The sequence below is a fragment of the Microbispora sp. NPDC004025 genome (assembly GCF_053604425.1).
In genome coordinates, this window is the sequence record NZ_JBSGHN010000017.1 from 57,672 (window position 1) to 114,885 (window position 57,214).

Sequence of the window (57,214 nt, forward strand, 5' to 3'; positions counted from 1 at the left end):
GGCGACCTGATCCCACCCGGCCGTCCGCCGAGGCGGCGGGGTGCGGAGGGCCTTCACCGTGAGGCACAGATCGATGACGTCCTCGACATGCCCGACGAGCGCCGTGCTGCCGGCCACCCCGACGAGGGCGTTGTCGTCGTAGAGGTCGTCGACGGCCCGCTCCGCCTCGTCGTCGGCTGTTTCGTCATCGGGGTCGTGGACGAAGTAGCCGTGGTCGCCGTCGGCGAACAGGAAGTATTTGGCCGTGGCCTGGACGACACCCTTCGTCCGGGGCCACGGGTCGCGGCACTTCGCGTTCTCCTCGGCGATGTAGGCGGCGTTCGCCGCCTCCGTCTCCGCGGTCGACCGCAGCAGCTCGGGATGGGTCGCGCCGACGATCTCCGGGCAGACGTAGACGAGGTCCCACGGGTCCGCGCCCCAGGCGGGCCGCGCGCTCCCGGCCCGCGTCAGGATCGCCTTCTGCTCCTCGCGGTCCTTCGCCCGGCACAGCGCCCGCCCGTACGCGAGGACCTGCTGGTCCGACAGGCTGTCGGGGAAGATGGGCGAGACGCCGTCGTCCGTGCTCCGCGCCCGGCACAGGAACACGGCCTCGCGTTCCGCGGGTTTCAGGTCGCCGAAGCTGGGCCGGTCGTAGCAGTCCGCCGACCAGCCGGTGTAGGTGAGGTGCGGGGTCTGCTCCGGGTGGATCATCGTGATGACCGGCAGCAGGGCCACGGCCGCCACCGCGACGCGGATCGCGCGCCGCCGCGCGGGCGGAAGGTCCGCCGGGCGGCCCTCGGCGGCCAGTTCGCGGGCGGTCGCCGCGATCCACACGGTGCCGACGAGTCCCAGCGCGTCCATCATCACCGGTATCACCAGATCGTCGCCGCCGGGGATCCTCCCGAAGAAGACGTTGAGCGGGATCACCAGCGCGTAGGCGCCCAGCGACACCCACCCGGCGGCCTGCGTGCCGCGGCTCCACCGGCCGTCGCGCCGCTGCCCGGCGAGCGTGACGATGATCGCGGCCACTCCGCCCAGCATGAAGCCCAGCTCGACGATGCCGCCCCTGCCGAGCTCCGGGAGGTCGAGCTCGTCGAGCAGTTCGTCGGCCATCGCGGCCAGCTCGACCGCGAAGATCGCTCCGGCCGCCGTGCGCAGCATGCGGGACCGCCAGCGGATGACCAGCAGGTAGAGGACGTCGATCGCGGTCCACAGCGCGAGCTGGAACGCCGCGTCGACCGCGTCGGGGAGCACCGCGATCGGGAGCCACAGCACGAGGGCGTACGCCACCGCCAGATACAGCAGGCGGCGCAGCGCCTTCTCCCGGCGGTCCAGCGGACCCCGCGCGGGGGCGCGCAGGATCAGCCACAGGAGCGCGGCCTTCGCCGGGGCGGCCGCGAGCAGCGCCACCGTCGTCGAGGTGTCGAACCCGCCGCGACCGTAGAACCCCGCATAGGGTGGCGGCGACCATTCGACGGCCACCCAGAGCCAGGCGTCGCCGAGCACCAGGCCCGCGACCGCCGCCGCAAAAACCAGGCCTACTGATCCGATTCTGACAATCCGCCAGATCCTGTCCGGAAGCACGAACCGCGATCTTAGTGCGGCGCCGCCGTACGGGCGGACATTTCATGATCTTCACCGCGACGCGATGCCGACGATCGCGATCGCGGCGAGCAGGGCCTCGCCCGAGGCGGCGGGACCGTCCGCGGCCCAGCAGACGTAGCCGTCGGGACGGACGAGCATGACGGCGGCGCCCAGATCGTCGGCGCAGGTGGCGCGGACGAGGTCGACTCGTGGGGGAAGCCGGAGGCCGGCTGGGACGGCGCCGGCCAGATCGAGCAGGACGGCGTGCCCCGCGCCGAACAGCGCCGACACCCGGGTGGGGCCGGCGTCGGTGACCAGATCGGCGTCCGGCACGCGCTGTCCGATGAGCGGGTGATCGCCGGGCAGTTCGTAGCGCAGCGAGAGGCCGGACATCAGCCCCGCGAGGTGACGGTTGGCGTCGGGCAGGCGCAGCAGGTCGACGAAGATGTCGCGCAGGGCGGCCACGTCCTCGCTGGGGTCGGGATCGGCCAGGACGCGCTGTGCCGACGTGTGGTGCAGGACCTGGGCTCCGACCGGATGCCGTTCGGCGTGGTAGCTGTCCAGCAGGCCGCCCGGCGCCCGGTCCTGTACGGTCGCGGCCAGTTTCCACCCGAGGTTGAACGCGTCCTGTATGCCGAGGTTGAGACCTTGGCCGCCCAGCGGCGGGTGGATGTGCGCCGCGTCGCCCGCGAACAGGACACGGCCCACGCGGTAGTGCTCCAGCTGCCGGGTGGCGTCGGTGAACCGGGACGCGTTGTCCACGGCGGCGAGGATGGTCTCATGGCCGTACACGGCGTGCAGCCCGGCGATGATCTCCTCGTCGGTCACCGGGGTGTCGCGGTCGGCGCCGGCGCCGTCCGTCCGCCCGAAGGTGATCCGGTACCGGTCGCCGCCCAGAGGGACCAGCATCGCCCAGTAGCCGTCCGCGTGACGGGTCAGGCTGCTCATGTGCCCGATCCGCCGCGGCACCAGCGGCGAGACGGCGGACAGGCGGATGTCGGCCAGCACCGCCTGACGGGTGCCGGGCCTGCCGGGAAACGGCAGCCCGAGCAGTTTGCGCACCGTGCTGTGGCCGCCGTCGCAGGCCACCAGGTAGTGCGCCCGCACCCGCAGGTCTCCCGCTGTCACGACCACACGGTCGTCGCCGGGCTCGACCCCTGAGACGGCGGCGCCGTGCAGAACCCGCGCGCCGGCGGCGATCGCCCGCTCTTCGAGCACCTCCTCCAGTTCCCACTGCGGGATCGCGATGGGGAAGGGATGCCTGGTCCGCCAGGGGGCGCAGTCCAGGGGGACGGGCAGCGCCGCGAAATGCCCGCCGACCGGCTCGCGCGGCGTGGCGCGCCGCAGCAGCGGTTCGAGCAGCCCGCGCGACTCCAGCAGCTCGGCGGTACGGGGCTGGATGCCCGCGCCTTTCACCTGTTCGACCCGCCGCGACAGTTTCTCCAGCACCAGGGTCTCGACCCCCGCCAGAGCGAGTTCGTACGCCAGCATCAGCCCGGTCGGGCCGGCGCCCGCGACGACGACCTCGGTCTCGATCTCGTCCACCGTCACCACTCCATCTCGCCTCGGGGCAAATGTATACCGGGTGCAGGAATATCCTCAGGGCAACACCCTGCTACGGTGACGTCGTGGACGGCAAGCCCGGGCTGCGGGAACGGAAGAAGCGGAGGACCCACGCGGCGATCTCCGAGGCCGCCATCACGTTGTTCCTCGAACACGGCTTCAACCAGGTCTCGGTGGCCCAGGTGGCCGAGGCGGCCGAGGTGTCCAAACGCACGCTGTTCGCCTACTTCCCGGCGAAGGAAGACCTCGTGGTGCATCGCCTCGCCGACCACGAGACCGAGATGGCACGCGTCGTGCGGGCCCGCCCGCCGCGCACCGCCCCGCTGACCGCGCTGCGTGAGCACTTCCTCGACGGCCTGCGCGAGCGGGACCCGATCACCGGGCTCAACGACGCGCCCCAGGTGCGCAAGCTCCACCGGATGATCCTCGACACGCCCTCGCTGGTGGCCCGGATGGAGCGGTTCAAGGGCGGCGCCGAACGCGCACTCGCCCAGGCGTTGCGGGAGACGGCGGACGTCCCGGAGCTCACGGCGCGGCTGGCCGCCGTCCAGATCGTCGCGGTGCACTGGGCGCTGGCCCAGGACAACGCCGAACGCCTGGCGTACGGGGAGCCCGCCGACGAGCGCTACGCGGGCGCGGTGGCCGACGCGGAACACGCGTTCGCGCTGCTGCGGAACGGGCTGCGGCGACTGGCCCGGGAGCGGTGACCCCCGGCAGGGCGCACGAACCGGGGGGCACACCGCCCTTGAAGGCGCGCCGCCGCGGTGTCAGCTCTTCGGAGCGACGCGCCACACGGTGTCGCCCGCGTCGTCGGCGACCAGCAACCCCCCGGCCCGGTCGAGGACGACTCCGGCGGGGCGCCCGTAGGTCGTGCTGTCACCGGGGTCGGGTTTGAAGCCGGTGAGGAAGTCGCGGGGCGGGCCGCTGGGCATGCCGTGGGCGAACGGCACGTAGACGACCTTGTACCCCACCGGGTCGCCGCGGTTCCACGATCCGTGCTCGCCGACGAACGCGCCGCCGCGATACTCGGCGGGGAACGCCGGCGCCGTGGAGAAGGCCAGCCCCAGCGGGGCGGTGTGGGCGCCCAACGAGTAGTCCGGGCGCAAGGCCCGGGCCACCAGATCCGGCCGGGGCGGAGTGACGCGGTCGTCGACGTTGCGGCCCCAGTAGCTCCACGGCCAGCCGTAGAAGTCGCCGTCGCGGACCCTGGTCAGGTAGTCGGGGGACACGTCGTCGCCGAGGACGTCGCGTTCGTTGACGACGGCCCAGAGTGTGCCGGTGACCGGCTCGACGCCGAGACCGTTGGGGTTCCTGAGGCCGGAGGCGTAGACGCGCGCGCCGCCTCCGCCGGGATCGAGTTCGAGCACGGCGGCGCGCCCGCGCTCGACGTCGAGGCCGTATTCGCCCGCGTTGCTCGCGGAGCCGACGGTGACGTAGAGCGCGGAGCCGTCGGCGGCGGCGAGCAGGTTGCGTGTCCAGTGGTTGTTGTAGCCGCCGGCGGGCAGGTCGAGGACCTTCTCGCCCGGGGCGGTGATCCGCGTGTCGCCGAGCCTGTGCGGGAAGCGCCACACGCCGTCCGTGCCGGCGACGTAGAACATCACCTCGGTGCCCGGCTCGGCGTCCGGTTCGACCGCGTACGGCGGTGCCGCCCTCAGCAGGGCCATGCCGAACGGCTGGTTGAGGCCGGTCAGGAACGTGCCGCGGAAGTCCGCGACGCCGTCGCCGTCGGAGTCGCGCAGCAGGGTGATCCGGTTGGCGCTCCGCTCTCTGGTCGACCCGTCGGCCCGGCGCAGCCAGGAGAGGAGCCGCATCACGACCGAGCCGGGAGGCTTCGGCAGCGTGGCGGACTCGGCCACGAGCACGTCGCCGTTGGGGAGCGAAAAGAGCCAGCGCGGGTGGTCGAGCCCGCCCGCGAACCGCGTGACGGAGAAGCCCGCCGGGGCCGTCGGCCTCCTCCCGGAGGGCCAGCCGACCACGTCGGGCGCGTTGACCTTGGGAATCGGGAACGTGTCCGGCCGCTCGAGCCGGGGATCGGCCCCAAGGCGCGCCTCCGTCTGGGGGGCGCCACCGCGGCCGACGGCGGCGAAGGCTCCCGCCAGGGCGAGGGCGGCGAGCAGGCCCAGCGCCACGAGGGCGCGGACCGCGATCCGAAGCACGCGGCGGCCGTTCAACGGGACCACCCCCGATCGGCGGGGGTGGAGCCGGGGGCGGGCGATCCGGCGGCGACGTGACGCGCACGCACGCCGGGCGGTGTCGCGAGGGCGGCGCGGCGGCCGGCGGAACGGAGGATGGGCAGGGCTTCCACGTCGTCACCTTCCACGGACTCTCGGGGTGGCACCCCGACTCTGTCCGACGGTCCGGAGGCGCCGCCTCCGCCTCCGGGCTCACGGTGACGGCCACTCGGCCGGCAGGTCCGGCCTACCGGCCGATCTCGGCCGGCCGATCGGCGGAGTCGTACGGGCCGGCCGCCTCGGCGGTGCGCACGTCGGATCGGGACCGGCGCAGCAGCCGTACGCCGATCAGCATGAGCGGGGCGTACGCCGCCAGCGCCAGCACCGGACCGGCGACCGGGACGGCCGGGCCGGCGACGTAGGGGAGCGCGACGACCGGAACCGTCCACCAGCCGACCACGCCCGCCCGGGCCAGCCCGGCCAGGACGAGCGGCAGCAACAGGACGCCCCCGGCCATGCCGCTGAGCCGCCAGGCGTTCAGCGAGGGGTCGGCGGTCACCTGGTCGAAGACCCGCACCGCGTCGCCGAGGGGGACGACGTCCGGCATCGTCCCGGTGAACCAGTCCGACAGCAGCAGACCGGACATCTGCACCGCCCCGAACATCGTGAGCACCACCCCGGCGGTGGTGAGGCCCCGGCCGCGCCGGCCGCGCAGCAGCAGCAACGCGCCCGGAACGCCCAGCGCGATGAGCACCCAGGCGTAGTGGAACAGGTTCGCCGACAGCACGGTCAGGCCGAAGTCCTCGGCGAGTGAGGAGAGGTAGGCGGAGGAGGAGTCGCCGGCCTGCGGCGGCGAGGTGAGCATGCCGCCGGTCATGAGGACCGGAGCGGCGATCAGGGCGGCGCCGGCGAGGCGGCGCAGCGGCGCGCCGGAGGCGTCGAAACCGGTGTTCGTCGTTGTCATGGCCGGAACGCTATGGCCGGGGCCCGGGCCGGCGGATCGTCGTGCGGGTCCGTCGTCACTGCGACCGTGAGGCGGCCACGGCGGCGCCGGGTCGTCTCCGGGGAGGACGGACGGCCGCGCGGCGTCCTCCCGGGAGCCGATCCCGGGGTGGCCCGCGCGCCGTTACCCTCCATGTTGCGGCCACTGAGGTCGCGATTGTCCATATTTGGAGGGCGATGTGCGCGCACCGCAGGGGCGCGGGCAGTGGCTGGTGCTCGGCGTGGGCGCCGCGCTGCTGTTCGCGGTCGTGGCGGCGGTCGAGATGGCCGCGGACCCCGGGCGCGGCGGCACGAACGTCCGCGACATCGCGCTCGCGGCGGCGGTCGCGGTGTGCTTCCCGGTCGCCGCGCTGTACCCGGTCACCGGCATGACCATCGCGATGCTGAGTTTCCCCCTCGCGCTCGCGGCCGGGGCCGAGGGTCTCGGCGGCGCCCAGCTGATCGCGGAGCTGGTCCTCGTGGCGCACGCCGGATACCGCAGCACGGTCCGCCGTGGGCTGACCGCCGCCGCGGCGGCCGCGCTGGTGCCGGCGGCGGCGCTGACCGTGTTCGGCGAGAGCCCGTGGGAGTTCCTGTTCTTCGGCGCCCTGGTCAGCTGCGCCTGGGGCCTCGGCGCGCTGCTGCGCCGGGAACAGACGCGCTCCGCGCAGCTCGCGGCGCTCGCCGACGCGCTGGCCGCCGAACGCGAGGCCCGGGCGCGCGCGGCCGTCGACGAGGAGCGGGCCCGGATCTCCCGGGAGCTCCACGACGCCGTGGCGCACACGCTGAGCGTCATGACGATGCAGGCCGGCGTGCTGCGCCGCAGGCTCGCCGACCGTCCCGTCGAACGCGACGCGCTCGCGCAGGTGGAGGAGCTCGGCCGCCGCTCGGTGGAGGAGATCAGGCGGGTGGTCGGGCTGCTGCGGCCCGACGCCGCCGACGGTCTCGGGCCGCCGCCGTCGCTGCGCCGGATCGAGGACCTGGTGGCTCAGGTGCGGTCCGCGGGGCTCGACATCTCCCTGGCCGTCACGGGGGAGCCCGTGTCACTGCCCGCGGGTCTCGACATGTCGGCGTACCGGGTCGCCCAGGAGGCCCTCACGAACGTGCTGCGGCACGCGGGCGCGGACCGGGCGGCGATCGAGGTGGCCTACCGCCCGGGCGAGGTCGCGCTCCGGGTGACCGACGACGGCCGCGGCGCCCCGGCCGCGTCCGCCGCGTCCGCCGCGTCACCGGGGGCCCCGGCGACGCGCGCCGGCGGGCACGGGCTGGTGGGGATGCGCGAGCGGGTCGGCATGTTCGGCGGGACGTTGCGCACGGGCCCCCGCGAGGCCGGTGGTTACGAGGTCTACGCGACGTTCCCCGTCCCGTCCGGAGGGATCGCATGATCAGGGTGGTGCTCGCCGACGACGAGGCGATCATGCGGGCCGGGCTGCGCATGCTGATCTCCGACGAGCCGGACATGGAGGTCGTCGGGGAGGCCGCCGACGGCGACGAGGCGGTCCGGGTGGCCGCCGCGACGCGACCGGACGTCGTGCTGATGGACGCCCGGATGCCGGGCCTGGACGGGATCGGCGCGGCCGCGGCGATCGCCGCGGAGCACCCGGGCGTGCGGGTGCTGATCCTGACCACGTTCGACGAGGACGTGCTGGTCGACGGGGCGCTGCGGGCCGGGGTGGCGGGGTTCCTGCTCAAGGTCTCCCCGCCCGAGCAGCTCCTGGAGGCGCTGCGCGAGGTGGCCGCCGGGCGCGGCCTGCTCGATCCGGCCGTGGTGCCGCGGGTGATCGGCCGGTACGCCGGCGCCCCGCGCCCGCGCCCGCGCGACCCGGCCCTGGACAGGCTCACCGCCCGGGAGGCGGAGGTGCTGGCGCTGGTCGGCCGCGGCCTGTCGAACGCGGAGATCGCCGCCCGGCTGTTCCTCGGCGAGACGACGGTCAAGACCCACCTCGGCCGGGTGCTGGACAAGCTCGGCCTGCGCGACCGGGCCCGCGCCATCGCGTACGCCTACTCGAGCGGCCTGATCACCCCGGACGACTGATCCGCGGACTCCGTCACCGCTTTCCGGGGTGGCGGTTGTCGGCTGTCTCCCGGCGAAACGGCAGCTCACGGCGGTGCGGTGTCCCGCCGAGGTGGCGTAATATCGCCGTTATCCGCATATCCCTACCTGAACAGTAGGCTTATGCCTCATGGAGTTGGCGGACGCGAGACGGCGCCGGGCGGACAGGGCCCGCCAGGTCGCCGACCTGCTGCGGCTGGAGGTCGTGCACGGCGGGTTCGGCGGTGGTCATCTGCCGCTGGAGTCCGCCCTCGCACGGGAGTTCGGGACCTCCCGCAACACGATCAGGGACGCCCTGGACCTGCTGCGCGACGAGGGCCTCATCGAGCGGTGCCCGGGCGTCGGCACCACCGTCGCCGCGGAGAAGTACCCGCACGGCCTGCACCGGCTGCTCGGCCTCGCCGAGACCCTCCGGGAGCACGGCGAGGTGACCAACGAGGTCCGCGCGATGGGGCTGATCCCGCCTCCGGCCGCCGTGCGGGGGCGGCTCGGCCTGCCGCCCGGGGAGGACGTCGTCTACGTGGAGCGGCTGCGCCGGCTCAACGGCCTGCCGCTCTCGCTCGACCTGACCTATCTCGTCCGCGAGGTGGGGGAGCCGCTCTTCGACGCCGATCTCGTGCACAACGACGTGTTCGTGCTGCTGGAACGGATCGCCGGTCAGCCGCTCGGCGTGGCAGAGCTGACGATCGAGGCCGTGAACGCCGACCCCCACACCGCGGCCGTCCTCGACGCGCCGCGCGGCGCGGCGCTGCTCATGGTCGAGCGCCTCACCCATCTGTCCGACGGCCGCCCGGTCGACCTGGAGTTCGTCAGGTTCCGCGGCGACCGCCTCACCATGCGTGGTCACCTCTGGAGGAACACCGATGACCCTGGTCAATAGCCGCGCCGACGTGCCCGTGACGATCGACGAGTCACTGTGCATCGAGGGCTGCACGCTGTGCGTGGACGTGTGCCCGCTCGACTCGCTGGCCATCCACGAGGTCAGCGGCAAGGCGTACATGCACGTGGACGAGTGCTGGTACTGCGGCCCCTGCGCCGACCGGTGCCCCGCCGACGCCGTCACGGTGAACATCCCCTACCTGCTCCGATAGAAGGACACCCCATGCGTAAGCTCATCGCCGCCGTGGCGCTGCTGGCCGCGGCGGGGTGCTCCGTCTCCGCCGGCGCCGACGACGGCAGGCAGACGGTCGTCGTCGGATACCAGTCGAAGACCATCAACACCGTGACCGCGGGGACGCTGCTGCGCGGCCTCGGCTACCTCGAAAAGCGCCTCGGCGACGGGTACCGGGTCGAGTGGCAGGACTACGACACCGGCGCCCCGATCACCGCGAAGATGGTGGCCGGGAAGATCGACATCGGGTCGATGGGCGACTACCCGCTCCTCATCAACGCCTCCCGCACCCAGGCGGTGGCCGCCGCGCGGACCGAGCTCGTCTCGGTGACCGGCTACAACCTGCGCGGCGGGCTGAACTCCGTGGTCGTCGCCCCGTCGTCGGACGTGCGGACGCTGGCCGACCTGAAGGGGAAGAAGGTCTCCGCCAGCTCCGGGTCGGCCGGTCACGGCACTCTCGTCCAGGCTCTGGAACGGGCCGGGCTGGATCCCGCGACCGACGTGGAGGTCGTCAACCAGCAGCCGCCGGTCGGCGCGTCCGCGCTGCAGTCGGGCAACGTGCAGGGATACGCCCAGTTCGTGGCCTGGCCGGGGCTGCTCGTCTTCCGCGACCAGGCCCGGCTCGTCTACGACGGCTCGGCGCTCGACGTGCCGACCTTCCACGGCGTCGTCGTACGGCAGGCGTACGCGAAGGAGCACCCGGACGTGGTCCAGGCGTTCCTGCAGGCGCAGATCGACGCGACGAGGTACCTGCACGAGCATCCCGTCGAGGCCGCCGAGTCGGTCGCCGAGGCCACCGGCCTGCCGGCCGAGGTCGTCTACCTCTACAACGGCCGCGACGGCATCGCCTCGTTCGACGTCACGATGAAGCCGCGGCTGCTGGCCGCCCTCGACCACGACCAGAAGTACCTGAAGTCGATCGGCACCGACTTCGCCGGCGTCGACGTGGCGAGGTTCGCCAACGACTCCTACCTCAGGAAGGCGTACGGCGCCTCCTACGACGCCGACACCGCGAGCACCGCCAACGCCGCGAAGATCGGCGGGACCGACGAGGCCTGCGGGACCGCCGTGGGGGACCCGGCGAAGGCGGGCGAGGTCTGGCTGGCCGGGGAGGACCGGCTGCGCCCCGCGGCGACCCCCGCCTGCCTGCTGCGTCAGGTCGCCGCCGCCACGTCCGGCGGCAAGACCGTACGGGCCGCCTACGTGCCCGACGCCGCCACCGGGACGCACTGGTTCGCGGACAGGTCCGTCTGGGTGCGCGACCCGTCGGCGGGCGAGGACGAGCGGTTCAAGCCCTTCACCACCCAGGACGGCGCGCAGGCGTACGTGCGGGAGCACCCCAGGGCCGAGATCGTCGGCTACGACGAGGCGCTGAAGGCGGCGGCGAGGGAGCCGAAGGCGGCGGGAGGCGGGTCGCGATGAGCACTCCGGCGTTGGACGCGACGCTCGCTCCCGCCGCCGCCGGGACCCCGGACGCCCCGGCGGCGCGGACGGCCCGGACGAGAACGGCGGCCGGCCTGCGCGGATGGGCGGTCAGGCTCGGCTCCCTGGCGGTCGTCGTCGCGCTGTGGCAGTGGCTGACGACCGCGGACGCCCGCGTCGGACTGCGGTTCGACCGGTTGCCCTCGCCCGCCGAGGTCGCGGCGGAGTTCGGCCGGCAGCTGGGCACCCGGATCTACTACCTCGACCTGGCCCAGAGCATGATCCGCATCCTCACCGGGTTCGCGCTGGCGGCCGTCGCCGGCATCGCCCTGGGCGTCCTGGTCGCGCGGTCCCGGTGGATCGGCGACGTGCTGCTGCCGCCGATCGAGGTCGTCCGGCCGATCCCGGCGATCGCCCTCGTGCCGATCGCGATCCTGGTGTTCCCCAGTGACGAGCAGGGCATCGTGTTCATCACGTTCGCCGCGGCGTTCTTCCCGATCATGGTGAGCACGCGGCACGCCGTACGCGCGCTGCCGACGCTGTGGGAGGACGCGGTCCGCACCATGGGCGGCGGGCGCGCGCACGTGCTGTGGAACGTCGTCCTCCCGGGCACGCTGCCGGGCGTCTTCGGCGGGCTGTCGGTCGGCATGGGAGTCGCCTGGATCTGCGTGATCTCCGCCGAGATGATCTCCGGGGAGTTCGGCGTCGGCTACCGGACCTGGCACGCCTACACCGTGGTCGACTATCCGGCGGTGCTCGTCGGCATGGCGTCGATCGGCGTGCTCGGCTGGCTCACCTCGGCCTCCGTCGAGCTGCTCGGCCGGCGCCTCACCCGGTGGCTGCCGCGCGGGGAAGGGGGCGCCCGATGAGCGCTCCCGCCACGGAGACCGCACGCGCGGACGCCGGGCTCGCCATCCGGCTGGAGGGCGTGTCGCTCGGCTACGGACGGCATGCCGTGCTGGACGGCCTGCATCTCGACGTCGCCCCCGGCGAGGTCCTGGTGATCGTCGGCCCGTCCGGATCGGGCAAGTCCACCGTCCTGCGCGCGATCGCGGGGCTGCTGGCGCCGCGCGCCGGCCGGGTCCTCGCCGAGGGGGTGCCGGTCACCGGTCCGTCGCCCGGCCGGGCCATGGTCTTCCAGGACGACGCGCTGCTGCCCTGGCGCACGGTCCGGCGCAACGTCGAGCTGCCGCTGCGCATCCGCGGCGTGCCGAGGAGGGAGCGCAGGGCGGCCGCCGAGAGCTGGATCGGCCGCGTCGGCCTCGCCGGCTGCGAGGACCGGCTGCCCCGGGAGCTGTCCGGAGGCATGCGGCAGCGCGTGCAGCTCGCGAGGTCCCTGGCGGGCGCGCCGCGCGCCGTGCTCATGGACGAGCCCTTCGGCGCGCTGGACGCGCAGACCCGGGGCGAGATGCAGCGCCTGCTGCTGGACGTGCTCCGCGACACCCTCGCCACGGTCGTATTCGTCACCCACGATGTGGACGAGGCGCTGCTGCTCGCCGACCGGGTCGTCGTGCTCGGGCATCGCGAGGGGCAACGCGCCGGACACGGCGGCGGACACGGCGGCGGACACGGCGGCATCGCGACCGTCCTGCGCGTGCCGGACCCGCGCACCCCCGACATCGACCGCGCCGAACTGCGCGCCCGCATCATCGAGGAGCTGTGACAGTGGACATCCCTTCCCCGGCGGACCGTACGCATCTGGAATGCGAGGTACTGGTGGTCGGCGGCGGCACCGCCGGGACCATGGCCGCGATCACCGCCGCCGAGCGCGGCGCCGACGTGATCCTGCTGGAAAAGGCGCACGTACGGCACAGCGGCGCGCTGGCGATGGGCATGGACGGCGTGAACAACGCGGTCATCCCCGGCAAGGCCACGCCTGAGGACTACGTCGCCGAGATCACCAGGGCCAACGACGGCGTGGTCAACCAGCGCACGGTCCACCAGACGGCCACGCGCGGCTACGACATGGTCCGGCGGCTGGAACGCTACGGCGTGAAGTTCGAGAAGAACGAGCACGGCGAGTACGCGGTGCGCCGGGTCCACCGCTCGGGCAGCTACGTCCTGCCCATGCCGGAGGGCAAGGACGTCAAGAAGGTCCTCTACCGCGTGCTGCGCCGCCGCGACATCCGCGAGAAGGTGCGCATCGAGAACCGGGTGATGCCGGTCCGCGTGCTGACGAGCGGCGGCCGGGCCGTCGGCGTCGCCGGGTTCGACACCCGCTCGGGCCGCTTCGTCACGGTCGCCGCCGGCGCCGTGATCCTCGCCACCGGCGCGTGCGGCCGGCTCGGCCTGCCCGCCAGCGGCTACCTGTACGGCACGTACGAGAACCCGACCAACGCCGGGGACGGGTACGCGATGGCCTACCACGCGGGCGCGGAGCTCAGCGGCATCGAGTGCTTCCAGATCAACCCGCTGATCAAGGACTACAACGGCCCGGCCTGCGCGTACGTCGCCAACCCGTTCGGGGGTTACCAGGTCAACGCCGAGGGGGAGCGGTTCGTCGACTGCGACTACTGGTCGGGCCAGATGATGGCCGAGGTGGCGAGGGAGATCGGGTCGGCCCGCGGTCCTATCTACCTCAAGACCAGCCATCTGCCCGACGAGACGCTCACCGCGCTCGAGAACATCCTGCACACCACCGAGCGCCCCACCCGGGGCACCTTCCACGCGGGGCGCGGGCACGACTACCGCACCCACGACGTCGAGATGCACATCTCCGAGATCGGCCTGTGCGGCGGCCACTCGGCCTCGGGCGTCTGGGTGGACGAGAACGGCGCCACCACCGTCCCCGGCCTGTACGCCGCGGGCGACCTGGCCTGCGTGCCGCACAACTACATGATCGGGGCGTTCGTGTTCGGCGACCTCGCCGGGGCCCACGCCGCCGAGCATCACCGGAGGCCGGAGGGCCTGCCGGAGGACCAGATCGCCGCCGCGCACGAGCTCGTCTACCGTCCGCTGCGCAACCCGGACGGCCCGCCGCAGCAGCAGGTCGAGTACAAGCTGCGCCGGTTCGTCAACGACTACGTCGCCCCGCCGAAGACCGCCAGGAAACTGGACATCGCCCTGGAGACGTTCGAGCGGATGCGCGAGGAGATCGCCGCCATGGGCGCCAGGACCCCGCACGAGCTGATGCGCTGCGCCGAGGTGACGTTCATCAGGGACTGCGCGGAGATGGCCGCCAGGTCCTCGCTGGTCCGCACCGAGAGCAGGTGGGGCCTCTACCACGAACGCGCCGACCTGCCCGAACGGGACGACGACGAGTGGCTCTACCACCTCAACCTGCGCAAGAACGCCGACGGGGCGATGGAGTTCGTCAAGCGCCCGGTCGAGCCGTACCTCGTGCCCGTCGAGGGCTTCACCCCCCGCCCGGCCGAGCCCGTCCTGGTCGGGGCGTACGGCCCGGCGGGCCCGGCCCGGCGCAGGGCGGGCGGGCGGCTCGCGGTGGAGGCGATCGGGCGCTCGCCGCGCATCCTCGAACTCCTGCGGCTCGCCGACGGCGAGCCGGCGCTGGACCAGATCACCCCCTACCTGGACGACGCCGACCCCAAGGTACGCAGGGCGGCCGTCGCGACGCTGACCGAGACCGCGCCCCGCGGCGTGGAGACCGCGCTGGCCCGGGCCCTCGCCGACCCGCACGGCACGGTGCGGCGCGCCGCCGCGACCGGCCTGCGGGAGCTCGTCGAGGTGCTGCCCGCGACCGCCGCGTTCGGTGCCTCGCTCCGCGCCGTGGCCGGCTACGGGGAGACGGCGCCCGGCGGGGTGGCCGGCGGGGTGGCCGGTGAGGTGGCAGGTGGGGCGGCCGGCGCGGTGACGGGGGAGCCGGTCGTGCGCGCGGCCGTCCTGGACGTGCTGCGGGCCCTGCGCCTCGGTGACGCCGGTCTGTTCGAGGCGGCGCTGACGGACGCCGACACGCGGGTGCGGATCGAGGCGGTCAGGGGACTGGTCGCGCTCGACGACGCGGCGCGGGTGGCCCTCGCCGCCGGCGACGAGGACCGCGAGGTGCGTGTGCAGGCGGCCAGAGGGCTCGGCGTCATCGGCCTGGCCGACGGCGCCCCCGCCCTCACGCGGCTCGCCGCCGACGCCGACCCGCTCGTCCGGGCGGCGGCCCTGGAGGCGTCCGCCGGGCTCGGCGCTCTCGAATCGGGCTTCGCGGAGACGGCTGTGCGGGCCCTGGCCGATCCTGCGTGGCAGGTGCGGGTGGGCGCGGCCCGCGGACTCGCCGCCGCCGATCCCGCCCTGGCGGTGGAACCGCTGGTGGCGGCGCTGGCCGACCCCCATCTCGACGTGCGCAAGGCCGTGGTGCTCGTGCTGTCCGCGTGGGCGGCGCGGCCCGAGGTGGCCGCGGCCCTGCACGGCGCTCTCGGCGATTCCGACGCCGACGTCCGCGCCTACGCCCGCAGGGCGCTGGACGCCCCGCAGGCCGTCACGGCCGTGGTCCCCGCCGTGGTGTGAAGCGTGAGAGCCCGCGCCGTCCTCGCGGCGGCCGGGCCGTACGGGATGGGGAGCGGCACGGGTGATCTCAGGCCACGGACTCCACGACCCGGAAGGTCTGGCGATAGGCCGTGGGGGAGACACCCAGCGCGGCGGTGAGGTGCTGGCGGAGGGAGGCACCGGTGCCGAACCCGGCCTCGGCGGCGACGCGGTCCACGGGCAGGTCGGTGCTCTCCAGCAGCCGGCGGGCGAGTTCGACGCGCTGCCGGGTGAGCCACTGGCCCGGAGTCACGCCGACCTCCTCGCGGAAGCGGCGGGTGAACGTGCGCACGCTCATCCGGGCATGCCCGGCCAGCTCCCGCAGTGAGATCGGCCGGTGCAGGTTCTCGAGGGCCCATGCCCGGGCCGCCGACGTGGACATGTCGGTCGTCGCCGGGACGGGCCGTTCGACGTACTGTGCCTGGCCGCCCTCACGCCACGGGGGGACGACGCAGCGCCGGGCGACCCGCTGGGCGACCGCGGCGCCATGGTCGCGGCGCACGACGTGCAGGCACAGGTCGATGCCGGAGGCCACGCCCGCCGAGGTCAGCACGTCGCCGTCGTCCGTGAACAGCACGCCGGCGTCCAGCCGCACGTTCGGGAACATCCGCCGGAAGCGGTCGGCCTCGTTCCAGTGCGTGGTCGCGGGCCGGCCGTCGAGCAGGCCGGCCGCGGCCAGCACGAAGGCCGCGGTGCAGATGGACACCAGTCGCACGCCGGGGCGAAGACGGGTCAGGACCTCGGCGACCGGCGCGGGCAGCCAGTCGGACGCGTCCTGCCCCACGGGGGTGAACGGGGGAATGACCACGGTGTCGGCTGTCGCGATGACGTCGACGTCATGGTCCACGGTGATCGAGAAGTCCGCGTCGGTTCGGACCGTACGGCTGACACCGCAGGTCAGGACCTCGTAGAGCGGCGCGCCGTCCGCTCCTGCGGCGATGCTGAAGATTCGCTGCGGGATGCTCAGCTCGAACGGATACACGCCCTCCAGGGCCAGGATCACGACTCGGTGCATGGCCAGATTCTTTCACAGGGTGGCCATCCGGCCACTCGTGAGGGGGCCGGCGTGAGCGGCACCATGGCGGTCCGGCGGGCCTGAAGACCCGCCGACGCAACTGCCAACGGAGGGTTAGTCATGCCTATCGGGCTCCTCGCCCTGGCCCTGGGAGGTTTCGGCATCGGGCTCACCGAGTTCGGGATCGTGGGGTTGCTGCCCCAGATAGCGGCGGACCTCGGAGTGAGCGAACCAGCCGCCGGTCATCTCGTCTCCGGGTACGCGCTGAGCGTCGCGGTCGGTGCCGTCGCGCTGACCGCGGCGGTCGGCCGGTTCGAGCGCAAAAAGGTGCTGCTGGCGCTGATGCTCCTGTTCATCGCCGGCAACCTGATCTCCGCGCTCGCGCCGGGTTATGCCGTGCTGATGGCGGGCCGGATCGTCGCGGCCCTGTGCCATGGCGCGTTCTTCGGCGTCGGCTCGGTGGTCGCCGCCGACCTCGTCGCGCCCCACCGGCGGGCCGGCGCGATCGCGCTGATGTTCGCCGGTCTGACCGTGGCGAACGTGGTCGGGGTTCCGCTCGGCACCCTGCTCGGCGAGCGGCTCGGCTGGCGCTCGACGTTCTGGGCGCTCACGATCATCGGCGTCGTCACCCTGGCCGGCATCCGGCTGCTCGTGCCGACGACTCCGGTTCCCGCCGGGAACGGCCTGCGCGGCGAGCTCGGCGCCTTCCGCCGGCCGCAGGTCTGGGTCTCCCTCGCCGTCAGCGTCCTCGCCTTCGGCGGCGTGATCGGCGCGTTCACCTACATCGCGTTCACGCTCACCGAGGTCAGCGGATTCGCCGTCACCGTTGTGCCCTGGCTGCTGGTGCTCTTCGGGGTGGGCACGTTCGCGGGCAACCACCTCGGCGGCAGGTTCGCCGACCGGGCCCTGAACGCCTCCCTGATCACGATCATGGCGGTGACCACCGTGGTTCTCGCGGTGTTCGCGCTGACGGCGCACAGCAAGGTCATGGCGACCGTCTCGCTGCTGCTGATGGGGACGGCGGGGCTGGCCACCGCGCCCGGGCTCCAGCTCCGGACCATGAAGTACGCCCAGGACGCCCCGGCGCTGGCTTCGGGTGCCAACATCGCGGCCTTCAACGTCGGCAACGCCCTCGGCGCGTGGCTGGGCGGGCTGGCGATCGCCGCAGGTCACGGCTTCGTCTCCCCCCTGTGGGTGGGTGCCGGCGTCACGGCCGCCGGGCTCGCCGTCCTCGCGGCCGGTTCGGCGCGGCCGCGAGGACGGGCGTCGGCCGCGCCGCCCGAGTCCGCCTCGGCGGCACCCTCCTCGCCGCGCCGCTTCCGCCGCCCGGCCGCTGAGACCGACTGACTCGCGCAGCGGGACGAATCCCTGTATTGCCAACCAGATGTGTAGAGAATCTGCCATGATGGGATCGTGTTCGATTTCGACCGTACAGCGTCATCCGTTGGCCTGCCTGCGGACGCCGTGGGCAGCCGCGCCGAGTTCCCCGGTGCCCCCCGGGACCCCTTCCCGGGCGACACGCACTGGTACGACCTGCCGGACGACGACGCCGCGCCGGAGGCGGACGAGGAGGAGGACGAGGCCGGGGCCCGGTGGCGTCCCCGGCGTCTCCCGTGGCGACGCTGACGGGATTCCACCGGGCCCGGCCGGGGCTCGAGGGATTTTCGGGCACTGCCTTCAGGTGACGGTGAAGCCGCTGAACAGGAGCGTGGCGAGCCCAAGGGCCAGCAGGACGTTGGCCACGGTGGCGGCGGCGAAGACGACGACCGGACGCCAGCCGGCCTCCCTGAGCGAGGCCACCCTGAACTCCAGGCCGATGCTGACGAAGGCCAGGATGAGGAACCAAGTGCGCAGGTCGTTGGCGACGCCGATGACCGCCTTGCCCTCGGCCGTGCCGACGGTGGACAGATACCAGGTGGCCAGCACCGAGGCCGCCACGAAGCCGAGCACGAACTTCGGGAACCGCCGCCACAGCTCGCCCGCGCCCGGCCGTTCGGCGCCGGGACGGCGCTCGATGCGGAAGGCGAACCACGCGGTCAGCGCGACCACCACGACGCCGATCAGGGCGTTCTGGGTGATCTTGACGATGGTCGCGACCGCCAGCGCGTTCTCGCCCGCGAGCGTGCCCGCCGCGGTCACCGCCGCCGTCGTGTCGATGTTGCCGCCGATCCAGGCGCCCGCCACCTCCGGGCTCAGGTTCAGCGCCGAGGCCAGCGCGGGGAGGACGAAGATGGACGGCAGGGCGAACGCGATCACCAGGCTCGCGCTGTAGGCGAGCTGCTCGCGCCTGGCCTGAACGGCTCCCGCCGCCGCGATGGCCGCGCTGACGCCGCAGATGGACACCGCGGCCGACAGCAGTGCCCGCAGTCTGTCGTCGAGCCCGAGGCGCCCGCCGAGCCACCAGGTGAACAGGAACACCGCGCTGATCAGCACGATGCCCTGGAGGACCGCGGGGCCGGCCGCGGTGACGATCACCTTCAGGTTGATCGATGCTCCGAGGAGCACGAGCCCTGTCTTGATGAAGAACTCCGTGCGGAAGCCGGCCGACAGACGGTCGCGCAGCCCGGTCGCGGTGAGCACCGCGTTGCCCAGCAGGCCGAGGGCGATCGCGTAGACGGGGAACTCGATCGCCTTGGCCAGGCCGGAGCCCGCGAACCACTCGGGCACGCCCTTCTCCAGGGCCCTGGTGCCCGCGGCGAGGGCGAGGACGACGAGGACGCCCAGGGCGGGCCACTGCCACGCCGGGGCCCGCGTCGCGGCGGGGACGGCCGCCTCGCTGCTCATCACGGCACCAGCCCCGTCGGGATCACGCCGGTGATGACCAGCACGAGGAGGACGAGGCCGACGATGGTGGCGGCCCAGTCCTCGTTGATCGCGGCACGGGTGTGCTCGCCGACGGTCGGGGGGTGTTCGTCGCTCACGCCGGACGCCTTTCTCTGGAGTGCGAGTGTTCGGCTCGACTGTGGAGCGGAAATACCAATCAAGTCAATAGGGAATGCAGGAAAACCGTCCCGGGCATATAGTTGCTATTACCTACCAGGTTTGTGGGATACTCCGTGCATGGGCCCGGACCCGATCCGCTCCTCCGGTGAGCGCGCAGACACTCCGCTGACGGCCGCCATCATGGCGGGACGCTGGATCCGTACGGCCGCCGTCGACGACGAGCACGGCAGGCGATGGCGGGCCAACCCCGACCCGCACGGCAGGCCGGCCGCGCCCGGCGGACCCGGCGGGCCCGCGTCCCTGCACTCCGCGTCTTTGAACTCCGGGGCGGCCGGGATCGTGCTGTTCTTCCTGGAGCTCGCCGCCGGCACCGGGCACGAGGCCTACCTGGAGGACGCCCGCGCCGGCGCCCGCTACCTCGCGGCGACGTGGCGGCGGCAGGCCGACGTGTCGCTCCACCACGGCCTGGCCGGTGTCGTCCTCGCGCTGACCGAGGCCGGCTGGGTGCTCGGCGAGGAGCGGTTCGAGGCCGCGGCGGTCGCGGCCGCCGACAGGATCGTCCGAGGCGCCCGTGCGATGGACGACGGCGGGATCGGCTGGTCGGGGGATCCCACCCCGCGCGGCGACGGCGGCGTCGTCCTGGGACTGCTGCGTGCCGCGGCGGCGCTCGGCGTGCCGGCCTACGAGGAGATGGCGATCGAGGCGGGACGCCGGATCGCGCGGCTGACCGCGCCCCGCGAGCGGCCCGCGGCGTGCCCGGCCCTGCCCGCCGAGGCGGCCCCGCCCGGCTTCCTGGCCGGCACGGCCGGGACGGCGTTCCTCCTCGCCCGCCTCTACGGCGCGACGGGTGAGGAGTCGTTCCTCGACGCGGCACGCCGCGGCGCGGGCCTCGTCCGGGCCGCGGGCGTCACGACCGGGCGCGGGGTGCTGGTCGGCGACCACCTGGGCTACTGCTCGGGGTCCGCCGGCATCGCCCGCATGTTCTACGAGCTGTATCGGGTGACCGGCGACAGCGGCGACCTGGAGTGGGTGAAGCGGCTGGCGAGGGGCGTCAGGGAGTCCGGCGCGCCCTTCCGGCAGACGGCGGGGCTGTGGAACGTCGCCTGTCAGTGCTGCGGCACCGCGGGGCTGATTGAGCTGTACGTGGGGTTGTGGGCGGCGACGGGGGAGCAGGAACACCTGGAGTTCGCCCGCAGGCTCGCCGACCACCTGATCGGCCGGGCGACCGGCTACGACGGCAGGGGATACCGCTGGTACCAGGCGTACCGGCGGCACCGCCCCGGCGAGGTGACGGCCGACACCGGCTACCTGACCGGAGCGGCGGGGATCGGGGCGGCCCTGCTGCACCTGGACGCGGCGGGGCAGGCGGACCGGCCGCGCCGCGTGATCCTGCTGCCGGACAACCCCTTTCCGCCCATTCCCGTGCCGGCCGTCGCCCTGCGGAGGCCGGCCGGCTGACAGCGCAGGTGAGGAGGGCGCATGGACGCACGGTCCACCACCGCCGAGGACGGCCGGGACCCCGGCCGTACGATGTCCGGGACGAGGGGGGCGGCGCAGGCGCCGCCCGTGCGGCCCGGCATCCGCAAACCCCTGCCGCCGCGCCTGTTCGCCGTGCACGGCACGAACGCGGAGATGCGCTGGGAGGCGCTGCGCGGCGCCGGCTACCTGACGCCGGACGACCTGTTCTTCGTCCGCAACCACACCTCGACACCGCTGATCGACGCGGCCGCCTGGCGGCTCACGCTGTGGGGCAGCGGGCTGGACGGCGGGCCGGTCGCGTTCACCTACCGGGACATCCTCGGCATGCCGGCCGAGACCGTGACCGCGTTCATCGAGTGCGCCGGCAACGGCCGCAGCCTGTACGGCGAGCAGCAGGGCCAGGAGACGCCGGGCACGCCCTGGCGGCTGGGCGCGGTGGGGGTCGCGCGCTGGCGGGGCGTGCGGCTCGCGACGCTCCTGCGCAGGGCGGGGATGAGCGACCGGGCGGTCGCGCTGATGCCGCGCGGGCTCGACGGCGACTACGTGGAGGCGGGGGAGAACCTGGGGAGGGTGCGCCGCCCGCTCCCCGTGACCAAGGCGCTGGACGACGTGCTGGTGGCCTACGAGATGAACGGGCGGCCGCTGCCGCCCGACCATGGATATCCGGCGCGGCTCGTGGTGCCGGGGTGGGTGGGCGTCGCCTCGATCAAGTGGCTGGGGGACGTCGAGGTGTCGGCGGAGCCGCTGGAGTCGCCGTGGAGCACGCGGCTGTACCGGATGCACGGCCCCGGCCACCCGCCCGGCGGCGGGCCGCCGCTGACCCGCACGGGGGTGAAGAGCGCCTTCGAACTGCCCTGGCCGGCCCGTCTCCAAGCGGGGCGTGAGCATCTGCTGCGCGGCCGTTCGTGGTCGGGTCACGGGCGGGTGGTGCGGGTCGAGGTCAGCGACGACGAGGGCGTGTCGTGGCGTCCGGCCCGCCTCCGCGACGACCGGCACCCGCGTGGCTGGGTCCGGTGGACCTTCCCCTGGACTCCCCGGCAGGCGGGCGGCCTGCGGCTGCTCGCCCGGGCCGCCGACGAGACGGGCGCGACGCAGCCCGGCAGGGCGGCCCGCAACACCCTCGGCTACGGCTTCGACGCGGTGGTGCGTCACCCCGTCGTGGTGACCTGAGCGGACCCCGTTCACGGCCGGCTCGCGCGCGGTCTCGCCATTGACAGACTGAGGGTGCCTCAGGTTGACTCTGGGCAACGTGAGGCATCCTCCGGATATGCCTCTTTCCATCTTGTGAAGGAGGGGACGTTGGCCGAGGGAATCGCCGTCTCCGTGCACGACACCGCCCCGGTCTGGCGCGGCGACACCGCGGGCGACGCGCTGCGTCGTTCCGTCGACCTGGCCCGGGCCGTCGAGGCCCTGGGCTACCGGCGCCACTGGGTGGCCGAGCACCACAACACGCCCGCGCTCGCGACCTCCAGCCCGGCGGTGCTCGCGGGCGCCATCCTCGGGGCGACCGCCACGATCCGGGCCGGGTCGGGCGCGGTGCTGCTGCCCAACCACTCGCCGTACGCGGTGGCCGAGCAGTTCGGCGTGCTGGCCGGGCTCCATCCGGGCCGGGTCGACCTCGGGCTCGGCCGCGCGGCCGGCGGCTCGGGGGAGGCCGCGGCCCGCCTGGGCGACCCGCGCCGGCTCGACTTCGGCGAGGCGCTGCGCGAGCTGAACGAGTACTTCGCCGGCGGTAGCGGCGGCGTGCGCGCGATCCCCGAGCCGGGCATCCCGCCCGAGGTCTGGCTGGTCGGGTCGAGCGCGTCCAGCGCCGCGTTCGCCGGCCGGCTCGGCCTGCCGTACGTGTACGCGCACGCGATCGTGGGCGGCGGGGCGCCGGAGGCGCTGGAGGCGTACCGGCAGGCGTTCCGGCCGTCGGCGGCCCTGGCCGAACCGCACGCCTGTGTGGCGGTGATCGCCGTCGTCAACGACAGCGACGAGCGCGCGCACCGGCTCGCCGCCTCCTTCGTGTACGGCCAGATCCTCATGCGCACGGCCGATCCGGCCACGCTGCTGCCGACCGAGGAGGAGACGGCCGCGCACCGCTTCACCGCGGCCGAGGAGCGGTTCCTGCGCGAGAAGATCGGCCCCCAGTTCGTGGGCGGCCCCGAACGCGTCGGCCCCCGCCTCGGTGACCTCCTGCGCCGCACCCGTGCCGACGAGCTGTTCGTGCTCACGCAGGTGCCCGACCATCAGGCCAGGATCCGCTCCTACGAGCTGGTCGCCAAGATCGTTTCGTCTCTGTGAGGCGGACCCCGAAGCGGCGGGAACCGGTCGCGGGCAATTTTATGTATAGCTGGTAGGAAATATTGACTTTCGGATCGTCTGATCGTACGTTTGCGGTATCGGCCAGGACGTTCGTCCGGCCCCGGTCCCCGCCTCCATCCGAATCCCCGATCCCGCGTGCCGTGATGCTGCCGGCCGACGGGATCGACCCCGAGAGCAGCTGCGATCAACCGGAGGTTTGCCATGACGGAGACTCTGCTCGGCCCCGCCCTCGACGCCGACGACTACAAGCGGGCCCTCGCGGTGCACGCGGCGGGAGTCGTCGTGATCACCGCGCGGAGCGGAGGAGTGCCCGTGGGGCTGACCGCCACCTCGTTCTCCTCGGTCAGCCTCGACCCGCCTCTCGTCTCCTTCTACGTGGACCAGGCGTCCACCACCTGGCCGTCCCTCCGTGAGGCGGACCACTTCGCCGTCAACGTCCTCGCCAGCGACCAGGCCGACCTCGCCGCCCGCTTCGCGCGCAAGGGCGTCGATCGGTTCGCCGAGCCCACCCGGTGGCGCCCGGGACCGCTCGGCGCGCCGCTGCTCGAAGACGTCTCCGCCCACCTGGTCTGCCTGCCGTACGAGAGGGTCGGCGTGGGCGACCACGTCCTCGTCGTGGGCCTGGTCACCCGGGCCGAGGTGCGCGCGCCGGGACGTCCGCTGCTGTATCACCAGGGCCGCTTCGGCCGTTTCATCGCCCACCCGTGACCCCGCTTCCGCTCCGTGCCGAGCACCGTCTCCCCGACTTGGAGGACCGTCCGTTGACCACCCGCACGCCCAGTGAGAACGCGCATCCCGCGGCTCCGCGCACCGGACCCGCCCGTCACACCGCCGACGCGCGGCACGAGGGGGTGACGTCGTGAGCTCCGTCGTGGCGCTGGTCGGCAACCCGCGGGGCGGCTCGCGAACCCACCTCGCGGCGGTGGCGGCGGCCGAGGCGCTGGGGCGCCGGATCGGGCACGACGCGCCGCCCGAGGTCGTGGACCTGTCCGCGATCGGCCCGCACCTGTTCACCCCCGCCCCCTCGCCCACGGTGGAGGTCGCGCTGGAGCTGGCCGCCGGAGCGCAGGTGCTCGTCGTGGCCAGCCCCACCTACAAGGCCACCTACACCGGCCTGCTCAAGGCGTTCCTCGACCGCCTTCCGGGCGGCGCGCTGACCGGAACGGTGGCGCTGCCGCTGCTGGTCATGGGCGCCCCCCGGCACGCCCTGGCCGTCGAGCTGCACCTGCGGCCCCTGCTGATCGAGCTGGGCGCGCTCGTGCCCAGCCCGGGCCTGGCGCTGCTCGAGGCCGAGATCCCCGACCTCGACCGGATCCTGTCCGACTGGCTGGATCGCGTCGCCCCGCAGGTGACCGCGGCGGTGCGGCAGCCGCACCCCGGCGGTCTCGTCTAGAACCACCGGCAGAGAACCACCGAAAGGCTCGTCCTCAGATGTCGCGAAAAATCCGATTATCCGCCGCCGCGTTCGTCTCCCTGTCGCTCGCCCTGACGGCCTGCGGCACGAGCGGCGGGGAAACCGCGGCGGCCAAGGCCCCCGGTGGGCCGGTCAAGGGTGGCACGCTCACCTTCGGCGTCAACACCGAACCCTCCACCTGCCTCGACCCGCACCAGAGCCCCGCCGACGTGGCCGGCCTGTTCACCCGGCCCGTGCTCGACTCGCTGGTGTCACTGGACACCGAGGGGCGGATCCACCCCTGGCTGGCCACCAAGTGGACGGTCTCGCCGGACCAGAAGACCTACACGTTCACCCTGCGTGAGGGCGTGAAGTTCTCCGACGGCACGCCCTTCGACGCGGCGGCGGTCAAGGCCAACCTGGACCACATCGTCGCTCCCGCGACCAAGTCCCAGCTCGCGGCGGGCTACATCGAGCCGTACGAGGGCAGCGAGGTCGTCGGCCCGCACACGGTGAAGGTCAGTTTCAGCAGGCCCTACTCGCCGTTCCTGTCCGCACTGGCCACGGCCTACTTCGGCATGGAGTCGCCGCGGTCGCTCGAGCAGCCGCAGGACGCGCTGTGCAAGAAGGTCGTCGGTTCCGGGCCGTTCGTCATCGACGAGTACGTCGTGCAGAAGGGCATCACCTATCACCGCAACCCCGGCTACGACTGGGCGCCGGAGGGCGCGGCGCACACCGGGGCGGCGTACCTGGACAAGCTGGAGATCAAGGTAATCACCGAGGACTCCGTCCGGCTCGGCGCGCTGACCAGCGGGCAGGTCGACGCGATCGCCAGCGTGCCGCCGGTCAACGTCAAGCAGGTGCAGGCCGACCCCCGGCTGACGATCACTACTCGGCAGGCGCCGGGCGGCAACTACAACTACTACCCGAACACCACGTCCGGGCCGTTCGCCGACAAGCGGGTCCGGCAGGCGTTCCGCGACGGCATCGACTTCGCGACGATCGTGCAGAACCTCTACTTCGGCGCGTTCCAGCCCGCCGCGGGCCCCATCTCTCCCGCGACCGACGGGTACGACAAGACCCTCGAAGGGAAGGCGAAGTACGACCCCGCGACGGCGAACCGGCTGCTCGACGAGGCCGGATGGTCGGCGCGGGACGCCGAGGGCTACCGCACCAAGGACGGCAAGCGGCTGACGATCCGCTGGGGATTCCTCAAAGAGTTCGCCCGCGAACAGCGCGACACGCTGGCCGAGCATATCCAGGCAGAGGCGAAGAAGGTCGGCTTCGACGTCCAGTTCGTCGCCGGCACCGTCAACGAATGGCTGGAGAGGTACCCCAAGGGCGACTACGACCTGATCGACTTCAGCTGGCAGCGCGCCGACGGCGACACCCTGCGCAACCTGTTCGACACCTCCGCCATCCCCACCGCCGCCAAGTTCGGGCAGAACGCGGCCCGCCTGTCGGACAAGGAGATCGACGGCTGGCTGAGCGACGCGCTGGACACGACCGACCAGGCCGAGCGGGCCGAGCTGTACGCCAAGGTGCAGCAGCGGGTCACCGACGAGGCCGCGGTCTTCCCGGTATACGTGTTCAACTACCTGCTTGGGGCGGGCAAGAAGGCGCACGGCATCGGCTGGGAGCCGCAGGCGTACCCGACCTTCTACGACGCCTGGGTCGAGCAGGCATGACCGCCGTCGCCGTCGCGGCCCCCCGGGCGCGGGCCCGGTGGGTCCGCCCGGTGCTGGTGCGGCTGGGCACGTCCGTGCTGGTGCTGTGGGGCGCGGTGACGGTCGCCTTCGCCGGGCTCCACCTCACGCCGGGCAACGTCGTCGACCTGCTGATCGGCGCCAACACCGTCACGCCCGAGGTCCGCGCGCGGCTCGTCGCCGACTACGGGCTCGACCGGCCGCTGCTCGTCCAGTACGTCACCTACCTGGGCCGGGTGCTCCACGGCGACCTGGGCCAGTCGTACCAGCTGCACCAGCCGGTCGCCTCGGCGATCGGCGCGCAGATCGGCGCGTCCGTCCAGCTCATGCTCGCCTCGTTCGCGCTGGCGGTCGTGGTCGCGGTCACGGTCGCCGTGCTGACCGCCGGGCGCCGGTGGGCGCGGGCGGTGTTCTCCGGCATCGAGCTGGTCGGAATCTCCATTCCGTCGTTCTGGGCCGGGATCCTGCTGCTCACGGTCTTCTCGTTCGGGCTCGGGCTCTTCCCGGCCACCGGCGGAGAGGGACTGGAGAGCCTGGTCCTGCCGTCCGTCGCGATGGCGATCCCGGTCATCGCGACGCTCAGCCAGGTGCTGCGCGAGGGCCTGGAGCTCACGCTGGAGGAGCCGTTCGTGCTCACCGCGCGCTCGCGCGGCATGTCCGACCTGGGCGTGCGGCTGCGGCACGCGCTCCGGCACGCGCTGCTGCCGACGGTCACGCTGGCCGGATGGATGGTCAGCTACCTGTTCGGCGGCGCCGTGATCACCGAGTCGGTCTTCTCCCGGCAGGGCATCGGGCGGCTGACCCTCACCGCCGTAACCAACAAGGACCTGCCGGTCGTGATGGGCGTGGTCCTGATCGCCTCGCTGCTCTACGTCGTCGTCAACATCCTGCTCGACCTGCTCTACCTGGCCATCGACCCGCGACTGCGAGGTGCCTGAGTGACCGCCTCCACCATCGCCACCACGGGCCCCGGCGTCACCGTCGTCGGGCGCGGGCGGCGGCGCGTCCCGCGCGCCGGCGTCTGGGCGGCCGCCGCGTTCCTGCTGGTCGTGGCGGTGATCGTGATCGCGCCCGGCCTGGTCGCGCACGGCTCGCCCGACCTCACCGACGCCCTCGCCGCGCTCCGGCCCCCGGACGGCGAGCACCTGCTCGGCACCGACGCCAACGGGCGCGACATCTTCACCCGGATCGTGTACGGGGCGCGGCCGTCGGTGCTGGCCGGGCTGGCCGCCACCGCGCTCGCGGTCGCCGGCGGCACCCTCGTCGGGCTCCTGGCGGCGCTCGGCGGGCGGGTGCTCGACGAGGTCGCCATGCGCGTGGTGGACGTCCTGCTCTCGCTGCCGGGGCTGCTGCTGGCCCTGCTGGTCATCGCCGTCGTCGGGCCGGGGACGCTCAACGCGGTCTTCGCCATCGCCGCCTACACGCTGCCCGGCTATGCCCGCCTGGTCCGCGCGCAGACCATGGTCATCCGCCGGTCCGGGTACGTCGAGGCGGCCGTCTCGCTCGGCCTGACCAGGGCGAGGATCATCGCGCGGCACGTGCTGCCCAACGCGTTCGCGCCGCTGCTGGTGCTGGCCACGATCGAGGTCGGCACCGCGCTGGTCGCGGCGTCCTCGCTGAGCTTCCTCGGCCTCGGTCCCCGGCCGCCCGCCGCGGAATGGGGAGCGATGCTCTCGGCCGGGCGCGACTACTTCTCCGTCGCCTGGTGGGCCGCGGTCTTCCCCGGGCTGGCCATCACGCTCACCGTCCTGTCCGTCACGGTCGTCGGCCGCCACCTGCAGCGGCGCGTCGAAGGGAGACTGTCGTGACCACTCAGTGGGCCGACCCGGTCGTCGAGGTGTCCGACCTGCGGGTCTCGTTCGGCCCCGTCCAGGCGGTCCGGTCGATCTCCTTCACGGTTAGCCCGGGAGAGTGCGTCGCCATCGTGGGGGAGTCCGGCTCGGGCAAGAGCGTCACCGCCCGCACGCTGATAGGGCTGACCGGCGCCGGCGCCGACATCACCGCGCGGTCGCTCGTCGTGGCAGGCCGCGACGTGTCCTCGTACGGCGAGCGGCAGTGGCGTACGCTGCGGGGCGGCCGGGTCGGCTACGTCCTGCAGGACGCGCTGGTCTCGCTCGACCCGCTGCGCCCGGTCGGCAAGGAGATCGCCGAGACCCTGCGGCTCCACCGGGTCGTGCCGCGTGCCGGCGTGCGGCGGCGCGTGGTGGAGCTGCTGCGCGAGGTGGGCGTGCCGGAGCCGGAGCTGCGCGCCGCGCAGTACCCCCACCAGCTCTCCGGCGGGCTGCGCCAGCGGGCGCTGATCGCCTCCGCGGTCGCCTGCGCGCCCCCGCTGCTGATCGCCGACGAGCCGACCACCGCTCTGGACGTGACCGTGCAGGCGCAGATCCTGCGGCTGCTGGCCGAGCGCCGGCGGGCCGGGGCCGGGCTGCTGCTGATCAGCCACGACCTCGCGGTGGTGGCCGAGCTGGCCGACCGCGTGCTGGTCATGAAGGACGGCGAGGTCGTCGAGGAGGGGCCCACGCGGGACGTGCTCGGCGACGCGCGGCACGCCTACACCCGGAGGCTGCTGGCCGCGGTGCCCTCCGAGCACGGCAGGGGCACCCGGCTGACCGTCCCCGGGGACGGCTCAGCCCCCGCTCCCGCTTCGCTCCCTGCTCCCGCTCCGCTCCCCGCGGCCCGGCCCGGCGAGGTGGTGATCAGGGCGTCCGGCCTGGCCAAGTCGTTCACCGGGCCGGACGGGCTGCCCCGCGCGGCCGTGGACGACGTGTCGTTCGAGCTGCGGGCGGGGGAGACCCTCGGGCTGGTGGGCGAGTCGGGATCGGGCAAGACCACGACCGCGCGCCTGGTGCTGGGGCTGCTGGAGCCGGACGCGGGCGAGGTGGAGATCACCGGCAGGTCCTGGAGCGGGCTGGGCTCCGCCGAGCGCCGCGCGCTGCGGCGGCGCGTCCAGGTCGTCTACCAGGACCCGCTGAGCTCGTTCGACCCCCGGTTCACCGTGCGGCGGATCCTCGACGAGGCGCTCGCCGCCGGTGGCGAGCCGCGCCGGACCCGGCGGGACCGCACGGCCGAGCTGCTCGCGCAGGTCGGCCTGGACACTTCGGTCCTCGACCGCAGGCCGCTGCGGCTGTCCGGCGGGCAGCGGCAGCGGGTGGCGATCGCGCGGGCGCTGGCCCCCCGGCCCCAGGTGATCGTCTGCGACGAGCCGGTCTCCGCGCTCGACGTGTCGATCCAGGCCCAGGTGCTCGACCTGCTCGCCGACCTCCAGGCCGAACTCGGCGTGGCCTGCCTGTTCATCTCCCACGACCTCGGGGTGATCCACCACGTCAGCGATCGGGTGCTGGTGATGAAGGACGGCCGGGTGGTCGAGTCCGGCGACGTCCGTCAGGTCTTCGCCCAGCCGCGCGCGCCGTACACACGTGAGCTGCTGGCCGCGATCCCGCGGCTGCCGCACCACCGCCCGCGCGACCGGGAGGCCGTCGCATGACGTACGACGTGGCGATCGTCGGGGCCGGGGTGCACGGCACGGCCGCGGCCTTCCACCTGGCCAGGCGCGGCGTGTCCGTGGCCGTGTTCGACAAGGGGCCGGTCGCGGGCGGCCCCACCGGTCGGTCGGGCGGCATCTGCCGGGCCTACTACACCGATCCCTTCCTGGCGGAGACGGCGCGGGACGGCATCGCGTTCCTCGCCCGGTTCGAGGAGCACACCGGCGGGCACCAGTCCGGCTTCCGCCGGACCGGCGCGCTCTACCTGCACGGCCCCGGCGACGTGGCCTCGGCCGCCGAGACCGCCGCGCGGCTCGGCTCGCTCGGCGTCGCCGGCGAGCTGGTCGCCGCGGACGCGCTGCCCGCCCGGCTGCCCCACCTGAGCCTGGACGGCGTCGCCGTCGCGGTCTGGGAGGCCGACGCCGGCTACGCGGACCCGTACGCGACGACGACCGGGCTGGCCGCGGCCGCGCGGCGCCACGGCGCGGTGTTCCACACTCACAGGCCGGCCGTCGCGCTCGCCGAGGAGAGCCGCGGGGCGGCGGTGACCACGTCCGACGGCGCGGTGCACCGGGCCGGACGGCTGCTCGTGGCCGCCGGGCCGTGGACCGCGCCGCTGCTGTGGCCGCTCGGCGTGTACCTGCCGCTGACCGTGGAACGCCACGTCGTCGCCGTGTCCGAGCACGACCCCGCCGACGGCGCCGAGATCGTGCCGCACGTCCTGATCGACGTTCCCGGCGGGTACTACACGACCCCGCAGCCCCGCACCCAGTACCTCACCGGCGGGGTCGTCCCGGCCTCCGCCGCCGACCCCGACGACTTCCCCGGCCCGCTCGCCGGCGAGCTGAACCGGCTCGCCGAGGCCTCCGCCGCCCGCTCCGCGGCGCGCCGCCGCGCCAGGGTGGCCGGCGGCTGGGCCTCGCTGTACGACGTGAGCCCCGACTGGCAGCCGGTCGCCGGCCGGGTCGGCGAGCACCTGTTCGTCGACGCGGGCACCAGCGGGCACGGCTTCAAGCTCGCGCCCGCCTGGGGCGACCACGTCGCCCGGCTGCTCCTGGACGACCCCGATCCCCGCCTCGCCGCCTTCGGGCCCGGCCGCTTCGCGACCGGCGGCGAACTGCCCGCCGGGTTCGGCACCGCCCGGATCCTCGGCTGACCCGGCTGACCATCGGCCGACCATCCGGCCCACCACCGCAAGGAGACCTCATGACCACCCAGGCGCCCGCGTACGCGAGTCCCGCCGACGTCGCCGCCCACGGCCCGTACGGGCCGGGCAGGACCGACCGGCCGGGGTCCCTCTACCCCTTCACGGGGCGGATCACCGCCGACGGCTCCGGCGGCCACCCCGCCGAGCCCGGCCGCTACCACCTCTACGCGTCGTACACGTGCCCGTGGGCGCAGCGCGCCGCCATCGTGCGCGACCTGGCCGGGCTGCGGGACGTCGTGTCGGTGTCCTACGTCGACGACGACCGCGACGCGCGCGGCTGGGCGTTCCGGGAGCGGCGCGGGCCCGATCCGGTGAACGGCTTCACGCTCCTCGCCGAGGCGTACGACGCCACCGAGCCCGGCTATCCCGGTCACATCTCGGTGCCGGTGCTGTGGGACCGGCGGACGAACCGGATCGTCAGCAACGACTTCGCCCGGATCCCCGCCGACCTCGGCACCGCGTTCGCCGAGTGGGCCACCGTGGACCTCTACCCCGGGGACCTGCGCGAGGAGATCGAGGCGCTGGACGAGGAGATCGCACGCGACCTCAGCCAGGGCGTGCACCTTGTCGCCAGGGCCGCGACCCAGGAGGAGTACGAGCGGCGGCGCGCCGGGGTGGCCGCCGCGCTGGACCGCCTCGACGCCCGCCTGGCCGGCCGGCGGTATCTGTTCGGGGACCGCCTCACCGAGTCCGACGTGCAGCTCTGGGTGGTCCTGGTCAGATACGACCTGCTGCACAATCCGCTCGCCGGGATCACCGAACGCCCGCTGACCGCCTACCCCCACCTCTGGGCGTACGCCCGCGACCTCTACCGGATCCCCGCCTTCCGCGAGACCACCGACTTCGCCGCGTTCCGGCTCACCGCCAGGCCCGCCTACCTCGGCGACGGGCCGGTGCGGATCGCGGTCGAGCCGCACGAGGCCGACTGGGACGAGCCGCACGGACGCGAGGCGCTCGCGGGGGAGCACGCGTGACAAAGGTGTCCTGGGGGGTCACCCTCCCGCTGCCGGGACTCGGGCTGCACCGGCACAGGGAGATCGTCGAGGCTCTGCCCTCGCTGGGATACCGCGATGTGTGGACCGGCGAGGGCGGTGGCTACGACGGTCTCACCGCGCTGACCGCCGCGCTCGCCTGGTCGCCGGGGCTGCGGGCGGGCACCGGGGTGCTGCCCGCCCAGACCCGGGGCCCCGGCGTGCTCGCCCAGACCGCCGCCTCGATGGCCGAGCTGGGCCAGGCCGAGGTGCTGCTCGGCATCGGCTCGTCGGTGCCCGCCCATGTCACGGCGCTCAACGGCCGCCCGCACAGCCGGCCGTACGCGCACGTGCGCGACCTGCTGCGGTTCCTCCGCAGGGCCTTCGACGGCGAGCACGTCACCGAGACGTACGAGACCTTCTCGATCGACTTCGGGCTCCGGTGGCGTCCCGCGGTGCGGCCGAAGGTCATCGTCGGCGCGCTGCGGCCCGGCATGTTGAAGCTCGCCTTCGCCGAGGGAGACGGCGCGATCACCAACGTGCTGGCCGCCCACGAGGTGCCGAGGATCGTCGAGGCCGCGGGCCCGCCCGGCGAAGGGCAGGAACTCGTCGTCAAGATCTTCGTGACGCCGACCGAGGACGCCGGGCACGCCAGGGTCGCAGGGCGGGCCTTCCTCGGCTGGATACTCAACCAGCCGCCCTACCGCGCGTTCCACGACTGGCTCGGCCGGGGAGAGGCGCTGGCCGCGTCGCGGGCGGCGTGGGACGCGGGGGACCGGCGGGGGGCGGCCGAGGCGCTGCCGGACTCGGTGGTGGACGAGCTGTGGGTGCACGGCTCGCCGGAGGAGTGCCGTGCCCACATCGCCCGGTACGTCCACCCCGGTGTCACCGCGGTCGAACTCCACGTCACCCAGACCCCGGAGTTGCGGGCGGCCCCGCACACCCTGCCGGACGTGCTGAAGGCCCTGCGGGGGAACTAGCGCGGCCCGGCCGGGCCGGCGCCGCTGACGCGGCGCCGGCCTTTCGCGCTGGTGACGACGCCCGTCAGACGCCGGCGTCCGCCCACGCCTCCGCGAGCAGGTCCTGCGACCGGACGCGGTCGGCGTGGTCGTGCGCGATCGTGGTGACGAGGAGTTCGTCGGCCCCGGTCGCCTCCTTGAGCACCCGCAGCCCCTCCACCACCTTCTCGGGCGTGCCCGCGAACCGGGTGTCCAGCCGGTCCGCGACGAGGGCCCTGTCGTCCTCGGTCCACTCGTGCGCGGACGCCTCCTCCGGAGAGGGGTACTTCATCGCCCCCGCGCCGGTGCGGATGCTCCTCACCCACAGCCCGTACGGCTCGCCGATTCGGCGGGCCTCCTCCTCGGTGGGGGCGACCAGTACGTCGGCGGACACCATGACGTGCGGCGCGGGATACGCCTGCGAGGGCTTGAACGCGTCGCGGTAGGCGTCCACCGCCTCCAGCACGGTGGCCGGGCTCACGTGGTAGTTCGCCGCGAACGGCAGCCCGCGCTCGGCCGCGACCTGGGCGCTCTGGCCGCCGCTGCTGCCCAGGACCCACAGCTCCAGGTCGGCGCCCTCCCCGGGCTGGGCGTGCGCCTCGTGGCCGTCGTCCGAGCGGTAGCTCCCGGACAGGAACGCGACGATGTCGTCGACCTGTTCGGCGAAGTCGGGGCTCTGGGCTCCCGGCTGCTGCAGCAGCGCGAGCGCCAGCGCGAAGAGCGGCGCCTGCGTGACGGCCGGGGTGAACGAGAACGGCGGCGGGATCAGCAGGCCCTTGACCGTACGCGCCGCCGCGGGGGCGGCCGGCTCGGGCGGCGCCTCCCGCAACTCGCGCGCACGCTGCCCGGAGCGGCCGATGCCCAGGTCGATGCGGCCGGGATACAGGGCGTCGAGCGTGCCGAACTGCTCCACGACGGTCAGCGGGGTCTGGTGACCGAGCTGGACCGCGCCGGAGCCGACCCGGATCCGCCGGGTGGCGGCGGCCACCGCCCCGATGAGCACCGCCGGCGCGGAGCTCGCCACGCCGGGGGTGAGGTGGTGCTCGGCCAGCCAGTAGCGGTGGTATCCGGCGTCCTCCGCCCGCCGGGCGAGGTCGACGGTGTTGCGCAGGGCGTCCCCGGCGGTGCCGCCGGACGGGATGGGGGCGAGGTCGAGGATGGACAGGCGGGTCATGACGGACCTCCGGTGGGGAACGGCCTGCTGGGGATCTCCTTGCGCAGGACGGGAGCGATGTCGCTCTGGAACAGTTCGAGCGACGCCCGGTGCTGCGCGCCGGTCAGCCCGTCGGCCTCCGCCGACACGTGCATCACCTCGTGGCCCAGGCGTTCGTGGTAGCGGTGCACCTTGTCGATGATCTGCTGGGGGCTGCCGACGAGGATCGAGCCGCGCTCGATGGCGTCCTCCAGCGTGGGGAACACCGGGTCGAGCCCCTGCTCGCGCAGGAACGCCACCCGGGCGTCGAAGATCGGCCGGTAGGTCTCGACGGCGTCCTGCGATCTCGGCGTGGCGTAGTAGCCGGCGCTGCCCGCCCCGACCAGGGCGTCGGCAGGGTCGTGGCCGTGGTGCTCCCACCGCTCCCGGTAGTAGGCGACCAGCTCCGCGTACGGTTCGACGGGGTTGGTCACGTTCGCGGAGAACAGGGGATCGCCGTAGCGGGCGGCGAGCTCCACCGATTCCTTGCTGGTGGCGCTGCCGTGCCAGATCCGGATGGGCCGCTGCAGCGGCCGGGGGAGCACCTCGGCGTCGGTCAGGGACGGGCGGAAGCGGCCCGACCAGGTCACCCTGTCCTCCCGCCAGAGCCGCCGGAACAGCTCGTAACCCTCGCGGTTGCGGTCCCACTGGTCCTGGTCGGTCACGTGGAACAGCTGCGCCTGGGCGGCGCCGTTGCCCTTGCCGATGATCAGCTCCAGGCGTCCGCCGGACAGGTGGTCCAGGGTCGAGTAGTCCTCGAACGCGCGGACCGGGTCGAGCAGGCTCAGCGTGGTCACCGCGGTGAACAGCCTGATCGTGCTGGTGTGCGCCGCGATGTGGCTCAGCACCACGGGCGGGGCCGAGGACAGGAACGGCCGCTCGTGCCGCTCGCCGAAGGCGAACCCGTCGAAGCCCAGCTCCTCGGCGACGACGGCGGCGGCCACGATGTCGCGGAACCGCTCGGTGACCGGTTTCAGCTCACCGGTCAGCGGGTGGGGCAGATGGAATCCGAGTGTCATCGCGAGGAACTTCACGACCGGCCGTCCTCCTTCGTCGCGTGGATCGTCCGCGCCGGCGCGGCGGCCCCTCGCGTCTTTCCCGTGCTGGATGCGGCGCTCATGACGCCTTCGCGTAGCGGCTGGCGGGGCGGGCGAGGCCGAGCCGTCCGCGCAGGTCCCCCGTGTCGTACGCGGTCCGGAACGCGCCTGCCGCCTGCAGCTCGGGCACCAGGCCGCGGGTGATCGCCGCCAGGTCGTGGGGCAGCACGCCCGGCCGGAGGCGGAACCCCGCCAGCCCCGCCTCGCGCCACTCGAGCAGCAGCGCGGCGAGCTCCGCGGGGGTGCCGGTGAAGACGCGGGCGTCCGACTCGAGCTCGGCGCCGTCGAGGTCGTCCAGCCGCGCCTTGCGCCCGGCCGCGTCGCGGGCGTCGAGGAAGACCACCAGGTCCGCGAGGATCCGCAGCGGCGGCTCGGTGCGTCCGACGGCCGCCTCCGCCGCCCGGACGCGCTCGACGATCGCGGTGGCGTCCTCGCGGTCTTGCGGCGTGACGTACACGACGTCGGACCCCTTCGCCGCGAACTCGTACGGCACCGTGTCGTGGGCGAGTGAGGTGACCAGCGGCTGGCCCTGCGGGGAGCGCGGCGTGATCGAGGGACCCTTCACGCTGAACCGGTCGCCGTGGAAGTCGATGTAGTGCAGCTTGTCGCGGTCGATGAAACGGCCGGTCGCGACGTCGCGGATCTCGGCGTCGTCCTCCCAGCTGTCCCACAGCCGGCGGACCACCTCGACCACGTCGGCGGCCTCGGCGAACAGGTCCCGCACGTGCTCGCGGAAGACGGGATCCCGATCGGGGGAGTAGTCCTGCGGCGGGAACGGCGGGCGGCGGCCGAAGTGGGCGACCTGGTCGGGGCGGGCGGAGATCTGCGGCCGCCATCCGGCCCTGCCGCGGCTGATGTGGTCGAGCGAGGCGATGCCGATCGCGACGTGGAACGGCTCGGTGTGGGTCGTGCCGGTGGTCGGGACGAGGCCGATCCGCGAGGTCAGCGGGGCCACGAGGGACGCGATCAGCACCGCGTCGAGCCGCCCGCGCACCTGGTCGAGGCGTTCGTCGGGTTCGTTGAGGCGGGAGGACTGGAGGCCGGGCGCGTCTTCGAAGGTGACGAAGTCGAGCAGGCCGCGCTCCGCCTCCGCGACGAGATCGGCCCAGTAGCCGGGGGTGAACAGCCGGTCCGGCCGCGCGCCCTCGGCCCGCCACGCGGCCGGGTGCCAGCCCGCCCCGTCCAGCGCGACGGCGAGATGCAGCGTCATCAGATCTCCTCGGTGGGGTTCGGAGTCTCGGTGCGGATCGGAGTCTCGGTGCGGATCGGGGTGCGGGGGGAGAGGCCGAGGTGGTCGCGGAGCGTTGGCCCGGTGTAGTCGGCCCGGAACACGCCCTTCTCCTGGAGCAGGGGAACCACCTTGTCGACCAGGTCGTCGAGCCCGCCGGGAGTCAGGTGCGGCACGAAGATGAAGCCGTCGGCCGCGTCGGTCTGCACGAAGTGGTCGATCTCGTCGGCCACCGTGCGCGGCGTGCCGATGAAGGTCTGCGGTGCGGAGACCTCGATGGCGAGCTCGCGGATCGACAGGTTCTTCTCCTCGGCGAGGGCGCGCCACTTGGCCACCACCTCGCCGCGGTCGCGGCGGAACGCCGCGTGTCCCTTGGTGACGCCCTCGTCCAGGTTCGGCTCGACGTCGGGCAGCGGGCCGTCGGGGTCGTATCCCGACAGGTCGCGGCCCCACACGGCCTCCAGGAAGTAGATCGCGGTCTGCGGGCTGACCTGTGCGCGCCGGATCTCGACGGCCCGTTCCCGGGCCTCGGCCTCGGTGTCGCCGAGCACGTACGTCACCGCGGGGAGGATCTTGAGGTCCTCGGGCCGCCGTCCGTAGGCGGCGAGCCTGCGCTTGACGTCCCGGTAGAAGGCGCGGCCCTCCTCCAGCTTGCTGTGCCGGCTGAAGATCACGTCGGCCGACGACGCGGCGAACTCCCGGCCCTCGTCGGAGTCGCCGGCCTGGATGATCACGGGATGGCCCTGCGGTCCGCGCGGCGTGCTGAACAGCCCCGCGATGTCGAAGTGCCGGCCCTGGTGCCGGAAGGGCGCGACGCCGCCGGGCCGCAGGAACCGCCCCGACTCCCGGTCCGCGGCCACGGCGTCAGGCGACCAGGAGTCCCACAGCTCCCTGGCGGTCCGCAGGAACTCCTCCGCTCTGGTGTACCGGTCGGCCTCGGCCAGGAAGCCGCCCCGGCGGAAGTTCTCCCCGGTGAAGGCGTCGAAGCTGGTCACCACGTTCCACGCGGCCCGGCCGCCGCTCAGGTGGTCGAGCGTGGCGAGCCGTCGCGCCACCTCGTACGGTTCGTTGAAGGTGGAGTTGACCGTCGCGGCGAGCCCCAGGTGGGTGGTGACGGCGGCCAGGGCGGACAGGACCGTGAGCGACTCCGGGCGGCCCACGACGTCCAGGTCGTGGATGCGCCCCTTCGCCTCGCGCAGCCGCAGTCCTTCGGCCAGGAAGAAGAAGTCGAACTTCCCGCGCTCGGCCGTCTGGGCCAGATGGCGGAAGGAGTCGAAGTCGATCTGACTGCCCGACGCGGGGTCGGACCAGACGGTCGTGTTGTTCACGCCGGGGAAGTGCGCGGCGAGATGGATCTGCTTGGTCACGGGGACTCCTGACAGTTCGGCCCGGTGAAACCTATTATTACAGTAGGAAAATAAGGTTTTGTCGTCAATCGTCACTGGCGGCCGCCGTCGCCCGAAAGGAAGGCGGCCTCAGGGCCGGCGGGCGTTCACGCGACGGGCACGTCGGCGGGCACGCGGACGGTGGCGAACGTCGTCCGGCGGCGCAGGCGGAAGCCGAGCGCCTCGTACACCCGGATCGCGGACGTGTTGCTCGCGGCGGCGTGCAGGAACGGGGTCTCGCCCCGGGCGCGGATGCCGGCGGCGACGGCCAGCACGAGCCGCGCCGCCAGGCCCTGGCGGCGGTGCGCCGGATCGGTGCAGACCGCGCTGATCTCCGTCCAGCCGGGCGGGTGTAGCCGCTCCCCGGCCATCGCGACCAACGCGCCGCCACGACGGATGCCCAGGTAGGTGCCCATCTCGACGGTACGCGGCCGGAACGGGCCCGGCTGGGTGCGCGCGACGAGGTCCAGCATCTCCGGCACGTCCGCCGGCCCCAGGCGGACCGCCTCCTCGTCCGGCGCCGGGATCACGGCGTCGCCGGTCAGCTGCACGCCGGTGCCCCGCGCCACCACCTCCCACCCGTCCGGCGGTGCGAAGGCGCCGCCGGTGACCGGGACGACCACGCCGGGCCCGGCGAGGGCGGCGAGGTCGTCCCAGTCCGCGGGGCCGGGCTCGCCGGGCAGCGCGAAGAACGGCGAGACGTCGTCCGGGTAGCGCAGCGCGTTGCCGTACCGTTCGGCGAAGCGCGCATGCGGGCCGGTGAGCGACGCCCATACGGGGTTGTCCAGCAGGTGCCGGTCGCTCACTGCGGCCCTCCCCACGCCATGTCGCCGTGGCCGGCGCTCGCGCGCCCTCCTCGTGCCGGCGCCTCCGTCCCGGGGCCGCCGTATCGAATCACCGCGTGCGTCTTGGGCATCGGACCTCCTGTCGCTCGTACGCCTGCGGAGAGATCGTAGAACATTACCTACTAAACAAGTAGGTCTTGACGGTTTATTGATCGCTGTGCTGAAGATAGGGACATGTCGGATGCCCGCGATCAGACGCGGTCGCCGGGAGGACTGATCATGACCCCCACGCGCCACGTGCTCGACACCGCCCGTTCGTTCGCCACCGCGGAGGCACGATGACCGCGCCCGCCGTGATCGAGGAGGAGACGGCGGAGTCCGCCGTCTCCCTGACCGTCGTCAAGGCGCGTCACCCGGGACGCTGGATCGCCGGCGCCGTGGTGGCGGTGCTGCTGGCGATGGCGGTCAACGCGTTGATCACCAACCCGGCCTGGGACTGGCCGGTCGTCGGCGCGTACCTGTTCCATCCGTCGGTGCTGCACGCGGTGCTGTTCACCGTCGAGCTGACCGCGCTCGGCATCGTGCTCGGCTTCCTGCTGGGGACCGTGCTCGCGCTGATGCGGCTGTCCCGCGTGCCGCTGCTCGCGTCGGTGGCCTGGGGCTACGTGTGGCTGTTCCGCTCGGTGCCGCTCATCCTGCAGCTGCTGTTCTGGTACAATCTCGCCGCGCTGTACAGGCAGATCTCGTTCGGGGTGCCGTTCGGGCCCGCGTTCTTCTCCGTCGACTCGATGGAGCTGATCGGACCGGTGACGGCGGCCGCGCTGGGCCTGGCGCTGCACCAGGCGGCGTACGCCGCGGAGATCGTGCGCGGGGGCTTCCTGTCGGTGGAACCGGGCCAGCTGGAGGCGGCCGCCGCGCTCGGCATCCCGAGGGCCAGGCAGATCCTGCGGATCCGGCTTCCGCAGGCCATGCGGTCGATCGTGCCGGCCGCGGGCAACGAGATCATCGGCCTGGTCAAGGGCACCTCGGTCGTCTACATCATGGCGCTGCCCGAGCTGTTCTACCAGGTGCAGGTGATCTACAACCGCAACGGCCGGGTGATCGCGATGCTGCTGGTGGCCGCGATCTGGTACCTCGTCCTCACCACGGTCCTGTCGGCCGCGCAGTACTACGTGGAACGCAGGTTCGGCCGTGGCCTCGCGCGGGCCCTGCCGCCGACGCCGGTGCGGCGGGTGCGCCGGATCCTCGACGTACGGCGGGCCGCCCGGCGGCAGCGCCCGGCCGCGAGCGGAGGCGGGCAGCGATGAGCACGCCCATGGTCGACGTGCGCGGCGTCCACAAGAGCTACGGCTCGCTGGAGGTCCTGCGCGGAGTGGACCTGCAGGTCCGGGCCGGCGAGGTGACGGTCGTCATCGGTCCTTCCGGGTCGGGCAAGTCGACGCTGCTGCGCAGCATCAACCACCTCGAGAAGATCGACCGCGGGTACGTCACCATCGACGGCGAGTTCATCGGCTACCGGCGCTCCGGTGACCGTCTGTACGAGCTGCAGGAACGCGACATCCTGCGCCAGCGCACCCACATCGGCTTCGTCTTCCAGAACTTCAACCTGTTCCCCCATCTCACCGTACGGCAGAACGTGACCGAGGCCCCGGTCTCGGCCCAGGGCCGCCCCCGCGACGAGGTCGAGGCGCTGGCGGCCGAGCTGCTGGAGCAGGTGGGCCTGTCCGACAAGTCCGGCGCCTACCCGCGGCAGCTGTCCGGGGGACAGCAGCAACGCGTCGCGATCGCCCGGGCCCTGGCGCTGCGGCCCAAGGTCGTGCTGTTCGACGAGCCCACCTCGGCACTCGACCCGGAGCTGGTGGGCGAGGTGCTGGAAGTCATGAAGGGCCTCGCCCGCAGCGGCACCACCATGATCGTCGTGACCCACGAGATCGGCTTCGCGCGCGAGGTCGCCGACACCGTGGTCTTCATGGACGCCGGCCGGATCGTCGAGCAGGGCCCGCCCCCGCAGGTGCTCGACCGGCCGAGGCACGACCGTACCCGCGCCTTCCTCAGCAAGGTGCTCTGACCTCCAAGGAAATCGCATGTCATCCGCATCCCGGTTGTCCGTGCTCGGCCTGTCCGCCCTGCTGCTGCTCGTCGCCTGCGGCACGGTCCCCGACGAGGCCGTGACCGGCGCCGCCCCCGCGGCCGCGGCCCCGCCCGGCGTACTGAAGATCAACACGAGTCCGGAGCAGGACCGCATCCGGGCCGCGAAGGTGGAGGCGATCGCCGCACAGGTGCCCGCCGCGATCCGGGCCAAGGGGGAGTTCCTGGTCGGCACCACCACGTTCGACCCGCCGCTGTCGTTCCTCGCCGACGACAACGTCACCCCGATCGGGGTGGAGGAGGACGTCGCCTCCCTCGTCGCCGACGTGCTCGGCCTCACGCCCCGCTTCGAGGCCACGTCGTGGGAGAACCTGTTCCTCGCCGTGCGGTCCGGCAAGTACGCGGCCGGCTTCTCCAACATCACGGTCACGGAGGAGCGCAAGGACATCTACGACTTCGCCACCTACCGCCTGGACCAGCTGGCCTGGGAGGTGCCGAAGGACAGCACGATCACCTCGATCACCGAGCCGGCCGACGTCGCCGGGCTCAGCGTGGCCGTGGGCTCGGGCACCAACCAGGAGAAGATCCTGCTGGGCTGGGACAAGCAGAACCGCACCGCCGGGCTGAAGCCCGCCCGGATCCAGTACTACAAGCAGCCGGCCGACACCTACCTGGCGCTGAAGTCCGGCCGGATCCAGGCGTACTTCGCGCCCAACCCCACCTCCGCGTACCACGCCGCGGTGAGCGGCGACACGAAGATCGTCGGCACCTACTCCGGCGCCGGCCCGTCGCTCCAGGGGCTCATCGCCGCGATGACGCAGAAGGGCAACGGACTGGCCAAGCCGATCGGCGACGCCCTCAACGCCCTCATCAAGGACGGCACCTACGGCAAGGTCCTCGCCCGGTGGGGTCTGTCCAACGAGGCCGTCCCCGAGTCCCTGGTCAATCCGCCCGGCCTGCCCCGCGAGCAGTAGGTTCCCCGGCATCGCACTGTGGGCGTGCCGGTGCCCACCCCCAGGGGGCTGGGGGTGGGCGCCGGAGTTGGCGGGGGTTACTTGAGGATCGGGAGGCGGCGGACGAGGGTGGTGTCGGTCCAGGTCGTGCCGAGTCCGAGGGTGGTGCCGGCGCGGGTGAGGGTCAGTCCGATCAGGACGATGGCGTAGATGATGTGCTCGTCCATGAAGGGGTTGGTGGTCAGGGGGAGTTCGGCGGCCCACATCAGGAGCAGGAGCAGGGTGCCGGCTGTGGCGGCGATGCGCATGGCGATGCCGAGGACGAGGGCGGTGCCGATGCCGGCCAGGCCGGTCATGAACAGCCAGTCGACCCAGGGGTGTCCGGCGAGGGTGTTGAACAGGGTGCCGAAGGTGTTGTCGGCGGTGCCTTTGAGGAAGCCGGTGGTGGGGCTGCCGCCGTTGGTCCAGGCCTTGGCGGCGGGGGTGGCGAAGCCGAGGCCGAAGGTCTTGTCCAGGAAGGCCCACAGGAACACCCAGCCGATGGCGATGCGGGCGGCGGCCCAGGCGTACCGGGCGGGCCCGGTGCCGGTGCCGGTGGTCGTCTGGGGCGCGGTGGTGGCGGCGTGGAGGTGAGTCCTCTGGTTACGCCTTTCGATGGTGGCCATGACCGGCCCCTTTCAACGTCTTGCTGCTCTTTTCGACGCCTCAAGCGAACCGCGATCACCGGCCTCGCCGCAGGTGCCGTACGGCACGCCGTGTCCGCCCCGAAGTCCCGTGATCGTGGGACTTTCGGCCCGGGCGGCGGCGATTGGGGCGCCGCAGGTGAGGAAGAAGTCGCGGACGTCCTCGGCGAGCAGGTCCGGCACCTCCATCGCGGCGAAGTGGCCGCCGCGCTCGAACTCCGGCCAGTGCCTGATGTCGTACAGCCGCTCGGCCAGCGGCCGCACCGACTGCGTGATGTCGTGCGCGAACACCGCCACGCCGACCGGCACCGGGCACGGCTCGGTCCGCCGTGGGGCGTCGCGGTGCAGCCGTGCCGAGGAGGCTGCGGTGGCGGTGAGCCAGTACAGCGAGACGTCGGTGAACATCCGCTCGTCGCTGATCCGCGAGCGAGGGTCGGTCCACTGGGCGAAGCGCTCGGCGATCCAGGCCAGCCGGCCGACCGGCGAGTCGGTCAGCGCGTAGCCGATGGTCTGCGGGGTGGTGGCCTGGAGAGCCTGGTACGGCGGGCGATTGACCATCAGCTGCCGCACCTTGTCCAGCCGGGCCTCCTCCGTCTCGGACAGTTCGACGCCGGCGTCCGGGTCCGGCCGGGTCGGCAGGTAGTTGACGTGCACCCCGACGACCCGCGCGGGTGCCACCGCGCCGAGCGCCAGTGAGATGCCCGAGCCGAAGTCGCCACCCTGCGCGCCGTAGCGCTCGTACCCGAGACGGCGCATCAGTTCGGCGGCCGGCCGCCCGAGGGTGAGGTACGGATCACCCGTCCGGTCTTGGCGGCGGCGCGCGCCCGTAGCACGATCGGGGCAAGCGGTCCGCGGCTGGCGGGAGGTCCGGATGGTGACCGTCCTGCTCCCCGGCGACCCGCGCAGGCTCGGCGGCTACTGGCTCGCCGGCCGCCTGGGCGAGGGCGGGCAGGGCGTCGTCTACGAGGCGTACGACGAGGCCGGGCAGCGGGTCGCCGTCAAGGTCCTGCGTCCTGCGGGCGGGATGGAGGACGAGCAGGCGCGGGCGCGGTTCGCCAAGGAGGTCGACGCCGCGCGCCGGGTCGCGCCGTTCTGCACGGCCCGGGTCATCTTCGCCGACCTGGAAGGCCCCCGGCCGTACATCGTGAGCGAGTTCGTCGCCGGGCCCAGCCTGCGCGCGGCGGTCGCGCGGAACGGGCCGTACGGGCCGGAGGAGCTGCACCGCCTCGCCACGGGCATCGCGACGGCGCTGGCCGCCATCCACGAGGCGTCGGTGATCCATCGCGACCTCAAACCGGACAACGTGCTGATCGGCCCGGACGGCCCGCGGGTCATCGACTTCGGCATCGCCAGGACCGCCGACATGTCGCTGACGACGACGGGCCACGTCGCCGGCACACCGGCCTTCATGGCCCCGGAGATCGTGGTCGGGGCCCGGGCGGGTCCCGCCGTCGACATCTGGGCGTGGGGAGCGGTGACGCTGTTCGCCGCCACCGGCCGTGAGCCGTTCTCCGGGGGGACCACACCACTGCCGGTACCCGGCGCCGCTCCCGGCCCGCCGGGGCAGGCGCTGACCGGGGTGGCGGCCCTGCTGCACCGCATCCTGGCCGCCGAACCGGATCTGACGGCGCTGCGGGAGCCGCTGCGCGGTCTGGTGGCCCGGGCGCTCGACAAGAACCCGGAGGCCAGGCCCGAGGCGGCCGTCCTCCTCGCCGCGCTGCTCGGCCATCCGTACGGCCGGGGCGAGGCGCTGCTCGCGGAGGGCACCCGTACGGCCGAGGGCGGGGGCACAGGGCCGTCCCGGGCCCTCGCGCCACCCTCGCTCGCGGCCGTGGCCGAGGAGGCGTACGGCGCGCTCGCCCCGGCGGACCAGGCGCTGGTACCGCGGATCATGCTGCGGATGGTCGCGCCGGGGGAGGGCGGCGACGACCTGCCCCGGCGGGTGCCGGAGGACGAGCTCCTCGACGGCGTGGTCGACCGGGAGACCGCCGCCCGGGTGCTGTCCGGCTTCGCCCGCGCCGATCTCGTCGTCCGGGACGGCGAGACGGTCGCCCTCGCCGCCGCCGCGCTGCTGCGGGCCTGGCCCCGGTTGCACGGGTGGGTCGACGCGGACCGCGCGGGCCTGCGCGTGCAGCGGCCCCTGACCGAGGCCGCCCGCCTGTGGGACCGGCACGGGCGGCGGCCCGGCGACCTCTACCAGGGGACGGCGCTGGAGACCGCGCTCGGCTGGGCGGCCACCACGCGCCACCACGTCACGCTGAACACGCTGGAGAAGGCGTTCCTCGACGAGTCCCGGGCGCTCGCCCGGCTCCGCGCCCGGCGGCGGCGCCGCCTCACCGCCGCGCTCGCCGTGCTCGCGGTGGTCGCGGCGGCCTCGGCCGGGCTGGCCCTCGACCAGAAGTCGTCCGCCGAGCGGCAGCGGGACGTGGCCGTCGCCCGGCGGCTCGCCGCCCTGGCCGAGACCTCGCGCTCGTCCGATCCCGCGCGGGCGATGGCGCTGAGCGCGGCCGCGTGGCGGCTGGCCGCGGTGCCCGAGGCCCGGGCGGCCCTCTACAGCTCGCTCGCCCAGCCCCTGCGGCGGATCGACCCGCCGCCGCCCGTCACCGCCGGCGCCCGGTTCGACCTGAGCGGGGACGGCCGCCTGCTCGCGGTCGCCGACGCCGGCCGGGCGGTCCTGTGGGACGTGGCCGCGCATCGCGTGGCCGGGGGCGCGCAGGGCACCGGGCCCGCCCCCGGCGCCGTCGCGCTCAGCCCCGACGGCCGCCGCCTCGCGGTATCGAACGGCGGCACGCTGCGCGTGTGGGACCTGGGCAGCGGCCGCCCGCTCGGGCCGCCGTTCGGAGACGGCGCGCTGGAGATGGCCTTCGGCCCGGACGGCAGGCGCCTCGCCGTGCTCACGCCCGGCCACCGGGGCCAGGTCTGGGACGTCGTCGGCGGCGTCGAACTACTGGACGTGCGCGACGAGCGGGTGGAGGGCATGACGGTCTCCGCACGGCACGCCGCCGTGCTGCTGGACGACGGCCGGTTCCGCCTGTACGAGCCGGCGGCCGGGCGCTCCGGCCGGGCGCTGAGGCTCCCCGCCCCCGCCGGGGGGCGTGCCGACGCCGTCGCCTTCAGCCCCGACGGCCGCACCCTCGCGGTCGGCCGCGGCGAGGACGTGCGCTTCTGGGACCTGTCCACCGGCCGCCGCCGCGGCCCCGTCCTGGCGGGCGCCTCCGCCGTCTGGCTCGCGTACGGCGACGGCGGCCGCCTCGTCCTGACCTTCGACCGCACCGGCGTCGGCCTGTGGAGCGCGGACGGCGGTGGCCTGCTGGCCTACTCCACGCCGGAGGACACCACCGGCATGCCGGCCATCAGGGTCGCGACGGGCACGGCGGGCGGACCGGTCCTGCGCTATCTGCTGAGCGGCGGCCGGGTCGCCACGGTGGACGCGGCGGCGGGCGCCCGTTCGACGGCGGTCGCGTCCTCGGCCGCCGCCGCGGCCTTCGCCCCGGGCGCCGGGACGCTCGCCGTCGCGCCGGACGGGACGGGACCGCTGCTGTGGGACCCGGCCACGGGCGCCCGCCTGGGCCCGTCGCTCGGCGGCGTCCCGGCCGGGGCGCTCGCCTTCGCTCCCGACGGCCGCACGCTCGCCTCCGCGCCCCGCCCGGACGGCACGCGAGCCTCCGGCGACGCCGCGACGGTGAGCCTGTGGAACGTGCCGGACGGCCGCCTGCTCCGCCGGGTCGCGATCGCGGGGGCCGCGTCCGTGGGCGGGCTGGCCGCCGGAGGCCACGTCCTCGCCGTGGCGCCCGTCGCCGGGGAGTACGGGCCCGTCCGGGTGTGGGACCTGTCCCGCGGCGTGGAGATCGCCGTACCGCGCAGGACCGGATGGGACGTCATGGCGACCGGCCCGGACGGCCGGGTTCTCGCGATCGGCGGGCGGGACGCCGCCCTGGTCGACCTGGCCGCCGGCACGGTCACCGGCCGTCCCTTCGGGCCGGTGCTCGACGGCGTGCGGTCGATCGCCTTCAGCCCGGACGGCTCGACGATCGCCACCGGCTTCCACGAGGCGGGCGTGGGCCTGTGGGACGCGCGGACGCTGCGGCGGGAGGGGACGCTCGCGCCGGAGAAGGGCCGCTTCGACGACGTCGTGGCGCTCGCCTACGCGCCCGGAGGGCGGCTGATCGCCACCGGCGGCACGAGCGGGGAGGTCCGGCTGTGGGACGCCGCCTCCCGCTCGCCGCTCGGCCTGCCGTACGCCGTCCACGCCGGCCCGGTGCTCGCGCTCGCCTTCGGCGCCGACGGGCGGTACCTCTACAGCGCGGGGAGGGACGGGACGCTGCGGCGCTACACGGTCGACCCGGAACGGGCCGCGGCGGAGGTCTGCGCGCGGGCGGGCGGCCCCCTGGGAGAAGACGACTGGCGGCGCCTCGTGCCGGAGGCGCCCTACCGGAAGGTGTGCTGAGGGATATGAGGACCATCCGTCACATGCTCGCGCGGCTCCTGCGGCGGCCCGCCCTCGGCGACGCTCTCGTGGAGATCGAGTCGGTCGAGGTGGATCCCGACCCCGTCCCGATCGGCGGCGAGGACGCGGCCGAGGTGACCGTCGACGTGGTCACCAGCGGCCCCGCCGACGAGGTCAGGGGCGAGCTGACGGCCCCGGACGAGTCCCGTACGCCGCTGCGCTTCGAGCGCGTGGAGCGCACGCCCTTCGAGGAGCGGTGGCGGGCCGGGCACGTGTTCGGCCGGGACGCGGCGGCGGGCCGCTGGCGCGTCGAGGTCGCCGCCGGCGACGTCGTCGAGGAGCGGGAGTTCGAGGTCCGCGCCGAGGAGAGATCGCGGCGGTCGAGGATCGACGGCTTGGAACTGTCCCCCGACCCGGTCGACGAAGGGAGCCCGCTGACCGTCTCCGGCCGCCTGGAGGCGACGACCGGCAAGGACGACTGGGGCGGTCTTCCCGAACGGACGGTCGCCCTGCTGTTCCGGGCCGACGACATGCTCGCCCGCAGGGAGGTGGCGCGGGTCGTCACCGGCAGGTCGGGCCGGTTCGACGCGACGGTGACTGCGACCGAATCCGGCTTCTGGTCGGCGGAGTTCCGCGGGTCCGCCGAGGACCGCGCGCGCCTCACCGCCGCCAGGAGCGCCGAGGTCCGTTCGACGGTGCGATCCGCCGGGGCCCTGACCAGGATCACCTATTCGGCGAAACCCCAGAGCGGCAGGCCGGGCAGGAAGGCGACGCACACCGGCACGCTGCTCGTCCGGGTGGAGCCCGCCGGGCGGCCCGCCCGGTGGGACCCGCTGCCCCAGCAGCGCGTCCTGCTCTGGTTCGACCCCGCGGGCTCGGGCGCCGGTGCCGTACAGGGGTCCGCGACGACGGGGTCGAACGGCGGGTTCACGCTGCGGAAGAAGGTGCCGTCCACGGGCGGCTGGCACGTCCGCTTCGACTCGCAGGCGCCCGCGCAGCGCCGGTCGTGCAAGTCGCCGGTCCGCAAACTGACCGCGAGCTGAGCGCATCGCGGCGCGGCCCGGCGCCGAGATCGTCTCGATACGCGAGACATGGTTGCTAAACCGACAATGCATGTAGGAAATTAAGGGTATGTCCGGATCTGTCGCCCTGACTGTTCGGCGCGTGGTCGACTTCATGCGCGTGACCAGCAACCGCTGTCGCTGACGGCCCCGCGCCCCACCACCCCATGACCGCGGCGCCCGGCAGTCGCATGTCCTGCCGACCGGGACCCATCCCGGCTTTCCGCCGCCCTTTCCACCCCGCAAGGCTCACGGCCGTCCGGATGTCGCCGGGCTGGCCTTGGCCGATTTCTCCTGCCCTGAGGCTTTTCTCCTGCTCGGGGCGACCACTACTCCGGGACACCCGGAGAGGCCCGGGGCGTACACGACCGCCCGGCCTCCGACACGAAAGATGGCACATGTCTGGTACCACGTCTTCGCTTCGGCATGCGACCGCCGACCTCGAGGAGCTGCGCGAGTGGTTCCGCCCGGTCTTCGAGAAGATCGCCGAGGGCAACCTGGAACGCGAGAAGGGCCGCGTCTTCCCCCACGAGCAGGTCCGGTGGCTGATCGACGCGCGCTTCGGCGCCGTCCGCATCCCCCGCGAGCTCGGCGGCTTCGGCGCGTCGCTGTGGCAGACCTTCGACCTGCTGCGCGAGCTCGGCGCCGCCGACCCGAACGTCGCGCACGTGTGGCGCAACCACCTGGCGTTCGTGGAGGACCGGCTGAACGCCCCGCGTACGGCGGCGACGGACGCCTGGATCGAGAGGTTCCTCGCCGGCGAGTTCGTCGGCGGCGGCTGGACCGAGGCCAACAACGGCACGTACGCCGACATCCAGACGAAGCTCGTGCCCGAGGGCGACCACTGGCTCGTCACCGGCGCCAAGTACTACGCCACCGGCAGCCTGTACGCCGACTGGCTCGACGTGCTCGCGGTCACTCCCGACGGGGTCCCCACCACCGCCCTGGTGAAGGCGGACCAGCCCGGCGTGAGCCTGGTGGACGACTGGCGGGGCTTCGGCCAGAAGACCACGGCGAGCGGCAGCGCGAACTACTCAAACGCCCGGGTGGAGGGCGACCACGTCTTCCCCGCCACCGACCGCTTCGCCTACCAGGGGCTCTTCTACCAGACCGCGCTGCTGGCGATCCTCGCCGGCATCACGCAGGCGACGCTGCGCGACGGGATCGCGGCGCTGAAGGGCCGCAGGCGCAACTACGGCCACGGTCTCGCCCAGAGCGCGAGCGACGACCCCCAGTTGCTGCAGGTCGTCGGCAAGGTGTCCGCCGACGCGTTCGGCGCGGCATCGGCGCTGTCGGCCTCGACCGCGACGCTCGACGAGATAGCGCACGCCCGCATCGCCGGCGACGAGGAGGCGGTGAAGCGGGCGCTCCTCGACGGGCACGTCGCCACCACGCGCGCCCAACTGGTGATCATCGAGGCGGCGCTGCGCGCCACGACCGTCGTCTTCGACGCGCTCGGCTCCTCCGGCGTCTCCGAGGACCTGCTGCTCGACCGGCACTGGCGCAACGCCCGCACGCTCGCCTCGCACAACCCGCGGGTCTACAAGGAACGCATCCTCGGCGACTGGCACGTGAACGACGCCGACCCGGCCAAGGTCTACGCGATCTCCGCCGGCCAGAGCGAGTAGAGGAGAGGTCCATCGATGTCCGACACACGCACGGGTCACGTCATCCTCGGGGTCAACGTCCTGGTCCTCGGCTACCTGCCGGCCGCCTGGCAGTCCCGGCGCCTCCACCCGGGCTCCTTCGTCGACGGCGACTACTGGAAGACGATCGGGCGGCTGGCCGAGCAGGCCACCCTGGACGCCGTCTTCCTGGCCGACGCGCCGGCGCTCGGCAACCCGTCCTACGACGCCAACGCCGGCCGCCTGGAGCCGACGGTCAACTGGAGCCATGTCGCCGCCGCGACCGAGCGCGTCGGCCTGATCGCCACCGCCTCGACCACGCTGAACGACCCGTTCGACCTGGCCCAGCGCCTGCTGTCCCTCGACTACCTGTCCGGCGGGCGGGCCGGATGGAACATCGTCACCACGCGGGACACCTCGGCCGCCCGCAACTTCGGCCTGCCGGAGATCCCGGAACGCGACGACCGGTACGACAGGGCGGCGGAGTTCGTCGACCTCGTCCTCGCGCTGTGGGCATCGGCGAGGACCGGCGAGGAGGTGCGCCACCACGGCGACTTCTTCGACCTGGAGGGACGGCTCCGGGTGCCCCCGTCGAAGCAGGGCCACCCGGTCCTGCTCCAGGCCGGCGGCTCGCCCAAGGGGCGGGCGCTCGCCGGCCGGCGGGCCGAAGGGGTGTTCGCCGCCGAGCTCACGAAAGAGGGAGCCGTCAAGCACTACCGCGAGGTGAAACGGCACGCGGCCGACGCCGGCCGCTCGCCGGACTGCGTCAAGATCCTCCCCGGGCTCCTGCTGAGTCTCGGCAGCACCGAGGAGGAGGCCCGGCGCCGCAGCGACGAACTCCATGACCTCGGCCCGGCGTCGTACTCGGTGCAGTGGCTCTCCCAGGCGATCGGATACGACGTCTCGACGCTCGACCTCGACGCGAAGTTCCCGCAAGAGGTCCTCGCCGCGATCGTCGACCCCGCCTCCTCCGGGGGCAGCATCGGCTTCCGGCAGTCCATCCACGAGCAGATCCGCAGGACCGATCCGACGGTGCGCGAATACCTGCGCCAGACCAGGTACACCGGCTCGGGGCACAGCGGCTTCGTCGGCACCCCCGAACAGCTCGCGGACCACATCGAGGACTGGTACCGGTCCGGCGCGGTCGACGGGTTCAACCTCCAGCCCGACCTGCTCGCCGACGGCCTCGAAGTGATCGCCGACGAGGTCGTCCCGCTCCTGCGCAAGCGCGGCCTCTTCCGGCACGAATACACGACCGACACTCTCCGCGGGCACTTCCAGGCCGCCTCCGCCTGAACCCCCGCCGGGCACCCGACCACATCGGCCACTACCAGAAAGACCCCGCACATGGGTGACAGCACCGAAACATCCACCTACCTGGCCATCGGGCTCGGGGGAGGGCACCTGGCCGCGCTGATCGCGGATCCCCGGCCGGCCTCCCGGCTCGACGGCACGGGAGCGGCGTTCGTCGTCGCCGGCCTCGACAGGATCGACGGATCGCGGCCCGGCGACGTGACCGTGGAACCCACGGCCGCCGCCGCGTTCCTCGCCACGCACGCGCCGGGCACGGCGTTCCTGGCGGCCGCCGCCCCGCACCGGGACCACCCGTACAACCTGGCGCGCCGCGTCGCCTCCCTGGACCACCTGTCCCGGGGCAGGTCCGGGCTCATCCTCGGCGTCCGCGACGGGTACGCGCCGGGGGACACGGCGTGGGGCGGCGCCGGACTGACCGAGGGCGCGCCCCTGGGCGTCGGCACGACCCGCGACGCGGCCCTCGCCATCCAGAAGCTGTGGCAGAGCTGGCCGCAGGAATCGATCGTCGCCAACCACGAGACCCGGATCTTCGCGCACGCCGAGCAGATCGTGCACGTCGACCACGGGGGAGTCTTCGACGTCGCCGGGCCGCTCACCGTGCCGTCCACCCCGCAGGGCTCTCCCGTCCTCGCGTGGTACGCGGACTCCCCGGAGGAGGCCGGGGCGGCGGGAGAGGTGGCCGACCTGGTCGTGCTCGGCGCCGCCGGGCCCGAGCGGATCCGGGAGGCCGCCGAGGCGCTCGACGCGGCCAGGTCGTCCCGGTACTCCGGGGACGGCCGGCGCCCCCTGCTCTTCGTCCAGGTGACCGTCCCCGCCGGACGCGACGCCGCCGGCCTCGTCGCGGCGGCCGAGTCCGCGGCCGCCCGCCCGGGCGTGGACGGCATACTCCTGCGGCCGACCGCGGACGCGGACATCGCCGAGGTCGTCGACGGCCTCGTCCCGCTTCTCGCCGACCTCGGGGTCGTGCGCACAGCGGAGGGGCGGACGCTGCGCGACCGCCTCGCGCTGCCGGAGCCCGCCCCTCTGCTCGACGGCGCCCGCCCGGTCTTCCCGGCCCCGCGGCCGCAGCCGCCGCTGGCGTTCACGCCCGGCTTCTGACCCTTCCGACCACCGGCGGGCCGGACCCGCCGGTCCCCAGCATGTGAGAGGACAGCATCGTGTCATCGGGAAAGCGTGGCCGTACGGCGGTCATCGGGGTCATCGCGCTGCTCGGCGCCCTGGTCCTGGCCGCCTGCGGCGGCGCGAACGGCGGAACCGCCGCCGGCGTGTCGCAGGGGAGCGGGACGCCCAAGGCGGGCGGCACGCTCGTGAGCGGCCTGTATCTCGAACCCCTCGCCCTGGACCCGCACCGGCAGGGCTACTGGGAGACATACCGCGTGTCGAGCAACATCTTCGAGGGCTTGGTGAAGGAGGACCTGTCCGACCCGAAGGGGCCGACGAAGCTGCTCCCGGCCCTCGCCACGGACTGGAAGGTGTCCGGCGACGGCAGGACCTGGACCTTCACCCTGCGCGAAGGGGTCAAGTTCCACGACGGCACCGACTTCACCGCCGAGTCGGTGGACAAGAACGTCCGCCGTGTCACCGACCCCACGTACGAGTTCTACGACAAGACGAGCGCACCCAAGCTCGCCACCTGGTTCGGGGACTTCGTCAAGGGCAGGGTCGTGGACGACCACACCTACGAGTTCCAGTTCTCCAAGCCATTCCTCGGGTTCCCGAGGATCCTCGCCCAGTCGATGAGCACCCTCACCATCGGCGACCCGGCGGCCTGGGAGAAGTACGGCAACGACGGGTTCGCCGACCACCCCAGCGGCACCGGGCCGTACACGTTCGTCTCCCGGACCGTCGGCGACCGCATCGTGCTGAAGAGGAACCCGGGCTACTGGGGGCCCAGGCCGAACCTGGACGAGCTCGTCTTCCGCGTCATCCCGAACAACCAGACACGGCTGGCGACGCTGCTCAGCGGCGAGGCCGACGTCATCAGCTACGTCCAGCCGGAGGACGTGAGCACGTTGGAGTCCCGTGGATTCCAGGTGCCGGAGGGGCACGGCGCGGCGTTCCTCTACTTCACGTTCAACTACAAGAACAAGGCGTTCCAGGACAGGCGGGTGCGGCAGGCCGTCATCCAGGGCATCGACCGCGGCAAGCTCGCCAAGGAGGTCTACAACGGCAACGCCATCCCGCTCCACTCCCTGCTGCCGCCGGGCAACGAGGCCTACGACCCGGACGCCCGCGACTTCGACTACGACCCCGAGGCGGCCAGGGCGCTGCTCAAGGAGGCCGGCTACGGCGAGGGCGCGTTCGGCTTCACCATCGTCGCCGACGTCGCCAACCAGAACCTGGCCGAGTGGCTGCAGAGCCAGCTCAAGGGCATCGGGGTCAACGTCAAGGTCGTCACCCTCGACCGCCCGAGCTACGTCGCCCGCGCCTTCGGCAAGCCCGAGCCGGACGACGGCCTGAGCATCGACGAGTACGGCGGCAGCTACGCCGAATGGCTCTACCAGGTCTATTACACCAACATCGCGGTCAAGGGGCTCGACCCGGCGGACTTCCCCGAGATCACCAAGGCCCTGGACAAGGCGCGGTACGCCACGGACGGGGACACGCGGATCGAGCTGTGGAAGGAGGCCGACAAGAAGGCCCGCGAAGGGGCCATCGCCATCCCGGCGGTGTCGCTGACCAGGTACTACGCCCTGGGCGCGAACGTGCGGGGCTTCGTGTACGCCGCCACCAACTGGTACGACCTGACCAAGGTCGGGCTGGCCGGCTGAGGCCGGATCACGACGATGGGAACCGTCAAGCACATCCTCTGGCGAGCGCTGAACATCGCCCCGGTGCTCCTCGTGGTGTCGGTGCTGACCTTCCTGGTCGGCCGGCTGACCCCCGGGGACCCCATCGAGGCGCAGTTCTCGCGGGACCACACGCCGGAGCAGGTCGAGGCCATCCGCGCGTCGTACGGTCTCACCCTGCCCCTGTGGCAGCAGTACGTGAAGTGGGTGAAGGACCTGTTCACGGCGGGCGGGGGGCTGTCGATCGCGCAGAACCAGCCGGTCTTCGACATCCTCGTCCCGAACTTCGTGAACACCCTGATCCTGACCGCGGCGGGCGTCGTGATCTGCGCCGTCCTGGGCGTCGTCATCGGGGTGGTCGCCGGGACCCACCACCGGAGGTTCCCGGACCGCTTCGCGATGCTGTTCGTCCAGACGGGCAGCAACCTGTCGGTCTACTGGTTCGGGCTGATCCTCATCTGGGTCTTCTCCCTGCGGCTGGGCTGGCTCCCGGTCGGCGGCATGGAGTCGAGGAACGGCGGCGGCTTCGGCGACCTGCTGGCCCACCTGGTGCTGCCGGGGCTGTCGGCCGCGCTGATCTCGACGCTCGTGCTCGCCAGGTTCGTCCGGCTCGGCATCGTCCAGGAGTCGCACAGCGACTACGTGCGCACGTTCGCCTCACAGGGGGTGCCGCGCCGGCGGCTCGTCGGCAAGCACATCGGGCGGAACATCCTCCCGGCGGTCGTGAACATCATCGGCCTGGAGATCGGCACCCTCATCACGGGCGTGATCTTCGTGGAGAGCGTGTTCAACTGGCCCGGCATCGGCACCCAGCTCGTGAACGCGGTGAACGGCAAGGACTACCCGCTCATCCAGGGCGGAGTGATCCTCGTGGCGCTGTGCTACCTCGTCGTCAACCTGCTCACCGACGTCACGGTGGACGCTCTCAACCCCCGGCTGAGGAGGTAGGTCGCGGTGGTCCTCACGGCATCTCCCAAGACCCGGGCGCCGCGACCGCCCGGGGCGGTGTCCCGGCGCCGGCGCCGCTCCCGCCTGCGGGTGAACGCGCAGGTGTCCATCGCGCTGGTGCTCATCGCCGGGTTCGTCCTGGTGAGCCTGCTCGCCCCCGTGCTGGCGCCGTACGATCCCGACCTGGCGGACGGCGGCGTGAAGTACCTGGGCGTCGGCGCGCCGGGCCATCTCCTCGGCACCGACGAGCTGGGCCGGGACATCCTCAGCCGGCTGATCTGGGGAGGGCGCACCTCGCTGGTGGTCGCGCTCGCGGCCTCGCTGTCGTCGACCGTGGCAGGCAGCGTGCTCGCGCTCGTCGCCGGCTTCTCGAGCGACAGGGCGGCGGGGCTGGTCATGCGGACGGTGGACGTCATGTTCGCCTTCCCCGTGATCATCATCGCGCTGGTCCTCGCGGTGATCCTCGGCCCCGGCACGCCCGTGGTCGTGCTGTCGATCGTGTTCTCGGCCGTCCCGTACGTCACCAGGGTGGTCTTCGCGGAGGTGAAGCTCCAGCGCGGCCGCGAGTACGTCGAGGCCGCGGAGTCGCTCGGCGCCGGGTTCTTCGCGATCCTGTTCCGCGAGGTGCTGCCGAACCTCCTCGGCCAGGTCGTCGTGTACGGCACGGGCCTCGTCGGCGGAATGATCGTCTTCTCCTCCAGTCTCAGCGCCCTGGGCATCGGGGTGCAGCCGCCGACGGCCGACTGGGGCCGGATGATCTCCGAGGGCGCCAAGGTCATCATCACCGGGAACGTGTATCCCGCGCTGCTGCCGGGGCTCGTGGTCCTCGTCGTGGCCCTGGCCTTCAACTGGCTCGGCGACGGCCTGCGCGACGTCTTCGATCCTCACAGAAGGAGGGCACGACGATGACCGGAGCGCTGTTGAGCGTGCGGGACCTGTCGGTCGAGTTCGGCCGCGGACCGGCGGCCGAGCGGGTGGTGGACGAGGTCACCTTCGACGTCCGGGCCGGCGAGACGTTCGCGCTCGTCGGCGAGTCCGGCGCCGGGAAGAGCCTGACGGCGGCGGCGATCCTGGGCCTGCTGCCGGACGACGCGGTGGTGACCTCGGGGTCGATCTCCCTGCACGGCGAGGAGGTGCTCACCGCCGCCCGGTCGTCGGTCACCGGGTTCCGCGGGTCGAAGATCGGCATGATCTTCCAGAACCCCCTCGCCTCTCTCGACCCGTCGTTCCGGATCGGCAACCAGCTCAAGGAGATCATCGGTCTGCACCGTCCCGCCACCTCGAAGCGGGAGCGGCACGGGATCGCCGAGACGTGGCTGCGGAACGTGGGCATCGACGACGCGGCCCGGGTGCTGTCCGCCTTCCCCCACGAGCTCAGCGGGGGGATGCGGCAGCGGGTGATGATCGCGCTCGCGAGCCTGTCCGGCCCGGCTCTGCTGATCGCGGACGAGCCGACCACCGCGCTCGACGCGGTCGTGCAGAAGCAGATCCTCGACCTGCTCGTGGGCGTGACCGCGGGGACGGGCGGCTCGCTGCTGCTCATCACCCACGACTTCGGGGTGGTCTCGTACGCCGCCGACCGGGTCGCGGTGATGAAGGACGGCCGGATCGTCGAGCAGGACCGGCGCGTCCGCGTGCTCACCGCGCCGGCCGACGTCTACACCCGGTCGCTGATCCAGGCGGTCCCGGAGATGGGAGCACGGTTCCGGCCGGCCGGGCGCGGCCTGCCCCGCCGCCTCGGCTCCGTCGGCGGCTCCGTCGGCGGCTCCGTCGGCGGGGACGACACGGCGGTCACGGCCGCCGGGCCCCGGCGCGAGGGCCCGGACCCCGGCGCCGTCCGGCCCCCGCTGGTGACCCTGCGGAACGTGAGTAAGGACTTCGTGGTCGGCGGGCTGGGAACCGGACAGCGCAAGCGGCGCTTCACGGCTGTCGGCGACGTGTCACTGGAGATCGAGCGAGGCGAGATCTTCGGCCTCATCGGCGAGTCCGGCTCCGGCAAGTCGACGCTGTCACGGCTCGTCGGCGGCCTGCTGCGAGCGGACTCGGGTGAGATCGTCTTCGACGGCCGGGACATCGCGCGGCTGCCGAAGGCGGAGCTGCGGCGGCTGCGGCCGCGGTTCCAGTTCGTGTTCCAGGACGCGACGAGATCGCTGAACCCGCGGGTGCCGGTCGGCGAGCAGATCAGCCGCCCGTTGCTGCGCTTCGGCAAGGCCGCCTCGCGCGCCGCGGGCAGGGCCCGGGCCGCCGAGGTGCTCGACCTCGTCGCGCTGCCCTCCTCCTACCTGGACCGGTACCCGCACGAGCTGTCCGGCGGGCAGCGGCAGCGGATCGGCATCGCCCGCGCGCTCGCGCTGGAGCCGGACCTGCTGATCCTCGACGAGCCGACGTCGGCGCTGGACGTGTCCACCCAGGCGACCATCCTCGACCTGCTGCTGGACCTCAGGGCGGAACTCGGCCTCACCTACCTGTTCATCGGGCACAACCTGGCGATCGTCGAGCTGATGTGCGACCGCGTCGGGGTCCTGGAGCGGGGGGTGCTCCTCGAGACCTTCCGCGCCGGTGAGCTGTCGGCCGGCGACCGCCATCCGGTCACCCGGGCACTGCTCGACGCGGTGCTCCCGATCCGGCGCGAGGCGCCCGTCGCGGACTGAGCGGCGGCGCGAGCCAGAAGACTCACTCAGACACACGCGGCAGTACGGCCGCGGGAAGGACAGACCCATGACCGAGACGGTGCGGGGCCCGGCGGTGGACGGCGAGCTGTTCCGGCGGGCGCTGGCGGAGCAC

Annotated in this window: 50 protein-coding genes (2 of these 50 only partly in view); 36 read left to right on the forward strand and 14 right to left on the reverse strand. The window is 73.4% G+C overall.

Features of this window, described 5'->3' with window-relative positions; genetic code table 11:
• Positions 1-1,485, reverse strand: the 5' portion of a protein-coding gene (locus ACWEQG_RS32765) for a hypothetical protein (protein ID WP_452290699.1). The gene continues 213 nt to the left of window position 1, outside the view; only the first 1,485 of its 1,698 coding nucleotides appear in the window; it begins with the start codon at positions 1,483-1,485; the stop codon falls past the left edge of the window.
• A 129-nt stretch (positions 1,486-1,614) separates the two neighbouring features.
• The gene (locus ACWEQG_RS32770; RefSeq protein ID WP_452290701.1) at positions 1,615-3,108 is read right to left on the reverse strand and encodes an FAD-dependent monooxygenase; all 1,494 of its coding nucleotides are present in this window, start codon (positions 3,106-3,108) and stop codon (positions 1,615-1,617) included.
• An 83-nt stretch (positions 3,109-3,191) separates the two neighbouring features.
• Here ACWEQG_RS32770 and ACWEQG_RS32775 point away from each other — a divergent pair, with 83 nt between their 5' ends.
• Positions 3,192-3,833, forward strand: a complete 642-nt coding sequence (locus ACWEQG_RS32775; RefSeq protein WP_452290703.1) for a TetR/AcrR family transcriptional regulator — start codon at positions 3,192-3,194, stop codon at positions 3,831-3,833.
• A gap of 60 nt (positions 3,834-3,893) precedes the next feature.
• On the opposite strand, the gene ACWEQG_RS32780 is transcribed toward ACWEQG_RS32775, so the two are convergent.
• Together ACWEQG_RS32780 and ACWEQG_RS32785 are read right to left on the reverse strand one after the other, a co-directional pair.
• Positions 3,894-5,282 carry a PQQ-dependent sugar dehydrogenase gene (locus ACWEQG_RS32780; protein ID WP_452290705.1) on the reverse strand — a complete coding sequence of 463 codons (1,389 nt, stop codon included), beginning with the start codon at positions 5,280-5,282 and terminating at the stop codon, positions 3,894-3,896.
• A gap of 262 nt (positions 5,283-5,544) precedes the next feature.
• Positions 5,545-6,261 carry a hypothetical protein gene (locus ACWEQG_RS32785; RefSeq protein WP_452290707.1) on the reverse strand — a complete coding sequence of 239 codons (717 nt, stop codon included), beginning with the start codon at positions 6,259-6,261 and terminating at the stop codon, positions 5,545-5,547.
• 217 nt (positions 6,262-6,478) lie between these two features.
• Here ACWEQG_RS32785 and ACWEQG_RS32790 point away from each other — a divergent pair, with 217 nt between their 5' ends.
• From ACWEQG_RS32790 to ACWEQG_RS32825, 8 genes are all read left to right on the forward strand, one after another.
• Entirely contained in the window at positions 6,479-7,663 is a 1,185-nt protein-coding gene (locus ACWEQG_RS32790; protein WP_452290709.1) for a sensor histidine kinase, read from the forward strand.
• Complete coding sequence (locus tag ACWEQG_RS32795) at positions 7,660-8,313, forward strand: response regulator (protein WP_452290711.1); 654 nt, start codon at positions 7,660-7,662, stop codon at positions 8,311-8,313. The genes ACWEQG_RS32790 and ACWEQG_RS32795 overlap by 4 nt, the downstream gene beginning before the upstream one ends.
• Positions 8,314-8,461: 148 nt before the next feature.
• Positions 8,462-9,211: a GntR family transcriptional regulator gene (locus ACWEQG_RS32800; protein ID WP_452290713.1), complete on the forward strand. Its 750-nt coding sequence runs from the start codon at positions 8,462-8,464 to the stop codon at positions 9,209-9,211.
• On the forward strand, positions 9,195-9,422 hold the full coding sequence (locus ACWEQG_RS32805) for an indolepyruvate ferredoxin oxidoreductase subunit alpha (protein ID WP_030510254.1): 228 nt from the start codon (positions 9,195-9,197) through the stop codon (positions 9,420-9,422). The genes ACWEQG_RS32800 and ACWEQG_RS32805 overlap by 17 nt, the downstream gene beginning before the upstream one ends.
• 11 nt (positions 9,423-9,433) lie before the next feature.
• A complete protein-coding gene (locus ACWEQG_RS32810; RefSeq protein WP_452290715.1) occupies positions 9,434-10,864 on the forward strand; it encodes an ABC transporter substrate-binding protein in 1,431 nt (476 codons plus the stop codon).
• On the forward strand, positions 10,861-11,733 hold the full coding sequence (locus tag ACWEQG_RS32815) for an ABC transporter permease (RefSeq protein WP_452290717.1): 873 nt from the start codon (positions 10,861-10,863) through the stop codon (positions 11,731-11,733). The genes ACWEQG_RS32810 and ACWEQG_RS32815 overlap by 4 nt, the downstream gene beginning before the upstream one ends.
• Entirely contained in the window at positions 11,730-12,527 is a 798-nt protein-coding gene (locus ACWEQG_RS32820) for an ABC transporter ATP-binding protein (protein ID WP_452290719.1), read from the forward strand. Before ACWEQG_RS32815 ends, ACWEQG_RS32820 begins: the two co-directional genes overlap by 4 nt.
• Positions 12,528-12,529: 2 nt before the next feature.
• A complete protein-coding gene (locus tag ACWEQG_RS32825; protein ID WP_452290721.1) occupies positions 12,530-15,316 on the forward strand; it encodes a fumarate reductase/succinate dehydrogenase flavoprotein subunit in 2,787 nt (928 codons plus the stop codon).
• 67 nt (positions 15,317-15,383) lie between these two features.
• Here the strand turns inward: ACWEQG_RS32825 and ACWEQG_RS32830 are convergent, their stop codons facing one another.
• Complete coding sequence (locus ACWEQG_RS32830) at positions 15,384-16,349, reverse strand: GlxA family transcriptional regulator (protein ID WP_452290723.1); 966 nt, start codon at positions 16,347-16,349, stop codon at positions 15,384-15,386.
• A gap of 120 nt (positions 16,350-16,469) precedes the next feature.
• On the opposite strand from ACWEQG_RS32830, the gene ACWEQG_RS32835 reads away from it, so the two are divergent.
• Positions 16,470-17,696 carry an MFS transporter gene (locus ACWEQG_RS32835; RefSeq protein WP_452290725.1) on the forward strand — a complete coding sequence of 409 codons (1,227 nt, stop codon included), beginning with the start codon at positions 16,470-16,472 and terminating at the stop codon, positions 17,694-17,696.
• A gap of 117 nt (positions 17,697-17,813) precedes the next feature.
• A complete protein-coding gene (locus ACWEQG_RS32840; protein ID WP_452290727.1) occupies positions 17,814-17,975 on the forward strand; it encodes a hypothetical protein in 162 nt (53 codons plus the stop codon).
• Positions 17,976-18,026: 51 nt separating this feature from the next.
• Here the strand turns inward: ACWEQG_RS32840 and ACWEQG_RS32845 are convergent, their stop codons facing one another.
• On the reverse strand, positions 18,027-19,133 hold the full coding sequence (locus ACWEQG_RS32845) for a YeiH family protein (RefSeq protein WP_452290728.1): 1,107 nt from the start codon (positions 19,131-19,133) through the stop codon (positions 18,027-18,029).
• On the reverse strand, positions 19,133-19,270 hold the full coding sequence (locus ACWEQG_RS32850) for a hypothetical protein (RefSeq protein ID WP_169984971.1): 138 nt from the start codon (positions 19,268-19,270) through the stop codon (positions 19,133-19,135). The genes ACWEQG_RS32845 and ACWEQG_RS32850 overlap by 1 nt, the downstream gene beginning before the upstream one ends.
• A gap of 139 nt (positions 19,271-19,409) precedes the next feature.
• On the opposite strand from ACWEQG_RS32850, the gene ACWEQG_RS32855 reads away from it, so the two are divergent.
• From ACWEQG_RS32855 to ACWEQG_RS32910, 12 genes are all read left to right on the forward strand, one after another.
• Entirely contained in the window at positions 19,410-20,750 is a 1,341-nt protein-coding gene (locus ACWEQG_RS32855; RefSeq protein WP_452290730.1) for a lanthionine synthetase LanC family protein, read from the forward strand.
• Between the two features lie 21 nt (positions 20,751-20,771).
• Positions 20,772-21,941, forward strand: coding sequence for a sulfite oxidase (locus tag ACWEQG_RS32860; protein WP_452290732.1), 1,170 nt, complete (start codon positions 20,772-20,774; stop codon positions 21,939-21,941).
• Positions 21,942-22,070: 129 nt separating this feature from the next.
• Positions 22,071-23,057 carry an MsnO8 family LLM class oxidoreductase gene (locus ACWEQG_RS32865; protein ID WP_452290733.1) on the forward strand — a complete coding sequence of 329 codons (987 nt, stop codon included), beginning with the start codon at positions 22,071-22,073 and terminating at the stop codon, positions 23,055-23,057.
• Between the two features lie 222 nt (positions 23,058-23,279).
• Positions 23,280-23,786, forward strand: coding sequence for a flavin reductase family protein (locus ACWEQG_RS32870; protein ID WP_363474156.1), 507 nt, complete (start codon positions 23,280-23,282; stop codon positions 23,784-23,786).
• A gap of 151 nt (positions 23,787-23,937) precedes the next feature.
• Complete coding sequence (locus tag ACWEQG_RS32875) at positions 23,938-24,471, forward strand: NADPH-dependent FMN reductase (RefSeq protein WP_452290735.1); 534 nt, start codon at positions 23,938-23,940, stop codon at positions 24,469-24,471.
• A 38-nt stretch (positions 24,472-24,509) separates the two neighbouring features.
• Positions 24,510-26,159 (forward strand): ABC transporter substrate-binding protein, encoded by a 1,650-nt coding sequence (locus ACWEQG_RS32880; RefSeq protein ID WP_452290737.1) that lies wholly within the window; start codon positions 24,510-24,512, stop codon positions 26,157-26,159.
• Positions 26,156-27,115, forward strand: a complete 960-nt coding sequence (locus ACWEQG_RS32885) for an ABC transporter permease (protein WP_452290739.1) — start codon at positions 26,156-26,158, stop codon at positions 27,113-27,115. The genes ACWEQG_RS32880 and ACWEQG_RS32885 overlap by 4 nt, the downstream gene beginning before the upstream one ends.
• Positions 27,116-27,985 (forward strand): ABC transporter permease, encoded by an 870-nt coding sequence (locus tag ACWEQG_RS32890; RefSeq protein ID WP_452290741.1) that lies wholly within the window; start codon positions 27,116-27,118, stop codon positions 27,983-27,985. It begins immediately after the preceding gene.
• Positions 27,982-29,661: a dipeptide ABC transporter ATP-binding protein gene (locus ACWEQG_RS32895; RefSeq protein WP_452290743.1), complete on the forward strand. Its 1,680-nt coding sequence runs from the start codon at positions 27,982-27,984 to the stop codon at positions 29,659-29,661. The genes ACWEQG_RS32890 and ACWEQG_RS32895 overlap by 4 nt, the downstream gene beginning before the upstream one ends.
• Positions 29,658-30,815: an NAD(P)/FAD-dependent oxidoreductase gene (locus ACWEQG_RS32900; RefSeq protein WP_452290745.1), complete on the forward strand. Its 1,158-nt coding sequence runs from the start codon at positions 29,658-29,660 to the stop codon at positions 30,813-30,815. Before ACWEQG_RS32895 ends, ACWEQG_RS32900 begins: the two co-directional genes overlap by 4 nt.
• Positions 30,816-30,865: 50 nt before the next feature.
• Entirely contained in the window at positions 30,866-31,840 is a 975-nt protein-coding gene (locus ACWEQG_RS32905) for a glutathione S-transferase C-terminal domain-containing protein (RefSeq protein WP_452290747.1), read from the forward strand.
• Positions 31,837-32,817 (forward strand): LLM class F420-dependent oxidoreductase, encoded by a 981-nt coding sequence (locus tag ACWEQG_RS32910; protein WP_452290749.1) that lies wholly within the window; start codon positions 31,837-31,839, stop codon positions 32,815-32,817. The genes ACWEQG_RS32905 and ACWEQG_RS32910 overlap by 4 nt, the downstream gene beginning before the upstream one ends.
• 64 nt (positions 32,818-32,881) lie before the next feature.
• Here ACWEQG_RS32910 and ACWEQG_RS32915 read toward each other — a convergent pair whose 3' ends face one another.
• The 5 genes from ACWEQG_RS32915 to ACWEQG_RS32935 form a co-directional block, all read right to left on the reverse strand.
• A complete protein-coding gene (locus ACWEQG_RS32915; protein WP_452290751.1) occupies positions 32,882-34,009 on the reverse strand; it encodes an LLM class flavin-dependent oxidoreductase in 1,128 nt (375 codons plus the stop codon).
• Positions 34,006-35,061 (reverse strand): LLM class flavin-dependent oxidoreductase, encoded by a 1,056-nt coding sequence (locus ACWEQG_RS32920; protein WP_452290753.1) that lies wholly within the window; start codon positions 35,059-35,061, stop codon positions 34,006-34,008. The genes ACWEQG_RS32915 and ACWEQG_RS32920 overlap by 4 nt, the downstream gene beginning before the upstream one ends.
• Before the next feature lie 82 nt (positions 35,062-35,143).
• The gene (locus ACWEQG_RS32925) at positions 35,144-36,334 is read right to left on the reverse strand and encodes an LLM class flavin-dependent oxidoreductase (RefSeq protein WP_452290755.1); all 1,191 of its coding nucleotides are present in this window, start codon (positions 36,332-36,334) and stop codon (positions 35,144-35,146) included.
• Positions 36,334-37,719 carry an NtaA/DmoA family FMN-dependent monooxygenase gene (locus tag ACWEQG_RS32930; RefSeq protein WP_452290757.1) on the reverse strand — a complete coding sequence of 462 codons (1,386 nt, stop codon included), beginning with the start codon at positions 37,717-37,719 and terminating at the stop codon, positions 36,334-36,336. The genes ACWEQG_RS32925 and ACWEQG_RS32930 overlap by 1 nt, the downstream gene beginning before the upstream one ends.
• Positions 37,720-37,844: 125 nt before the next feature.
• Entirely contained in the window at positions 37,845-38,543 is a 699-nt protein-coding gene (locus ACWEQG_RS32935) for a GNAT family N-acetyltransferase (protein WP_452290759.1), read from the reverse strand.
• Between the two features lie 317 nt (positions 38,544-38,860).
• Between ACWEQG_RS32935 and ACWEQG_RS32940 the strand changes: the two genes are divergently transcribed.
• From ACWEQG_RS32940 to ACWEQG_RS32950, 3 genes are read left to right on the forward strand one after another with little or no spacing between them, the layout of a single operon-like run.
• Positions 38,861-39,829, forward strand: coding sequence for an amino acid ABC transporter permease (locus ACWEQG_RS32940; RefSeq protein WP_452290761.1), 969 nt, complete (start codon positions 38,861-38,863; stop codon positions 39,827-39,829).
• Positions 39,826-40,590 carry an amino acid ABC transporter ATP-binding protein gene (locus tag ACWEQG_RS32945; RefSeq protein WP_452290763.1) on the forward strand — a complete coding sequence of 255 codons (765 nt, stop codon included), beginning with the start codon at positions 39,826-39,828 and terminating at the stop codon, positions 40,588-40,590. Before ACWEQG_RS32940 ends, ACWEQG_RS32945 begins: the two co-directional genes overlap by 4 nt.
• A 16-nt stretch (positions 40,591-40,606) precedes the next feature.
• The gene (locus ACWEQG_RS32950; protein WP_452290765.1) at positions 40,607-41,584 is read left to right on the forward strand and encodes an ABC transporter substrate-binding protein; all 978 of its coding nucleotides are present in this window, start codon (positions 40,607-40,609) and stop codon (positions 41,582-41,584) included.
• Positions 41,585-41,661: 77 nt separating this feature from the next.
• Here the strand turns inward: ACWEQG_RS32950 and ACWEQG_RS32955 are convergent, their stop codons facing one another.
• Positions 41,662-42,228, reverse strand: coding sequence for a hypothetical protein (locus ACWEQG_RS32955; protein WP_452290767.1), 567 nt, complete (start codon positions 42,226-42,228; stop codon positions 41,662-41,664).
• A gap of 12 nt (positions 42,229-42,240) precedes the next feature.
• Entirely contained in the window at positions 42,241-43,002 is a 762-nt protein-coding gene (locus ACWEQG_RS32960) for an alpha/beta fold hydrolase (protein ID WP_452290769.1), read from the reverse strand.
• A 115-nt stretch (positions 43,003-43,117) separates the two neighbouring features.
• On the opposite strand from ACWEQG_RS32960, the gene ACWEQG_RS32965 reads away from it, so the two are divergent.
• From ACWEQG_RS32965 to ACWEQG_RS33010, 10 genes are all read left to right on the forward strand, one after another.
• Entirely contained in the window at positions 43,118-46,693 is a 3,576-nt protein-coding gene (locus ACWEQG_RS32965) for a protein kinase domain-containing protein (protein WP_452290771.1), read from the forward strand.
• 5 nt (positions 46,694-46,698) lie between these two features.
• Complete coding sequence (locus tag ACWEQG_RS32970; protein ID WP_452290773.1) at positions 46,699-47,736, forward strand: hypothetical protein; 1,038 nt, start codon at positions 46,699-46,701, stop codon at positions 47,734-47,736.
• A 416-nt stretch (positions 47,737-48,152) separates the two neighbouring features.
• Complete coding sequence (locus ACWEQG_RS32975) at positions 48,153-49,382, forward strand: acyl-CoA dehydrogenase family protein (protein ID WP_452290775.1); 1,230 nt, start codon at positions 48,153-48,155, stop codon at positions 49,380-49,382.
• 15 nt (positions 49,383-49,397) lie between these two features.
• A complete protein-coding gene (locus ACWEQG_RS32980) occupies positions 49,398-50,675 on the forward strand; it encodes an LLM class flavin-dependent oxidoreductase (protein ID WP_452290777.1) in 1,278 nt (425 codons plus the stop codon).
• Between the two features lie 51 nt (positions 50,676-50,726).
• Positions 50,727-51,791 (forward strand): LLM class flavin-dependent oxidoreductase, encoded by a 1,065-nt coding sequence (locus tag ACWEQG_RS32985; protein ID WP_452290779.1) that lies wholly within the window; start codon positions 50,727-50,729, stop codon positions 51,789-51,791.
• A gap of 59 nt (positions 51,792-51,850) precedes the next feature.
• Complete coding sequence (locus ACWEQG_RS32990) at positions 51,851-53,464, forward strand: ABC transporter substrate-binding protein (RefSeq protein ID WP_452290780.1); 1,614 nt, start codon at positions 51,851-51,853, stop codon at positions 53,462-53,464.
• 15 nt (positions 53,465-53,479) lie between these two features.
• A complete protein-coding gene (locus ACWEQG_RS32995) occupies positions 53,480-54,430 on the forward strand; it encodes an ABC transporter permease (RefSeq protein WP_452290782.1) in 951 nt (316 codons plus the stop codon).
• Between the two features lie 6 nt (positions 54,431-54,436).
• The gene (locus ACWEQG_RS33000; RefSeq protein WP_452290784.1) at positions 54,437-55,339 is read left to right on the forward strand and encodes an ABC transporter permease; all 903 of its coding nucleotides are present in this window, start codon (positions 54,437-54,439) and stop codon (positions 55,337-55,339) included.
• Entirely contained in the window at positions 55,336-57,081 is a 1,746-nt protein-coding gene (nikE, locus tag ACWEQG_RS33005) for a nickel ABC transporter ATP-binding protein NikE (RefSeq protein WP_452290786.1), read from the forward strand. The genes ACWEQG_RS33000 and nikE overlap by 4 nt, the downstream gene beginning before the upstream one ends.
• A gap of 67 nt (positions 57,082-57,148) precedes the next feature.
• Positions 57,149-57,214, forward strand: partial view of a flavin reductase family protein gene (locus ACWEQG_RS33010; RefSeq protein ID WP_452290787.1) — the start only. It continues 441 nt past the right edge of the window; the window shows 66 of its 507 coding nt (coding positions 1-66); its start codon is at positions 57,149-57,151; the stop codon falls past the right edge of the window.

Excerpts from the sequence above, each read along its gene's own strand:
- ACWEQG_RS32820 (WP_452290719.1), top strand. The coding sequence starts at position 11,730 with ATGAGCGCTCCCGCCACGGAGACCGCACGCGCGGACGCCGGGCTCGCC.
- ACWEQG_RS32970 (WP_452290773.1), top strand. The coding sequence starts at position 46,699 with ATGAGGACCATCCGTCACATGCTCGCGCGGCTCCTGCGGCGGCCCGCC.
- ACWEQG_RS32870 (WP_363474156.1), top strand. The coding sequence starts at position 23,280 with ATGACGGAGACTCTGCTCGGCCCCGCCCTCGACGCCGACGACTACAAG.
- ACWEQG_RS32980 (WP_452290777.1), top strand. The coding sequence starts at position 49,398 with ATGTCCGACACACGCACGGGTCACGTCATCCTCGGGGTCAACGTCCTG.
- ACWEQG_RS32965 (WP_452290771.1), top strand. The coding sequence starts at position 43,118 with ATGGTGACCGTCCTGCTCCCCGGCGACCCGCGCAGGCTCGGCGGCTAC.
- nikE (WP_452290786.1), top strand. The coding sequence starts at position 55,336 with ATGACCGGAGCGCTGTTGAGCGTGCGGGACCTGTCGGTCGAGTTCGGC.
- ACWEQG_RS32955 (WP_452290767.1), bottom strand. The coding sequence starts at position 42,228 with ATGGCCACCATCGAAAGGCGTAACCAGAGGACTCACCTCCACGCCGCC.
- ACWEQG_RS32995 (WP_452290782.1), top strand. The coding sequence starts at position 53,480 with ATGGGAACCGTCAAGCACATCCTCTGGCGAGCGCTGAACATCGCCCCG.
- ACWEQG_RS32835 (WP_452290725.1), top strand. The coding sequence starts at position 16,470 with ATGCCTATCGGGCTCCTCGCCCTGGCCCTGGGAGGTTTCGGCATCGGG.
- ACWEQG_RS32830 (WP_452290723.1), bottom strand. The coding sequence starts at position 16,349 with ATGCACCGAGTCGTGATCCTGGCCCTGGAGGGCGTGTATCCGTTCGAG.
- ACWEQG_RS32795 (WP_452290711.1), top strand. The coding sequence starts at position 7,660 with ATGATCAGGGTGGTGCTCGCCGACGACGAGGCGATCATGCGGGCCGGG.
- ACWEQG_RS32800 (WP_452290713.1), top strand. The coding sequence starts at position 8,462 with ATGGAGTTGGCGGACGCGAGACGGCGCCGGGCGGACAGGGCCCGCCAG.
- ACWEQG_RS32855 (WP_452290730.1), top strand. The coding sequence starts at position 19,410 with ATGGGCCCGGACCCGATCCGCTCCTCCGGTGAGCGCGCAGACACTCCG.
- ACWEQG_RS32975 (WP_452290775.1), top strand. The coding sequence starts at position 48,153 with ATGTCTGGTACCACGTCTTCGCTTCGGCATGCGACCGCCGACCTCGAG.
- ACWEQG_RS32805 (WP_030510254.1), top strand. The coding sequence starts at position 9,195 with ATGACCCTGGTCAATAGCCGCGCCGACGTGCCCGTGACGATCGACGAG.
- ACWEQG_RS32950 (WP_452290765.1), top strand. The coding sequence starts at position 40,607 with ATGTCATCCGCATCCCGGTTGTCCGTGCTCGGCCTGTCCGCCCTGCTG.
- ACWEQG_RS32810 (WP_452290715.1), top strand. The coding sequence starts at position 9,434 with ATGCGTAAGCTCATCGCCGCCGTGGCGCTGCTGGCCGCGGCGGGGTGC.
- ACWEQG_RS32845 (WP_452290728.1), bottom strand. The coding sequence starts at position 19,133 with ATGAGCAGCGAGGCGGCCGTCCCCGCCGCGACGCGGGCCCCGGCGTGG.
- ACWEQG_RS32880 (WP_452290737.1), top strand. The coding sequence starts at position 24,510 with ATGTCGCGAAAAATCCGATTATCCGCCGCCGCGTTCGTCTCCCTGTCG.
- ACWEQG_RS32900 (WP_452290745.1), top strand. The coding sequence starts at position 29,658 with ATGACGTACGACGTGGCGATCGTCGGGGCCGGGGTGCACGGCACGGCC.
- ACWEQG_RS32905 (WP_452290747.1), top strand. The coding sequence starts at position 30,866 with ATGACCACCCAGGCGCCCGCGTACGCGAGTCCCGCCGACGTCGCCGCC.
- ACWEQG_RS32885 (WP_452290739.1), top strand. The coding sequence starts at position 26,156 with ATGACCGCCGTCGCCGTCGCGGCCCCCCGGGCGCGGGCCCGGTGGGTC.
- ACWEQG_RS32985 (WP_452290779.1), top strand. The coding sequence starts at position 50,727 with ATGGGTGACAGCACCGAAACATCCACCTACCTGGCCATCGGGCTCGGG.
- ACWEQG_RS32960 (WP_452290769.1), bottom strand. The coding sequence starts at position 43,002 with ATGCGCCGTCTCGGGTACGAGCGCTACGGCGCGCAGGGTGGCGACTTC.
- ACWEQG_RS32940 (WP_452290761.1), top strand. The coding sequence starts at position 38,861 with ATGACCGCGCCCGCCGTGATCGAGGAGGAGACGGCGGAGTCCGCCGTC.
- ACWEQG_RS32945 (WP_452290763.1), top strand. The coding sequence starts at position 39,826 with ATGAGCACGCCCATGGTCGACGTGCGCGGCGTCCACAAGAGCTACGGC.
- ACWEQG_RS32785 (WP_452290707.1), bottom strand. The coding sequence starts at position 6,261 with ATGACAACGACGAACACCGGTTTCGACGCCTCCGGCGCGCCGCTGCGC.
- ACWEQG_RS32815 (WP_452290717.1), top strand. The coding sequence starts at position 10,861 with ATGAGCACTCCGGCGTTGGACGCGACGCTCGCTCCCGCCGCCGCCGGG.
- ACWEQG_RS32925 (WP_452290755.1), bottom strand. The coding sequence starts at position 36,334 with ATGACGCTGCATCTCGCCGTCGCGCTGGACGGGGCGGGCTGGCACCCG.
- ACWEQG_RS32915 (WP_452290751.1), bottom strand. The coding sequence starts at position 34,009 with ATGACCCGCCTGTCCATCCTCGACCTCGCCCCCATCCCGTCCGGCGGC.
- ACWEQG_RS32860 (WP_452290732.1), top strand. The coding sequence starts at position 20,772 with ATGGACGCACGGTCCACCACCGCCGAGGACGGCCGGGACCCCGGCCGT.